Origin of the sequence: Nocardia tenerifensis NBRC 101015, from assembly GCF_000308715.1 — a bacterium.
Taxonomy (GTDB): domain Bacteria; phylum Actinomycetota; class Actinomycetes; order Mycobacteriales; family Mycobacteriaceae; genus Nocardia; species Nocardia tenerifensis.
The window spans coordinates 1-54738 of sequence record NZ_BAGH01000160.1; the positions used below are offsets into that span (position 1 = coordinate 1).

A 54738-nucleotide genomic window follows, 5' to 3' on the forward strand; every position below is an offset into this window, starting at 1 on the left:
ATTTCGTGCAAGGCGACGTGCACGTCCGGATGCCGCCGCCGCCACCCGCGCAGTACGGGCGCGAGCAGTCCCGCGGTCATGCTCTCCGCGCACGCGATGCGCAACTGCCCCTGCGCGCCGGCCGCGACGGCCCGCCCGACGGTCACCACCCGTTCGGCGGCCGCCAGCGCGACCCGCGCGTCCGCCACGATGGCCCGCCCCGCCGCCGTCGCCCGCACCCCGCGCGGCAACCGCTGCACCACCGGCGTGCCGATCTCCCGCTCCAGCGCGGCGAGCTGATGGGAGAGCGCGGGCTGCGACATGTGCAGGCGCGCCGCCGCCTCGGTCACCGACCCGAAGTCGAGCACGGCGACGAGACATTCGAGCGCGCGCAAGGTAGCCATTCGTAAATCTTATCGCAATCCGAGAAAAGATCGATGGCGAGACGGGATTGTGCCTACGCCCCTCCGGGTTGAAGCCGGTGAAAGCCAACAACTACCGAGGAGGCATCCGTGACACACACGATGAAAGGCAAGAAGCTCGTCATAGTCGGCGGCGGCTCCGGCATCGGACGGCGGATCGCCGCCGACGCCATCCACGCGGGCGCGACGGTCGTGCTGGCCGGACGCGACCCCCGAGCATCGCTCGTCGCGGATCTGGGCGACCGTGCGAGCACCGCGGCCGTCGATCTGACGAACGAGGAGTCGATCGCACGACTGGCGCACGAAGTGAGCGAGATCGATTACCTGGTGTCGGTCGCCGCCGCGCACGCCAACGGTCCGGTCGCAGATCTCGAAAAGCCCGCCGTCATAGGAGCTTTCGAGGCAAAGGTCATCGGTCCGATCATGCTCGCCAAGCACTTCGGGCCGCGGCTGCGCGAGGGCGGAGCGGTGCTGCTGTTCTCCGGTGTCGCGGCGTGGCAGCCCGCCCCGGGTCGCGCGGTCATGGCGACGACCAACGGCGCGGTCAGCTTTCTCGCCGAGGCCCTCGCGGTGGAACTCGCGCCGATCCGAGTGAACGCGTTGTCCCCGGGCATCGTCGACTCCGGAGCGTGGGATGGCTTGGGCGAGAACGAGAATGGCTTCTTCGCCGGCGTCGCCGCGACGTATCCCGCACGGCGCGTCGGCACCCCGGCCGACATCTCGGCGGCGGCGTTGCTCGCCCTCACGAACCCCTTCATGACCGGCACCACCCTGCACGTCGACGGCGGCGGGCGGCTGGCATGAAATCACCCGCCCGCTTCGGACTCGTACTGTCCACGGCCGCATTGCTAGTCGCTGCATGCGGCCCACAGTCGACGCCAGTCTCCGGCGCAGACCTCATCGATCACACCGCGGGCTTGGTCGTCCCCGGCTCGGTCCACCTCACGCCGGGAGCCGACCGATCCCGGTCCGCGCAACTCGTCCACACGGCACAACAGCTCTACACCTTCTGGCACACCGGGGATTCCAGCTATCTCGACCGAGCGCTCTCACCCGACTTCCGCGACAACACCCTTCCTTCGGGCCGTCCGCAGGGGCCGGCGGGACCCCGTGCCGCCTCCGCCGGCTTCCGCGTCGCGGTACCCGATCTCACGTGCGAGCTGGCCGATCTGTACCTCACCGACGACACCCTCACCGCCGCTTGGTGTTCCGCGGTCACTTCACCGGCCGCATGAAAGACACTGCGGGACAAGGGCAAACCATCGAGTTCCCCGCCATCGACATCCAGCACGCGGGCCCCGACGGCCGCATCGTCGAGGACTGGCACCTCGAAGACAACCTGACCTTCGCTCAGCAGGCGGGTCTGCACGCGGGCGGGTAACCGTCACTGCTCGCGGGGCGGTCGACTCCGCACCTCGGCGGCGAGTTGCTCCGCGTCGACGCCGAGGGCTTGCAGAGCGGGGTGCACGAACTCGTCCTCCTCCGTGAGGAGCCCGAGCAACAGGTGCCGGGTATCGACCCGGCCGCGATCGGCTTCGCGCGCTTCGGCATTCGCGCGTGCCAGCGCCTTCAGCGCCTGCGGCGTGAAGTGCGGGGCGACGGTGGCGCCCGTGCGGTAGGTCGCCCCCGCGCGCAGGGCCCGCCGGAATTTCTCCTGCGTGAGCCCCAGTGCGGTGACGGCGGTTCCGACGGGCGATTCCGGGTCGTCGGTGGCGACGCCGGTCAGCGAGAGCAGGAGGTCGCTCGGCTCGATGTGCTCGTGACCGAGCGAACGAGCCTCACGCAGGCTGTTCTCCAGCGCCTTTCTGGCCTGTTTGGTGAACGGAATGTGGCTTGACACACCGTGTTCGGCCGTGCCCGGCGTCAGCGCGATGCTCGCCCGCGCCGACGCCGGGTCGATGGCCAGCTCGGCCAGCGCGCGTGCGGTGGTGGCCGCGGAACCGATCTCGCAGGCGCGGAGGACGGCGAGCAGCATGTGTTCCGCGCCGATGTACCCGTGGCCGCGCTCGCGCGCCTCCTCCTGCGTCAGCACGATTATTCGGCGAGCTTGATCGGAGAACTTCTCGAACATAACGACCCCTTTCGGCCATCGGCCGTAATTCGATGGTAGTCAACGAAGCGGGGTCGCAGGGCGGTGCGCGGGAACCCGTTCGCGGGCGGCGGGCACTCGCGCAGGGGTCAGTCGGTCAGGGCCTGAATCTCGGTGTAGGGCGGCGCGACGATGGGCAGCGACCCTCCGTCGCGGACAGCACGAGCGGTCTCGACGGCCACGGCCAGCGCCGAGCGGTACAGCAGCGAACCGGTGCTGACCCGTCGCACGCCCAACTCGCCGAGTTCCGCGATGGACGGACCGGTCGGGGAGTAGAGGATATTGACGGGCAACGGCGTCGCGGCGACGAGCTGCGCGATGCCCTCGGGGTCGGTGAGGCCGGGGACGAAGATGCCGTCGGCTCCCGCCGCCGTGTACCGCTCCACGCGCGCCAGGGTGCGCTCGATGTCGTCCTTCACCCAGTACGTATCCACCCTGGCGTTGACGAACAGTTCTGGTGCGCGGTCTTTGATCGCCCCGATCAGCTCGGCTTGGTGATCCGGTTCGGCCAGTGTGCTTCCCGCGCGGCCGTCTTCCAGATTGATTCCGGCGAGGCCGGATTCGGCCAGTTGTTGGGCGTAATCGGCGACGGCAGAGGGGGTTTCGCTGAACCCACCCTCGATATCGACGGTCACCGGCACCGGAAGGCCGGCCAGCAGTCGCGCCAGCGCCATGGTCGCCGCCTCGGTCACGCCGGTGCCGTCCGGCAGACCCGCCGCCACGGCGACGCCGAGACTGGTGGTCCCGATCGCCGGAAACCCTTCGGCCGCAAGGACCGCCGCGGACCCGAAGTCCCATGCGTTCGGCAGGACCAGCGGGCGATCCCGGTGGTGCAGTTCGTGAAAAATCTTCGTCTTGTTCATGCGGACTCCTCGATGATTCCGGCGGCGAGGGCGATGGCGTGTGCTCGGCCCGGGCAGGCATGCGGGCCCGCGCCGAAACCCAGGCCAGGATGGCGCATGTCGAGCTCGACCACCTCTCCGTCGACGACCCGTCTGGTCGAGCGCAGCGGCGGGTTCTCGTCCATTGTTCGCTCGATGATCTGCTCGGCGGTGCCCGTCGCGTTCAGCTGCCGCGCGTTGGCGACCAACGCGCCGGTCGCCGCACAAGCCTGCACCAGCAGGCAGATTCGTGCCGCGGTGGCGTCGTCGGCGATACCGCCGCAGGCGGCGACCAATTCGGCGACGGCCTCGTCAGCGGCGGGGTCCTGCGGTTCGTGCGGCTGATAGTGCGCCGCGACCAAAGCCACTGCTTCGACGGAAATACCTTGTAGCCCAAGAGCTTCAGCTAGTACACGAACGTGAGGCAAGGGCGCTCGGGCGGTATGTGCGCGTCGGCGTAGGTCGGCGGGGGAGAGCCGGTCGAGCTCCGCGGTGACCAATGCGCGAAGTCGCTCGTGCTCGGCTCCCGTGCTGAAGCGAGGCACGTGGGCGCGCAGCCAAGCCACGCCGACCGGCGCGTGCACCGCGGGCACGGCGGGCACCGGCGCGTTGATCAACGTGGCGCGCACCTGATCGGGGTCGGTGATCAGATTCATGCGGTGACCGTAGCGCCGGGATGTTTCGGTGGCCGCCGAAACGATGGGCGACCATGATGGGGTCGTGTCATCCAGAGGAGCCGAACTAGCAGGTCTGGCCGCTTTGCTCGCCGACCGCACCCGCGCGGACATGTGCCTCGCCCTGGTCGACGGCCGTGCGTGGACCGCGGGCGAGCTCGCCAAATACGCGGGCGTCGCCGCGTCGACCGCCACCGAGCATCTCAACCGCCTGCTCGAGGGCGGGTTGCTGGTCGAGCGGCGACAGGGTCGGCACCGGTACGTCCAACTCGCGGGCCCGCACGTGGCCGAGCTGCTCGAGTCCATGGTCACCCACCTCGATCCGCCGCGCCCGGCCGTGACCAATCTGCGAACGGCCACCGTCGCCGCGGCCCTGGCGCGCGGGCGCACCTGCTACGACCACCTGGCCGGCCGCGTCGGCGTGGCGATCACCGACGCCATGACCGCCAAGTCGCTGGTCGACCAGAACGGCGGATTCGCGCTCACCGAGGCGGGTTTGGCCTGGCTGACCGGGCCGTTGGGAGTCGAGCCCGCCGCCCTGCGCGCGACTCGCCGTCCGCTGGCTCGCCCCTGCCTCGACTGGACCGAGCGCCGCACTCACCTCGGCGGCGCGGCGGGCGCCCAACTCTGCCGCCGCCTGCACGATCTGAACTGGATCACCCGTGTCGGGACCGGCCGCGCCATCCGCGTCACGCCCGAGGGCGAATCCGCCCTGCACACCCTGCTCGACCTCGACCCCGCGGCCCTCTAGGCCAGATCCCGCAACTGCCGAAGCCGAAAAGCGACCCGCGAAATAACCCCCGCCAACATCCGCGCCCCCGACTCCAACCGCTCGAGCAACTCCACCAACTCGTCCTCGGTAGCCCGCGAAACGTCGAGCCCCCGCAGCCCGGACACCGCCCGCTCCAGGGCGCTGACCTGCTCCTCAAAGGCTTTGTTCGAACGCATGTTCTAATGATAGCGCATCCAGTGCGTGAAGATTCTTGGCAGGGTCGCCAGGTTTAAGGTCTCGGTCCCATGAGCCAGGAGGGAAACGCTATGTGGCGGTCGGCGAGGGCCGGCCGTCAACGTTCGGGCCACGAGCACGTGCCGGTAAGTGTTCTCGCAATACACACCGCAACGGCCTCGCCTCAGTCGCGACGGACCATTCCGGCGACCGGGATGAGCAGAAGGATGGTCGCCGCGGCGAGTAGCGAGAAGGCGAGGCGGAAGTCGCCGGTGCCGTCGCGCAGGACGCCGACGAGGATCGGCGCCGCCGCTGCTGCCGCGTATCCGAGAAAGAACGCCATCGCGCTGTATTGGCCGGCTTCGGTGACGGTGCGGCTCATCGACACCGGTACCGTCAGTACCAGGGTGAACAGGCCGCCGTGGCCGATGCCGAGGGCGATGATCCAGAGCCAGGTGGCCGTGCCGGGAGCGAGTGTCAGTCCGGTGAATCCGAGGGCGGTCAGCGTGACGGTGAGGGCGAGGCCCAACCGCTGGTCGCGGCGTTCGCCGAGCAGGGCGGGCACCGCGAGCATGGCGAGGACCTGGATCGAGATCAGCGCGGTGAGCAGCAGGCCCGCGGTGGAGTCCGGGTAGCCGCTGTCGTGCAGAAGCGGTGCGACCCAAGCCAATTCGCAATAGTAGAGCGCGGAGTTTCCGGCGGCCAGCAGTGTGATCAGCCACGCGGTCCCGCTGCGCCACGGCAGGCCGGTGGTCGCGGGACCTTGTGGCCCGGACGCGGTATCCAGGGCCAGCGCTGGGCGCGCCGCCGCCCACAGGGTGGCTCCGGCGAGGGCGAGCACGCTCCACGACGCCAGCGCGCCGGGCCAGGAATTCAGCGCGTCCGCGATCGGCGCGCTGATGCCCGCGGCGACCGCGCCGCCCAATCCCAGTCCGGCGGTATAGATTCCGGTGACCAGACCGGCGCGGTGGGCGAAGCGGGACTTCACCACGGCCGGAAGCAGTGTCTGCGTAATCGCGATGCCCGCTCCGACCACGGCCGCGCAGCTGAGTTGGAGTGCGGCCGTCTCGCCGAAACCGCGTGCGGCGGTGGCGATCCCGACCACTCCCAGGCCGATCAGCACGCCGTGTTGCAAGCCCCAGCGCCGTCCGGCCGCGGCGGCCAGCGGTGCACACAGCCCCATCGCGAGCGTGGGAATGGTGGTGAGCAGGGCGATCCCGGTCGCGGACAGGCCGAGATCGGTACGGATGCGGTCGGCGAGCGGGGAGACCGCGGCGATGGCGGGACGCAGATTGGCGGCCGCGACGAACAGCGCCAGCGCCGCGAGCGACAGTGCCGCACGGTCTTTCGCGGGGTGAGCGGCTTTCGGAAGGGTAGTCATGACGAACCTTAATCTCGGACAACTGATGTCCAAGTTATAGCATGATCTCGGACATTTTCTATCCGAGATATGCTGTCGGTATGAAGATGTCCACGGGGGTCGAATGGGCCATGCACTGCTGCGTTTCGCTCGGTCAGGCCACCGAGCCGGTCCCGGCCGCGCGGCTAGCGGAATTGCATGGCGTGCCGACGGCTTATCTGGCCAAACATCTTCAGGCGCTCTCACGTACGGGCATCGTGCGCTCGGTGCCCGGCCCCGCCGGGGGCTATGTGCTCACTCGACCGGCGGCGCGCATCACCATGGCACAGGTGGTGGAGGCGGTGGACGGCGCCGAATCGGCCTTCCGCTGCACCGAGATTCGGCGGAACGGGCCGCTCGGGCTACCGGCGAAGAGCTGCCGCACGCGCTGCGCGGTGCACCGGGCCATGGACGCCGCCGACGCCGCATGGCGGACGGCGCTCGCGGGCGTCACCATCGCGGATCTTGCCGCGAGCATCGACGCCGACAGTTCCGGGACCGCGCTGAGCGAGGTCCGCGAGTGGTTGACCGGCGGCGCTCGCTAGCCGTTGCCGGAGCCGGGTCGAAGCGCCGTATCGCAGCCCGCACCGTTGCCATCACCCGCCTGGAATCTGACCCAGGCGCACGGCATCTCCCACGGAGACCGTGCCGGTGCGGACCACCTCGGCTTTGAGGCCAAGCGACATGTTGTGCTCTCTGCCAAGCGGTTTCAGCGCTGGCACCGTCAGGTAAGCGCCGGTTTGTGGCTGGTCGATCATGACGCAGCGGGGCATCGCGACACCGAGGCGAAGAACAACACTCGGGCCGATCCAGAGCAGCGCTCCGCTCCAACTGTCCTCGAGGAATGCGATACCGTCGGTCTCGATGAGGAGATTCGCACGTGATCGGTGCGGGTCGAACGCTGCGCCGATCAGCTGTTCGACACGCCGGATCGAGGAAGTGGTCACGATGTGCACGCCACTTTCGTCATGGTGTTCGACCGCGGATTCGGTGCGGACGGCAAGAGGCTGGTTGAACGCCTCGGTCAATGCCTTGTCCGCCAGCGGATCACCCACCTCGTATTGCCTGTCGTCGCAGTCCCACAGATAGGCGAGCCCCGACGGCACGTCCACGGCCGACCGCCACCGCAGGAGACCGGTGACCCTCCTGAATCTTCGGGTTGTCTTGCCGCTGGCAATCCCACCGTCTGCGGTGTACGCAGCCCACCGACGGTCGAACTGAAGGCCGCGTCCATCGATCTCGGCCACGGACAGCGATTCGCCAGCGGTGGATTTGACCGGAAAACGCCTTATCTCGGCGATCCGCCCGACCACCTGCGGTACACAGCCCGGCTGCGACACCTACCAACTCCGTTTCGCCCATCTGCACCGGAAAGGGCATCGCGCACTCCCCACAACGATCAGGGTGCCACAGGGGACCGGGTTTCCAGCCGCCCACGGTTGATAGCCGACGCCTGGCCGCACACCGCGCTTCCCTCCGGTCGCCCGCTCGTCGGCACTATCGGATGTTCGCGAGGTCGGTTGGCGGCCAACCGGCGACGGCGCTCGCGAATCGCACAATCCAGCGCCTGGCCTCGACACCGGCGGAAAGCCCTTGGATCGCCCACTGCGCCAGTCACTCGAGGCGCTCTTCTACAACCAGCCCGCAGAACACGATCCCTCGCGCCGACCGACGTGATGGCCATCGCGAACAACACCGTTCAGCCAGTCCACGCGGCCCGAACCGCGCGGGTCGCGGCATGACAGTGCTGTAGAAAATGAGCGTGCCTGCTGATGAAAACGAGTCCGCGTACCTACGCCGGATCGAGCGACTTGCCCATGAGGTTTGCGATCATGCCTTGGACGAGGGATGGCTCAGCTACGCACCGGACCCCGGCGACTCGACGCCGCTACAGCGTGCAGTCAACGAGCTTGCATGTAATCTCCGACACATTCACTACGAGGGCGATGGCTGTCTGAACGACTGAGCGCCCGCATATCCGGAAATCGGCAATACCGCGTGCTTCCAGAGATCAGCTCCTATAACCGGACTGAGCATCGCAGCCTGTCACCGGGTTGACGCAAGACATGCATCTAGTGCGTCAGGCTTCCCGATAGTCCCTGGGTCTATGGTTCGAGCCTCGTCCCGTCGCTGTCACCGTTATGGCCTGCACGGTCCAGAACTAGTACTGTGAGGGCATGGCCCGGCCTCGTGAGTTCGACGAAGATCGCGTGGTCCTCGCGATCCGTAACGCGTTCTGGGACAAGGGTTACGCGGCGACGTCGATGGATGACCTGCTGCGCGTGAGCGGGCTGGGCAAAGGCAGCCTTTACGGGGCGTTCGGGGACAAGCGCAGCATGTTCCTGCGGGTGTTGCGCGAGTACGACGATGCGAACCTGCTGATGCTGCGCGAGCGTCTGATGTCCGCGGCGCGGGGGATCGACCTGGTTCGTGAGTTCGTGCTCGGCTCGACCGGAGACCCGACCGGAGCCACCGCGCGTCGGGGCTGCCTGCTGGCCAACAGCAACGCCGAGCTGGCCGCCAGCACTCCTGAGGTGGCCGCTGAAGCGCGCCGCACTTACGACGCGATCATCACCATCCTCACCGCCGCATTAAAGCGCGCCCAGGACGACGGCGACCTCGACCCCGGTGCCGACCCCGCCGAGACCGCCCGCGCGGTCCTGGTCGCCCAGCTCGGCGTCATCGCGCTCGGGCGTACCGGCATGGACATCGACGCGCTCACCACTGCGGCCCGGTCCGCCCTGGCGCGAGTGCTGCCCACTCCGACGCGGTAGCGAGAACTGACCGCGCGACCTGTACCGCGGCGTCCTGCCTCGAGTGATGCGAAACGCCCTGCCGCGCTTCGCCTTGCGGCTCTCACTGTTGACCACGGCTGGCTGGGCTCCGGTGTCGCGGCCAATCGTCGGGCGTTTTGAGCTGCGACTCAGCGGGTCGGCACCGCCGCACCGAATGATTATTGACTAATGAGTCCAGAACGAGGAAAGTTATGGACCGCATGGTCAATAACATGGAAGGAGGCGGCATGGCCGTCTTGGCAAACAAGGTCGCCGTGGTTACCGGGGCCAGCACCGGCATCGGGTTCGCGACCGCCCGCGCGTTCCGCGACGAGGGCGCCGCGGTGTTCATCACCGGTCGCCGCAAGGACGCCCTCGACGCCGCGGTCGCCGAGCTCGGACCCGGCGTGACCGGCGTGGTCTGCGACGCCTCGGTGCCCTCGGAGCTCGACGCGTTCTACCGGAGCGTGCACGACCAGGTCGGACCCATCGACGTGCTGGTCGCGAACGCCGGCATCGGCTCCGCGGCCGCGTTCGGTGAGGTGACGGAGGAACTGATCGACTCCGTGTTCGCCACCAACGTCAAGGGAACGATCTTCACCCTGCAGCAAGCGCTGCCATTCCTGCGCGCGAACGCCTCGGTGATCCTGACCGGTTCGACCGCCGCGACACGGCCCAACCAGGGGCTCGAGGTCTACGCGGCGTCGAAGGCCGCCGTCCGCAGCCTCGCCCGCGGTTGGGCCCTGAGCTCGCGCGCGCACGGCTTTCGGGTCAACGTCGTGTCCCCGGGCGGCACGCGCACTCCCGGTCTGCTCGAGCTGGTCACGCCCGAGATGCTCGAGCAGGCCGAAGGCGCCGTTCCCCTTGGTCGGCTCGCTGAGCCCGAAGAGATCGCCGCTGTGACGACGTTCCTCGCCTCGGACGCCTCGAGTTACGTCAACGGTGCCGAGTTCTTCGCCGACGGTGGATACGCGCAGGTGTGACTGCTCTCGTAAGTCCCGCGCTCCACGCATCGAGCCGGGCGGTGGCGGTGCCAGAGGCGATCGCGCAGCAAATCGATGTCTGTTCAGTGCGACCGAGAGCGTCGAAGTTAGAGCCGGTGGTACGCCGAGCTCGGGTGCGATTCGGCAGTCAGCAAATCGCATGGCAACCGCCATTGCGCGTGCGCAGGAGCCGGTCCAGTAGCCAGACGCCCACCGCAGCCTGCCGCCGACTTCACGCAAAACCCGCTGGGAGATGCCTCGGCTCGTCGCGTCCCTGCACGGTTGCTAAGGGATCTAAACTTAATCAAGCATGATTAGTCAATCTTGACTACAGACTGAATCCTCCCTACTTTGAGCTGAAAGGTACGTCGAACACAGTGGCCGATCTGCGGAGGTAACAGGCGTGGGAAAACAGGTGTTGGTCGTCGGAGCGGGTCTGGCCGGACTGTCCAGCGCAATGTTCTTGGCGCAGCGCGGAATCGACGTGCTTCTGGTCGAGCAGCGCGCCGATACTTCCATGCTGCCCAGGGCTGTGGGACAGAACCAGCGCACGATGGAACTTCTCGGCTACGGCGGAATCGCAGAGGAGGTGCCGACGGCTACGCCGACCACTGCCACGTTCCGGATCAGAATCGCCGCTAGCCTGCCGGGGCCGGCCTTTCGTGAGGAACTGCCCGACGCCGTCACCGCGGACACCGGCATCCTGTCCCCGGCCGGAACCGGCACGGCGGGTCAGGAAAAGCTCGAGCCGCTGCTGCGTCGGCGCGCCGAGAAACTTGGAGCCGATCTGCGCTTCGGCACAGAGTTGGTGTCCTTCAGCCAGGACGGCGACGGCGTGACCGCGGTGCTCCGCGAGAGCGGCGGCGCGCAGACGACTCGGGTGCGCGCGGACTACCTCGTCGCCGCGGACGGCAACCGCAGTCGCGTGCGCGAGGCGCTCGGCGTCGACCGGCACGGCCCGGGCGGCCTCGGGCACAACATCAGCATCATCTTCGACGCCGACCTCGGCGATTTGGTCGACCCGCAGCGGCCGACGCTGCATGTGTTGCACAACGAGCAGGTCGCCGGCGTGTTCGTCACCATGGACCACGCCATCGGCCGGCATCTGCTCACCACGGCCTACGACCCGGCCAAGGGGCAGTCGCCGACGAACTTCACCACCGCGCGGTGCGCCGAACTGATCCGGGTGATCACCGAGTCACCGAACCTCGAACCGGCGATCAAAGCGGTGGTGCCGTGGGAAATGGCCGCCGCCGTCGCGGATCGGTTCCGGGTCGGGCGGGTGCTGCTGGCCGGTGACGCCGCGAAGGTGACCCCGCCCAGCGGCGGGTTCGGTGGCAATACCGCCATCGGCGACGCCTTCGATCTAGCCTGGAAACTCGCCGCAGTGCTCGACTCGACCGCGGGGCCGCAGCTGCTGGATACCTATGAGGCTGAACGACGTCCGATCGCCGATCGGGTAGTCGCCGAGGCGCTGCGGTTGCTCGCCGACCGGGGGCCCGCTTCGCCCGCCGAGGGCACGGAGCAAATCTCCGACCAGCAGCGGGCGGTCGAACTGACCCTCGGCTTCCGCTATCGCTCGTCCGCGGTGATCATGGAGCAGGATGATCTCGCCGACACCGAGGATCCCTATCGCCCGACGGGCCGACCCGGATTCCGCGCACCACACGTATGGTTTCGACGCAACGCCGAAAAACTGTCCACCATAAACCTTTTCGGAAGCAACTTCGTGTTGCTGTCCGGAATGGCCGGTGGATTCTGGGCCGAGGCCGCCGATAAGGTCGCCGCGCGTCTCGGCATCGCGGTGCGGACCCACACGATCGGCGCCGGATCGGCCGAGACCGACCGCGAATTCCTTGCCCGCTACGGGATCGGCACGTCAGGCGCGAGCCTGGTCCGCCCGGACGGGGTCGTCGCTTGGCGCACGGCCGACGCGCCGAGCGATCCGGCGCAGGTGCTACTCGACGTGTTCACCACGATCTTGGCGCGATAACTCGGCGACAGACCGTCGAGAACGCCGACCTTTCGGCATGCCGCGCGGACGCTTTGCGCCGCTCGGTTACGGCTTGATCAGCCCCGTGGCGGCGAGTCGCTGGTGCGCAGCGTCGACCACTCCATGGGCCAGCTCCCGCATCCATGCCCGGATCGCCTCGTCGTCCCGATCTGCCGGTGGCGTCTCGTCCCACGCTTCCAACGGCTCGAGCAGGACAGAGATCGCCGCCGCGCCGTCGCAGGACGACCACAAACCCCACAGCGAGTGCGCACCGTCTTCGGGCCGCAGCTCACCGGCGATCATCTGTCGAGCGATGTCGCGAGCGACGACCCAGGCGGCTTGCGACTCATCGATCGGCTCGACCTCGAGTTCGGTGAGAACCTGCCGGACCAGCGGCGTCGCGTCGGCCAGAAGCAGACCGGTCGGCGATTCGCCGGCCAGCTCGAGCAGCGCGGGAGTGTCGACACCGGCGACGAGCAGGTCGCACGCCAGCCATACCGCCGCGTCGGTGCGCAGAAGATCAAGCAACAGTTCGGCTTTGAGCCGCAACACCCGTTCGCGCAGCTCGTCAGGCAGGTTGTGCATGGGCTCTATCGAAGCGCCCGGCCGCCATGATCGGTAGTGAATTAAGGGTCGATGGCTTCGAGCCGCTCCAGTGCGGTTTGCACGCGCGTGGTGGCCGCCACTACCTCCGGGGTGTCATCCAGCTCGTCCAAGGCATCGGAGTGGGCTTCGAGCCCGATGTGCAGATGTTGCCGCGCGTCGGCGGTCGTATTCTGCGCCAGCTGAGCCTGGGTGATCGGGTTGGCCGCCGTTCCGAGGACGGCGTCCGCCGCCAGGTTCGCCGCGGCGACGACGGCAGCCACATTCTGGTCGGCGTTATCGGGATGAGCCACGACAATCTCCATTGTTCTGTTCCGTGGCCTCAGTATGGGTGGGGACGAGGGGAATTGGCGCCGTTAGCAGGGATCGTCGCGCAACACGCCGAAGCGTTGCCGAACGGATATTCAGAAGCGGAACCGCACGATGCGGGTGGATCGTTTCATACCGGGCACCAGGTTCAGCAGACGGAACATGCGACGTACATTCTTCGGCGCCTTTGCCATCAACAGCGGAGAGTCGTTCATCGGCTCTTCGTCGACGAATTCGAGCCGCGGGTGCCACTCGGCCAGCTCAGCGGGATTGTCGAAGCCAGAGTGGAATCGGGTGTCGTATCGGCGCAGTGTGGGATCCCATTTCGACGTGCGCCTTGCCCAGACCGACACCGTGTCGAACTGGATCTGCCCAGTGGGGAAGGCGTCCACGACACTGGTGAGCAGCCGCCGGAGTTCGGCCTCGGTCAGGTACGGCACCAGGCCCTCGGCGATCATCAGCACCGGCCGATCCCGGGGAATACGATCCAACCAGGTCGGATCGGTGACGCTGGAGCCGACCAGGGTGTAATGCTCGCGCGACGGCAGAAGTTGTTCCCGCAGTTCGATAATGGCGGGGTAATCCAGGTCGTACCAGTCGACGGTGGCGGGCGGGTCGATCCGATACACCCGGGCGTCGAGGCCGCAGCCCAGGTGCAGCACCACCGCATCGGGGTGGTCGGCCAGAAAGCTTCGGCCCCAGTCGTCGTGGACCTTCGCGCGCACCACCGCGGCGAGGCCCATCTGACTGGTGCCGAATCTGCGCTTGTCATAGTCCGGATCGAGCCGGCGCATCGCCTGCTCGGCGTATTCGTCACCCAGGATCGGGTCGGGCAGCCGGTTGTCCAAGGCCTTGGCCCTCAGAACGGGACTGAGGGTCTTCTGCACTCCCACAAGTTTGCTGTTCTGCACACCAGCGACGCTACTCAGATATGCGGAATCGGCCAGTGCGACAGGCCTTTCGTACGCCCGTCACTCGATCAGCTGCTCGACCGCCGCGACAACCGCTGCCGCACCGTCCTCTTCGGCGATCCGTGCGGCGAGTTCTTCGGCGCGCGTTCGATGGCCGGGCTCGGACAGCGCGGAATCTATCGCGCGGGCAAGCCGTTCGGCGGTGAGTTTCGGCCGAGGCAGCGTTGCCGAACTGACGCCCAGTTCGCGCAGCCGTCGCGCCCAGAACGGTTGGTCGCCGCCCGGCGACGGTACGGCGACGGCGGGCAGACCGGCGCGCAGTCCGGCCGCCATGGTCCCCGCCCCGCAGGAGTGAACCACCGCCGCGGTCTTACCGAACAACCAGTCGTGCGGGACGGTGCCGACGGTTATCACGGCGTCGTCGCGCACATCGAGTCCGGCGCCGCCCGCTTGAACCACTCCGCGCACCCCCACCATGGTCAACGCCTGTCGGACGACTTCCGACACACGCGCCGCCTCCTGTTCGGACAGCATGAGGCTGCCCAAACCGACAAAGACTGGCGCGGAACCGGATTCGAGGAACGACACGAGCTCGACCGGCGGCTTCCATCCGGCAGGTCGCCGCGGCCACCAGTAGCCGGTCACCGCCAAGCCGGGCCGCCAGTCGCCGGGGCGCGGCAGCACGCTGGGTGAGAAGCCATGCAGGATAGGCCATTCGGCAATCGTTCGCTCTCGCCGAAGGGAGCGCTGCGGCACCTGTGGCAAGCCCAATCTCTTCCGGAACCCGGCGATGGTCTTGCCGTACAACCGATCGACCAACGCGACGGCGCAGCGTCCGGCGGTGCGGTTGATCGTCGCCCCGGCAGACCAGGCGCCCAGGAGCGACGGGGGATAGGCCGAGGTTGTCGAGATCGGTTGCAGGCGAACGCCGAGGCTGGGAATGCCGCGCGCCTCGGCGAGCGGGTGGCCGGCCAATTCGGCGAACGGTGAGAGCAGCAGGACATCGGCGGGTACGTCTACGAGCGCGTCGAGCAGCTTCTCGCCCAATTGACGCATGCCCTTGGGCAGTAGCAGTTCCATCGCGGCTTTGGCCGGCTTGTCCGGGTCGAGCTCGTGGTCGAGTTGGAAGTCGATCGGCCTGGTTTCGAGCCCGCACGCGGTGATCTCGTCGACGAGGTCCGGTGTCACGGTCATGACGACGTCGTGGCCGGACTCGCGAAGTCGGCAACCGAAGTCGGTCAACGGGTACAGATCTCCCCGCGACCCGAACCCCGCTATCACTATGTGGGCCATGGCTTCCCCCAATTGTTGTAGGCGCTATCTGTTCTCCGAGGCGAGAAGAAACGCGGTGACGAGTTCCTCGCCGTAGGTGCGGATATCGAAGTCCGGGTCGGTCGTCGACTTCAGCAGGGCCCCGCCGATGGCGCTGCGTACCGCCAGCGCCATGGAAACCGTTGACAGCGAACGGAACTCGCCGGACTCGACGCCGAGGTCGAAGATCGGCTCCAGTTCCAGCTTCGCCAGGTCGGCCAGCTGGTCGGGGGCCAGGTCCGGGCTCAGCTCGTGCAGTCGCTGCCCGGTGCGGCTGCGATAGTTCGCGGCGATCTCGCTCAACGCGATCTGATGCGAGCGGTGGGTGTCGATGTAGTGGATATGGGCTCGGATGTGGGCCGCGAGTTTCCCGGCCGCGGTGGTCTCCCGCGCGACCACGGGCGACATGATCTCGATGACCGACCGGTAGCACTCTGCGACGATCGCGGCGACGAGATCGTCCTTGTTCCCGAAGTGGTACAGCACCACGCTCATGGCGACACCGACTCGGTCGGCGATCTTGCGGACCGAGGCATGGTTGTAGCCCAGCTCGGCGATGGCCTCGATCGCACAGTCGATGATTTGGGAGCGGCGCGCTACCTCGGTGAAGGTGGAGTCGCCGTCTCTCGATCGCATGATCTAAGTATAGATCAGCTGATCGAGGGACGGGTTGCGCTGGCCGACGGAGGTTTTCAGCTAAGCCGCAGTGAATCGTTCTGCGGCGTCCCACAATTCGGCTTCTCGTTGCGAGTCGTAAGACTCGTCCGACGACCGGGCAACCTGGTCGCGATCGACATAAGAGCCGGACGGTGCTCGGGTCGCGCCCAATACGACGTCGGCTAAGTGCTTCCCGGCGGCGGCCTGCGTGGTCGCGAACGGGGTGAGAGTCATCATCGGCAAGATGCGACGCATAGCGAACCGGGAGAACGGATCCGCATCGCGTGCCAATCCGGTTCCGGGGACGAAACCCGGGTTGAAGGCGACGACCTCGACTCCGTTCGGGAGGCGCCGGGCGTACTCGTGGACCAGATAGATCGCGGCCAACTTACTGGTGGAGTAGGCCGTGCGTCCGGCGCCCGTGGTGTCGGGTTCGGAAAAGGCGCCCGTGCGGGCGAGGACCTCCGGGGACTGCCAGACCGGACCGGGCACCATACCCATGTTGTGCTTGAAGTCCCCAAAATGTGTGTCACTGACGGTGATCACGATCCGGGCGGGAGCGACCAACCGATCCTCGAGGAGCCGGATGAGCAAATGATTGGCGAGCACGTTGACGGCGAAGGTGGACTCGAAGCCGTCCGGACTCTCGTTGAGCGCGTTCGTGTATTGGATACCCGCGTTGCCGACGAAACCGGACAGCGGTGGGAGGCGACCCTTGTCGATCTGCCGACAGATCTCGGCGGCGGCCGAACGAACGCTGCGCAAATCGACGAGGTCGACCGCGACATGCGTTACCGCGTACCCGCCCGCGCTGAGTTCGGCGGCCAGCCGGGTGCCGGAGGTCTCGCGAGCGGCGACCACCAGATGCGTGTCGGGCGATTCGCGCAGGATGCGCTCTGCGGCGACGCGGCCGAATCCGCCCGTTGCGCCGGTCATTACGATGGTGGACTGCACGAGCGACCCCCGGGGTAGGCTGCGCCGAATCGAAAGTTTGCCGTCGGCAAGAAGTTTCGAGACACCATACTCACCCAGGGAGCACAGGGTCCGGTGAGGGCCGCGCCCGGTATGGCCAATGGGATCATTTGTTACCTTCTGCTACCGCGCTCCGTCATTGAGGTACCGGGCGATCGAAACCTGGGTCGCCCCCACCTGATGCGAGGAGAACCAACCCCATGACCGTGCGCATGCCCAACCCGTTCTACCTGCTCTCGGAGGCAGGGGCCATTCCGGTAGCGCTCGAGAAAGCCGTCTCGGAAACCGGTGTCCCCCTTGCGACTTTGGCGATCACCGCGATGCGCGCCAGCCAGATCAACGGCGGCGCCGCCTGCCTGTGGGCCGAGGTGAACCTGGCGAGGAAGGAAGGCATCACCGACGACCAGCTCGCCACCGTGGCGGCATGGCGAAGCTCGCCGTATTTCAGCGACGCCGAGTGTGCCGCCCTAGCCTTGGCCGAGGCGGTCACGGAAATGGCGCACAGCGGCGGTGACATCGTCTCCGACGAACTCTGGCAGACCCTGTCACGCCATTACGACGAGCGGCAACGCGCCGCACTGATCCTCTGGTTGGCCGGTGGGACCATGTTCAACATCGTCAACAATGTGGTCCGCGAGGAGGCCGGGCAGAGCTGGGACAACGGGGTGCTGTAGGAGCCGACTTCTGGCGGGGCCATGTCTTGGCTGCGTACCGGCGGCATCAATGGTGCCGCCGGTACGTACAGAACGGCCCGAATCGCATAGTCGCCGCCCATATGGTTCGGCAGACTGATCTGCCATACTCGCGTTCGAGAACCTGTGATTCAACGCAGGTGTCCCTGTCGGTGAGGATGCGCGATGATCGTCCAAACGGTCCCCATGTGGCCTGATCGGCAAACCATGGTGCATCCGCGTGATGTCCTCATGCTGTTTCCCTCGAACAATTGGCGCTGGAAGGTCGAAGAATTCGACGGCGTCGGGCGGTTTCCCGCAGGTCTCACCTGGGCGGAGTTCCAGGTCGAGGTCGAGTCCGGGATATCCATCTTCGATTGGGACGGACTCCGACAGTTCGCCGACGGCTTGGACCAGATAATCGATGGCCGGATCGTCGCCGCCGATGAGAACGACACGGTGTTGGTGACGATCGACGTGCTGGACAGCACCACATACGAGATCATCATCGATACTGCCTGGAGCGGCGCGACCGAACTCGCCTCTTCCCTGGCACAATTCGCATCCGCACCAGCCACATCGTCACCTACCGATACGACTGCGCGTTTCGTGCGAGGGCCCAGTGTGGAATTCCCCGGCGGGGGAGCGTGACGGTGGGAGGCTAGGCCGACTGCTGCTCCATGCCGACCGCCGGACATTGGCTTTGGCTTCGTGTTCTACTGGCGCGGTTTCGGATCAGCGGGGCTCGACGTCGGTGCTGACTCTCGCAACGCGAAGACGTCGGCGGGGCGGAGGCAGTCCCGACGAGGTTCGCGGTGCAGGGGCCAAGGCTCATCGAGGACGATCTGCGCTCGCCAACCGCCGAGTTCGAGGCCCTCTGCAGCCTGAGCATCAAGTCGATCATCGACCTTGTCACCAAGCAGCCCAGCATGTTCCAGAATTGTGAATATCGCCTCGGCAGCGCAGGTGACGCGCTCTTCCGCAGCGCTCGACGTGCTGCCCGGGTGCAGTTCACGGTATGCCGCGCGGGCCGCGGCGAGAAGGCGGGCCGCATCCGCGACGTGGAAGTCGCGTCGATACCGCAGCGAAATATGCATACCGTCGACCAGCGGCTCACCGCCGACGATCGCGTCGTCATCGTCCACACAACGACGATAGAGGCATCGGTATGCGGGGCAGTGCGTTTGGCGCTGCCGCTTGCCCGGTGCGGGCTGCATTTCAGTACCGAATCAAGCCGACCGGAGTTGAGTTGACGTGACCGGTTGGCGGGTAAGGCTGCCAGAGCCAGTCTGACACCTCCCGCACTCTCTCTCAGGCCACGCACTCTCTCTAGGGCCCTAGAGTCGGTGCGTATCCCGAGAGACGGTGCGGGAATCAGAGCGAACCCGGCTGAGGGGAGGGCGCTGCCGTCCTTGGCGTAACTGACCAGCTGGCAAGGAGTTTGAGCCGATCTTCGGATGTGCTGCCGGGTTCGGCGGTGTACGTGATCAGGTTGTGCACGGTTCGGCCGGGTAGGGGTAGGTCGAGGTCGTGGAAGGTCAGTTCCAGGTGCCCGACGTCGGGGTGCTGGAGCCGTTTGATGCCGTCGTGGCGGATCAGGACGTCGTGCGCGGCCCACAGGCCGCGGAATTCGCTACTAAGAGTGGACAACTCGCCGACGAGTTCGCGCAGTGCCCGGTCCCGGGGCTCGCGCCCGGCCTCGGCGCGCAGCAGGGCGGCGGTGGCATTGCCTGCGGTGTCCCAGTCGACGAAGAAATCATGTGCGCCGCGGTCGAGGAAGACGTAGCGGGCGATGTTGGGGCGGCCGCGCCGGTCGACGGTGGCGCTGTCGAACATGGGCGCGAACACGGCTCGGGCCAAAGGGTTTTCGGCGATGATGTCCGTGCGGCCGTTGCGTACGAACGCCGAGGACATCGTCATGGAGTCGAGCAGCCATTGGACCTGCGGCGGGACCTCGACGTCCCTGCGACGCGACGGCGTGCGACTCGCGGGCCGCGATGACCTGGCCAGGTCGAACAGGTGAGTGCGTTCGTCGTCGTCCAGTCGCAGTGCGCGAGCGACCGCATCGAGGACGTCTTCGGACACGCCGCCGATGTGCCCCTTCTCCAGCCGCGTGTACCACTCGGTACTCACACCGGCAAGGACGGCGACCTCCTCTCGCCGCAGCCCGACGACCCGACGACGAGCGCTGGTCGGCAGCCCCGCCTGCGCCGGGGTGATCTTGGCGCGCCGACTGGTGAGAAAGTCCCGGATTTCGCCGCGGTTCTCCGGCTGCTGGTCCATGTCATTCACGGTAGCCGCTGGTCACGGCACAAGAGGGGTTGAGCTAGTACCCCCTATAAACGCGACCTTTTCTGGTGCGGGCCGTCGCGGTCTCCTGGGGATCGAACGTTCCCCGTGGGGATGAGACTGGAGGTAGGCGATATGACGAGCAAGACGCTGGCCGCGCCGGCGGTGGCACTGGGCACCTGGGCCTGGGGAGACAGCGGCGAGGCGGGCGAGGGCTATTTCGGCAGTGAACTCACCGCTTCCGGCCTGCGAGAGGTTGTCGACAAAGCGCAATCGAGTGGATTCACTCTGTGGGACACCGCGGTGGTGTACGGCATGGGCCACTCGGAGACGGTCCTCGCTCAGGCGCTGAAAGGGTACGCGCGCAGCGAGTATCAGTTGTCGACGAAGTTCACCCCGCAGGTCGCGGGCGACGGCGACAATCCGGTCGCGGACATGCTGGAGCAGAGCCTCGACCGCCTGGGCACGGACTATGTGGATCTGTACTGGATTCACAACCCTGCCGACGTGGCCCGTTGGACGCCGTCGCTGATTCCGCTGCTACAGCGCGGGAGGATCAAGCATGTCGGCGTCTCCAACCACAATGTGAAGGAGATCGCTCTCGCCGATCAGATCCTCGGCGAGGCCGGCTTCCGGGTGGAGGCGGTCCAGAACCACTACAGTTTGCTGTACCGGAGTTCTGAGCGCGCGGGCATTCTCGAGCACTGCCGCGAGCACGATGTGCGGTTCTTTTCCTACATGGTTCTTGAGCAAGGGACGCTGACCGGCAGGTACAGCCCGGCTAATCCGTTGCCGGAGGGCAGCAGCCGCGCCGCCGTGTACAACGGCATCCTGCCCCAGCTGCAGGCGCTGACGGACAGGATGGGTGCGATCGGCGAGGATCGAGGCGCGTCCGCAGCCGACGTCGCCACCGCCTGGGCCATCGCCAAGGGGACCACCCCGATCATCGGCGTCACGAAGGCGGATCACATCGACGGGGTGATCCGAGCGCTCGGCATCGAACTCACCGACGAGGAGATCGCAGACCTGGAGGCGCTGGCCGACGCCGCGGGCGTCGACACGCGCGGCAGTTGGGAGCACGACATGTAGTGGTCGTCGGCGGAGCGCCGGTGGGCATCGCGCGGGCGCCGAAAGGCGCTCACGCGAGGTCTGAACTAGTCGGTGTATCGAGGACTTGCAGTGCGTCGTCATATTGGTTGCGGTCGAAGCGGAATGGGCCGAATCCGCTGTAGTCGCGTTGTGGGCGATAGCGTTGCGCGAAGTGATCCCATATCACGAGGCGGTCGGAGACGACGATGTCCGCCAGCAGCGGCCAGTCACCCCACGCTCCACATTGACACACGAGTACGGGAGTCTTCGATTCCATTGTCATGGAAGACTTTCCGTGAAAATGGTTGACGAACCGAACGTGTCCTGATGGCAGGCCGCCATAGGCCTCGCCCGCAGGCTGCATGTCGGCCGCGAGTTCGAAGCTATCGATCAGATCGGTGAGCGGTACACCATCGACACGGGGGACGACCTTGTCACGCTGCACGATCGGCAGGTGACGTGGCACGAACGGAAGCACGCCGGGAGGGAGTGAGCGCGTTCGGTGGAATCGAATGTGTACGTCGAACTGAATCTTATTGATGACCATGGTTGAATCCGATTTGGCATATGGATGCGAGGGTGTGGGATCGGGACGCGGCGCCGGCGGACGATCCGAGATGTGATGGGCCGATTCGAGGCTGGATAAACAGCACAGGAGCGAAAAAAGGCTGACCGCCGACCCAGGCGACACAACCGCCCGACTCGGCAGAGAGCGCTCGGTTGAGAGCCTGCGCGGCAACGGTTATGGATGGTTCGAACTGGGGCGGGCAGGGTGGTCTGCTCACCGATACTGTCGGGAGGCAGCCACCGGCCGCGCGTCACCGGCAGGGACGCGTGGCGCCCTTCGCACAGAAAATGTTCACCGCTCGACGGTATCCGGTACAGACGCCGCCCGCCAATACCCACTGCGGACGGGGACAGAATCGAATCGGCAGTCGTGAAAACCGCTTGGACGCAGAATCTTTCATGTTGCCAGGCGCATCCCGAATGGCCCAGCAGTGTCCGATCAGATTCCGCGGTCGATCATGTCCAGCAATTGTGTTGTGAGACCGTCGAATTGGTCGGCGGCGAGGAAGCGTAAGGGGCCCTCTACGACCAGACAGGCCAGACCATGCACGGTGGGCCACGCGAGAAACTCTGCGCCGGGCCGCCTTTCGGGTGGAAGCAGGCCCGCTGCGACCAGGCCGTCGAGGGCGTCGCCGAGTATTTCGATCGCCGAACGTCCGGTGGGCCCGGCGGCGGGCTCGGCGACCGCGGACACATCGCGCTGGGTCGCGAACGCGGTGCGAAACAGCCCGGGTTCATCGCGGGCGAAGCGCAGGTAGCCCGCGCCGACAGCGCGGAAACGGGCTCGTGCCGCATCGGCGCCCGTGATCGCGTCCTGCTCGGCGAGCATGGCGGCGGCCAGCCGCGACAGGGCGACGCGAGCTACCGCCTGTACCAATGCATCTCGGTCTTTGAAGTGGGTGTAGGCCGCGTTCGGGGCGACACCGGCGCGCCGCGCGGCCTCACGCAGCACAATGGCTTGGGGCCCGCCGCCCTCGCGTGCCATCGCCACCCCGGCATCGAGCAGTGCGTCACGCAACGCACCGTGCCGGTAGGTGCTTCGCCGGGTCGGTTTGGCCGAGGTGCCGCTCACGCCTGCTCCTGACTGGTTGTGGACGCTGTTCAGATTGTATCTGGACATTGTCCAGAAGTCGTGTATGTTTCTGGACAGCGTCCAGATACTCGACTAGGAGAACCCATGCGCACCCTGATCAGCACCGCTTTCATCTCCCTCGACGGGGTCGTCGAGGCGCCCGGCGGCGAGGCTGGCTATCGCAACGCCGGCTGGACTTTTAAAGACATCGAGTTCGTCCCGGACGCGTTCGAGATCAAGGGCCGCGAGCAGCAGGAAGCCACCGCGATGTTGCTGGGCCGGGTCAGCTACGAGGCGTTCAGCACGGTGTGGCCGGATATGGACGACTTCGCGGACTATAAGGTGATGCCCAAATACGTTGTCTCTCAGACGCTTACCGACGATGCGCTCGTCTCCAACTGGGGTGAGACCACCATCCTGCGCTCACTCGACGATGTCGCCGCGCTGAAGCAGACCGACGGCGGCCCGATCATCATCCACGGCAGCGCCTCGCTGAACCAGAGCCTCTCCGACGCCGGCCTCATCGACCGCTACCACCTTCTCGTCTTCCCGCTGCTGCTCGGCGCGGGCAAGCGCCTGTTCTCCGCCACGGACAAGGACGCCCAGAAGTTGAAGCTCGTGGAATCTCAGGCCTACTCCAACGGTCTGCAGAAGAACGTCTTCGACGTCGTCCGCTGACTCGGCTAACTCCGTTGCGCCGCAACGGAGGTCCCTGTTCACTGCGCGTACCGACTGTTGGAGCGCAGTCGGTACGGACGCTGATGACTGGGCCTGGTTCTGACCAGGCGGGTCATCGACCCCGCGGCAACGCTTCAGTGAGATTGTCCGCTGGCGGTCGCGCCGCCGCCGGACCGCGCCAGCCCGTACTCGATCGCTGTCGCATCGGGTGCGGCCGAACCGCCGGACGCCGCTTTGGCCGTCGTTCCCTCCATATGGATTACCCCGTTATCAGCAGCGGCAGACCCCGCCGCGATCGCAACACCGCCCGCGATCGCCGCTGCGAACACAGTGCCCGCGATGATTCGTTTCATGGTTCCTCCCGTGATCGAACGCTCCTAGTACCACGTTCGAGGCGAAGCGCGGGTTCAGTCCGCGACGTTCGCGGACTGAGGCTCGAGCGGGGTAGACGATGACCATGAGTTCGCTGCGACGAATCGGCCGCCGGTGGACGATCTCCGCCCACGGCGGGTTTGGTCTTCTCGCCATCTATGGAGTGGAAAATTTGGTGGCAGCCGATATAGCTGCTGCCTCGATGCGGGCGCAGTGAGCTTTCCAGAATGACGAATCACGCTGCTGTTCAGCGTAATCGGCGGGTGTGCCTATTGCGCCGTCGAGCTGCTCACGCAGGATGTCGGAGTGCCCGGCGTGCCGACTTGTCTCGGTGAGCATATGGACCAGAATGTTGCACAGCTTCACCTCGGGGCGTGTCCACCACGGCACGTAGCCGGGTGAGTCGATGTCGAGGGTGGTGATCGTCGCATCGGAGTGTGCCCAGACGCGACGATAGCGGCCGACGATTTCGTCGCGCATCTCGTTCTCCGTCGCCCACATGTCCGCACCGCGCGCCTCGATATCGTCCCATCTGGGCAGTGGCTCGCCGAACGGCCGGTCGAAAACTTCGCCGAAGTAGCGTGACTCCCACAGTGACAAATGTTTGACCAGGCCGAGGAGGTTGGTTCCGGTCGATGTCAGGGGGCGACGGATGTCATACTCGCCGAGGCCGTCGAGCTTGTGGACCATCACCTCACGAAAACGTCGAAGTTCGTTGTGCAGGTACTCTTTCACGGACACATCGACCATGAGACACCAGCCTGCCACGGGCCGAACGTATCCGAAGATCGACGGGGCCGGTCGCCGCCATGGCGCAGGAGCCGGTCAGTTCGGGACGACGCAGATGGTGAGTTTGATTCTGGGGTAGACGATTGCCTCTGTGGAGCAGAGGTTTCCGTCGGCGACGTCGTCGAAGGTGGTCTGCTCGGCGATGCGTCTGGTCGCACGCTATCAGGGGGTGGCGTAGGCGTCGCCAAACCGGCTGTGCTGCAAGGGCCTCGATGCGGTGCGCCGCGGTTGCTGAGTCGCGCGATGGGTACTGCGGTTGCCAACGAGTGAAACCGTCGCGGCGGCAACGGTTTTTGTCGCCGGTTCGCGCCTGTGGCAGAGCGGTGCGCGAAGAACACGATGATCAAGGCTAAGGCCCTGTATGTTCCGCTCATAATCACGACAGGAGGTGTCGTGATTCTGTGAAAGGTTCACTTGGCGACCGTCGGATGGGCCGAGCGGTCACTTCATGAAGGAGTGTCGGGTGAGTTCTGGGGTTAATCCGTGCATCGTGTTCAACGGCAATGCGCGGCGAGCGATGGAGTTTTATCGGGATGTTTTCGGGGGTGAGTTGGAGGTGGGGACGGTCGCCGACTTCGGGTCACCGGAATCGCCTGATGCCGACAATGTCATGCACGCTCAACTTCAGACGTCGGCCGGTTACACGCTGATGGGCTGGGATTTCCCGGCCGACCGGCCTAACCATCCGCCCTATCGGCCAGGGAACAATGTTGCGATCTTCGTCGGTGGTGACGACGACGAACTTCGCGGGTACTTCGAGAAGCTTTCGGTCGGCGGCACGGTAACACTGTCGCTCGAAAAGCAGGTGTGGGGCGACGTGGCGGGCTCGCTCGTGGATCAGTTCGGGATCAGTTGGATGTTCAATATAACGGTCCCGCAGCCCTGATCGACCTTTCGGCGATCGGCACGCCGCCAGCCCTCTAGATCGGCGTTAGTCAGCGTGTGGAGTGTTGAAGCTCGAAGGCGTGTCGAAGAAACGCGAGGATCTCCGCCTGGGCGTCCTCGGCTTGTGGTTCCACGCCGGGGAGGGTGAGGAACGCGTGCCGCGCGTCCGGGTACTCGGTGAGTTGCACCGGCGTGCCGGCCGCGCGCAGTCGCTCGGCGTAGCGGCGGCCGTGATCGGCGACCGCGTCCTGCGTGGGTACCACCACCAGTGCGGGGGCGAGTCCGTTCAAATCGCTTGCATACAAAGGCGATAGCGCTTTGGCGTCGGTTCCAGACGGAGCGGCCAGGCGGTGGAAAAGCCGTAACTGGGGGAGCGTCAAGGTCGGGCTGGATGCGTGCTCGGCGATCGAGGGATAGTCGAACATCGTCTCCGTCACGTCGAGTACGGGGTTCACCAGCACCTGTGCTCTCAGGCTCGCGCCGGTTCTCTTGGCGCGAATGGCCGTCAACGCGGTGATCAGTGCGCCGCAGCTCTCACCGAAGACGGCGGTGCGCGTCGGATCGACATCCCATTCAAGCGGTTGGCGCACAACGTGTTCCAGTACGTCCCACCCGTCGTCGGCGGCGCGGTCGAGCGGGCTGCCGGGTGCGAGAAGGCGGTGCTCGACGGAGACGACGACGGCGGGCAACCGCGCGGCGAGATGGCTGTTGGTCCAATCACACTGCGCGGCTGTGCCGACGAAACCTCCACCGTGCACATGGATTACGAGCGGCAGGGCAGAGGATCCGCCGAATTCCGGTGCGGCCGGTCGATAGACGCGGACCGGCAACTCGCGACCGGGCAGCGCGATCTGTTGCCAGCGGATCATCGCGCCGGGATCCGGCTCACCGAGTATCTCCCACGCCGCGCTGGACGCTCGCCAGCGGTTCTCCGCATCGCGGTAGGTCAGCAGTTCCTCGGTTGTGATCATCGTGAAGTCGGGCGTCAATGGCCTTGCCGCAGTGCCGGTCTCGTTCATCGCTCCTTCTTCCTCTCCGGCGAAGCGCCGGTATGCAAACCATTATGCACGCGGTGCGTGCAACAGCAAGTGCATAGACTAAGCTCGGACCGGAGGAAAGGAGCGATATGACCGGCCGCAGGCGATGGACGACCGAGGAGATCCTGGATACGGCGGCGGAATTGCTGCGCACGAGCGACGCCGAGTCGTTCAGTGTGCGTAAGCTCGCCGCCGCGCTGGGGACCGACTCCTCCAGCCTCTACCGGCATTTCCGCAACAAGACCGAGTTGCTGCGCGCGGTGGTCGACCGAATCCTGTTGACCGCCATGGATGATTACCGCCCCGAGGGCGACTGGAAGCAGCGCATCACCGCGCTGGCTCTGCGCCTGCGCGAAGCCTTCGGCGAGCAACCGCAACTCGCGGTGGTGTGGGGACGTTACGCGTCCAGCGGTACCGGATCACGTGTGCTCATGGAGGAGTTGCTGGGGGCGTTGCGTGCGTCCGGGCTGCCCGATGCGGAGATCCCGGCGCGTTATCACCGCATCGTGATCCTGCTTGCCGCACTGATCGCCTCCGAGGCCGGCATCGCCACCGTGCCGCCCGACGAATTCGACCAGGGCGTGGAACTTTTCCGAGTAGCGGTACTCGGTGCCGACCCGGAACGTTTTCCCGCTCTTGCTCATTTCGCCCGCGACCTCAGCCCGCTGGGCGCGGATCGTCGCGCCGCGTTCGAGGAGATTCTCGCCGCCCATCTAGACCATCTCGAAACCCGGATTCCGTAATCTTCAAGCGCCCCCGATGTTTCGCGCCTCGGCTCGGTCCCGAATGCCGCGGAGCACTGTGTCGAGCAACCGATCGAACTCCGCCTCGGACCCGAAATCGCCCATCCGGGAAGCGAGGTCGGCCATCGTCGGATAGTGCGCGGCATCGATCGCGGGGACGTCGCCGGCCCGGCCGGGGCCTCCGCTGAGCACCGCGAGGAGATACCCGTTGAGGAAGCCGAAGAGCAGCAGTGGTGTGTCCGCGACCAGCTGATCGGGGAGCCCGGCCGCGTGCATCGCGGCGACCAGCCGCTCCAGGGCGGTCAGGGCGGCGGGAGAGGTTTGCGGTCGCGTGGCCAAGAGCGGGACGATATGAGGATGCCGGTAGGCGGCCGTTCGATAGCTCCGCGCTGTCGAGCGAGCTACGCCCTCCCAGTCGTCGGCCTCGTCGTCGGGGGATATCTCGGCCAGTACGGTCTCGGAGGCCGCGTCCAGCAGGGCGGCCTTGCCCTTGATGTGGTTGTAGATCGACATCGGGTCGACGCCTAGTTCCTCGGCGAGAGGCCGAACTCCGAAGCGTTCCAAGCCGTTTCGATCGATGAGCGCGACCGCGGCGGCCGCGATGAGTTCGCGGTTCAGCCCGGCCGCAGTGCCTTGGGCGCGTCTAGCCACCGTCGCTCCCTTCTCTTGTCAAACCTACGCCGTAGGATATACGGTCAAGGAAACCTACAACGTAGGTTAGATCTTTCGAGGAGGACAGCATGGATCGGCGAATACCCTCCAGGTACGGGCTTTTCACTGCGATATATACGGGCTTCGGGCTCACCGTCATCGCGGCGATCGTTCCCTACCTCGACCGTGCCGGGCTGGCCGACCACATTCGCGCCGGCTATCCCACCTATGAGCAAGCGCGAATCGACTCGGCTGTCACCACCTACCTGGTCACTTTGTCCATCATTGGATCGCTCGGCGTATGCGCGTGGCTTTGGACGGCGTGGGCGGTCAAGAACGGCACCCGGTGGGTTGGCCTGACCGCAATCGTAATGTTGGTGCTCGGCACCGGAGTAGCGCTGTCCGCGCTGCTGACCAAGGACACCTCCGGTGATACCGGGCTTCCGCCCCTGCTCGGCTGGGTCGGGCTACTTCCTTGCCTGGCAGGGCTTTTCGTGACCACGATGCTATGGAGAAGGTCATGACCGCGTCCATCTGGGAGAAGACATGCTGAAGCGAATCGGGATCATCGGAGTCGGTGAGATCGCGCGAGCGATGGTGAAGGGTCTGTGCGAGGGTTCTGCGGAGGCGCCGGAGATCTACCTATCTCCCCGCGGCGCACGTACGGCCGCTGAGCTTTCCGAGCGGTATGACAGCGTGCGGGTGTGCTCTGACAACCAAGAAGTGGTGGACAGGGCCGATTTGGTGATCGTCGCTGTACGCCGGGAAGACCGGCACGAGGCGTTGGACGCAATCGCGTTGGGGGACAGCCAGATCGTGGTCAACGTGATGGCCGGCGTCGGCAATGATGAGTTGCGCCGGATGCTCGGCACCGACGCGTCGTTGGTTCGGGCGATCCCTTTGCCCGCCATTCACGAACGTCGATCCATCACGGTCGTGTGTCCCGGGCATCCCGTGGTGAATGCCCTGTTCGAGCAGACGGGTGGTGTGCTGCCGGTCGCGGACGAGGCGGCGTTCAACGTATTCTCCGCACTGACAGGTACTTTGACGGCGCATTACTGGTATCTCGCCACGATCACCTCGTGGGCCGTCGAGCAAGGGATCGCCGCCGAGGACGCGGATCATTATGTCCGGGGGCTCTTTCAAGCACTAGGCCGTGCCTTGGCCGACGAATCCCGTACCTTGGCGCAGCTCGCCGCCGACCACGAAACTCCCGGCGGCAGCAATGAGCGTATTCGTACGACATGGTTCGACGCTGCCAACTCCGCGGCGCTCACCAAGGCGCTGGATGGCCTTCTTGCTCAGCTGAATTAGAGCTAGTGAAAGTCGACGGACGCGCGGAGTCGGATGTGTGTGGGTGTGGCAGCCCTTCAGCCGCTGAAGTTCTCGCTGCCGATCTGGGCGGCGATGATTTCCACAAGGGCGGCATGGGTTTCCGCGTCCGCCGCGGCCACCACACCGTACGGTGGAGCGTCCATCGGCTGGCCGAGCAAGCCGGTGACGACGCATCCCGCGGCTCGGCACAACGCGATCCCGCTCGTGAAATGCACGCTGTCACGCAGATCCCCGTCGGAAACGTACGCGGCACGCCGGCCGGCGGCGACCCAGCCGACAGCCAACGTGGTCGACAGGACGCGCGCACCGAAGTCGGCGTGGAACGCCGGATCTCCGAGTAGCCGCGCCGGCTCGAACCCGCCGCTGCCGGGAACCCAATAGTCGAGATTGACCTCTACCAGCCGACTCTCGACCGTAGGCGTCAATCGTGAGTCCAGGCCGTCCCGGCGCAACCAGGCGCCGTCGCCCTCGGTCCAGAACACCTCCTCCGCGAACGGGTCCGCGACGACCGCAGCCGTGATCGTCGAACCGACCCGCGCAGCGATGTTGACGGCCACATGCGGTGTGCCAGTGGCGAAGTTGCGCGTCCCGCACAGCGGATCGATCAACCACACCCGCGCCGCGGCCGCCTCGCCCGTGCCCCCGGATTCCTCGGCAATGAACCGATCCTCGGGACGAGCCGCAGCGAGAATCGCCAGGATGGCCCGCTCGGCAGCAACATCCGCATCGGTAGCGAAATCATTGCGCCCCTTGGCATAACGGGTCATCGGCGCACGAAAGCGCGACCGAATAACCCCACCGGCGGCTTGTGCCGCCACAATCGCCAACTCTCCATCGGTATCACCCACCCCGGCACCCTACTGGCTCCGTCTCCTTGACGGCAGTGGTGGACGGCCAGTGCGACAGCACATCCCAGCTTGTAGTGGCGCGGTCAGCGGCAGAAGCCGACGCTCGAAGAGCACCCCCGCAGCCGACCACAACCCATCGATTCGATCGCCCATTCCGTTTGACTCGTCGATAGGTGCGTCGGCGAAATCGGCTGCTGTGAGGATGCGATCCGTGTCTGACGGTTACATGTACCGGATGAGCACCGTGACCATGCATGTCACGGAATACCCTGATGCTCAGTCCATTTCGCCAAGGCGGCGGGGTGATAGCGCTCGGGGTGTGCGGTCGGGTCGTACTGATCGAGCGGAACACAACTACCGTGCCCGAAGATGGGTAGATCGATGGCCTCAGGGTCGAAAACGGTGTTCGGCGGGCATCTACAGACCATCTGGGTGATGTGGTCGAGGACCAGGTAGCCGGCGGGGTTGTCAGGATCGGGCACCGTGGAGGTGCTCGGCCCTTGCCCGACTGCCGCTGCGAGTCGATCGATGGCTTCTGGATATCCGCCGACCCATCGGCGTGCAAGCTCGATTGATTGAGACTGATCCACCAGGAAGGCGCGCACCCGAGCGCGTTCGGCGGCGTAGCGCGCCAGCTCGATCGGGTCTCGAGTGTGACGCGCCGCATCGTCGATCGCGCAGTGGATTAGCTGCGCGCACAGCCGGGCTAGTTGGTGGAGGTGATCGAGCTCGGTGTCGGACAGCTCGGTGGCCGGTTCCAAGAGGGATCGAATCCCCGGACCGTAGGAGGTCATCTACCGATTCTTGTTTCGGATATGCTGAACCGCAACTACTTCCGTCACGGTGGCGGTCGCACGATGGCAACACAGCCTGGACAGTTTCACGGTCTGCGGTACCGGACCGGGCGGAAGGAATTCTATGGATCCGATGCCACTAACCCGTGATGTGGTCGAATTCTGCTGCGACACATGCGGGGTTGTAGCCGGACGTATCACTCTGACGACCGAGACAGCAAGCAACGGTCGCATTTGGCACAACATCAAGACCTTTTTCGACTGCTCAGGTGGCTATGGGTTGAACGCATCGGTGAATGCGCCGGTCTTCGCGGAACTTCAGCCGCTGCTCGCCGATCCCCCAGCGGCGACCCCTCGGCGGATCTGCAAAGTTAACGAAAACTACGTGCCGTTCTATTGCGCTGAGTGCGATCTTGTCTATTGCATCGATGAATGGGACGACATCAGAGCTGTGATCGACCACACCGACCCGTACGGTTCGTTTGAGGGTGAGAGTGCTCGGTGTCCACACGGACATTGCCGGATGATCTCCAGTTGATACCGGTGGTCGCCGACCATCTCCTCGACCCTGGCCTCTGCCGGATGGGGTTCGGGCCGACACCACACCGGCTCGACGACTTCGCTGATCCAGCCGACAGGGCGGTCGACGCGATTTTCGTGCGTGTTGCCAAGGCGTTGTCGATGCCGTTGATCAAGGTCTCGATCAACGCGCCTTCGAGATCGAATGCTGAGTACGATGTCGGTCGCGCCCGTAGCGACACAGGATGGTCAATTTCCGTGTCGCCGCATCGTGCGGTACAGCAACCAGAGCGCCAGTGCGATCGGTGTGAGCATCGCCGCGGACAGGATTCCGGCGAATATTCCGTAGCCGTGTGGGTCGAAGGTGAGTCCGGTGATGCTGAGGATCACCTCGCCGAGGAGCAGCGCGATCAGGGCGGTGGTGCAGGCGAATGTGGCGAGCACGAGGCGCTGAAGTGTGGTCCGCAGGGCGCTTTTCGGAGTGTTCATATTCGGCTTCGCCGTTACATGGGGTCGGGAGTGGCAGCTGTTGCTGAACAACAAGGGGCCCAGTGTAATTCGGTGCCGACCCTACGGTGGTTCGCAGCAGGTCCATGCGCTCCAACCGTACTCCGGGCTGCGGCGCGGTCCACGCCTGTTCGGCGCTTTCCTTGGTACCGACATCGAAGAGCAACCGCAGTCCGATCACACTCTCGCAGGGGGTGCCGGTCCACAGTTTGAGGACGCCGTCATCGACGCGAAACCCGGCCGCCGGCGGCAACGACGGTGCGAACTGAGCCTTGGTGTCGCACGCCGCGCCCACCGCCGCCATTATGAAAACAGCGCAGGCGACGTGCGGCCAGCTCCTAATAGCCGCCATCGGAGAGTCCCGCCTCTTCCTCGGTCTGGTTGCCGCCGGTGACCTGCTCCCATAGGTAAGAGGCGATGAAGTGGGTGTGGCCTTCGCGCGCCCACTGCTGGGAGTGACGCTCCTCGTGATGCAACAGCCGATCCAGATCGAGATTACCGGGGTACGGGCCCGCGTCGGCGTCGTACCATGCGCGACCCGACGACGCCACCTGTCGAATCTGCTGTGCGGCGTCTTTGGGGTCATCGATGTTCACCATGAACGTGTCACCCCAGGTCGTCCCGGCGTGGTGGCTGAACTGGTCCTGGATGAGGTTTCCACCCAAGCCCATCATCATGCCGTTCGGGGTGGTCGCCAACCGCCCACCGTTGCCGTGCACGAATCGCACGTCCTCGTTGTAGCTCCAGGAGTTCTTCTGTTGCCGGTCGGTGATTCGCCGCAGTTCTTCGGAACTGTACGGAGTCGGTGTGAAGTCGGTCGACTGGCCTTTGGCGCCGTAATCGGTGCCCGCGTTGAGGATATAGGTCATCCGCACCGCTTTGGCGGTGTCGCCTCCGCTGATATTGGTGGGCAGCAAGAAGAAGGACTTGAAGATGCCGTCGCCATCCTCGTCCTCGCGAATCTCTTCCAGTTTCTCGAGAATCTTGAAATCTGCCGGCGTGATGTGGTGTTCGGCCGTGATCTTCTTGATCGTGTCGATCGATACGCCCCTGCGCAAGGCGTTTTCGAGCCACTGCCTGCTCACAGTGCGTGACCGCCTTATACTGGTTGTCTCAATGATGCTGTGCTACAGGCGGTTTCGTGAGGGTCAGTGATGGGGTATGGCCATCGCTACAAGGTCGAGACCGCCGGTATCGAACAATCAGCGGCCCGGCACCGGGCCTGAGCAGCAAGACTGAAACCGGCTCAGGTTCAGAAGGTTTGATGCCTGAGACGGTTCGGATGCCTGAGACGCTATAGGGCTGCTGCGAGCGGCGGGTTATGCGGTCTGAATGAGGTGTTCGGCCGCCGCCCTGGGCGTCGGGAGGCGGGGGTTCGCCCCACGCCGAGCAGCGGGTTATGGCAGAACCCGCCGACGACCTTGGCGCGGAGCTAGCTTAGACAGGTTGTTCAATGTGCGCGTGGTTGCGGTCGTCGGCGGGTTTGGGTAGTGATCGAATTCTGCTGGGGCGCAGGCCGTTAGGTGAAGAGGGCGCGGGTGGCGGGGACTACGTCGCCGATCCAGCGGCGGAGTTGGGTGTCGTCGGAGGACTCGGGCCAGTAGACGAAGGTGTCGAAGCTGGTTTCCGTTGCCAGGTCGGCGAGGATGCGGGCCCAGCCTGCGGCGTCGGTGCGGATGGGTTCTTCGCCGCGGAGGGTGACCGGGCCGGGGGCGTCGGTGATCGTGCCGACGAGCTGTGCCATGCGGGTGATGTCGGCGGGGTTGCGCCCGGCGTCGATGGCGGCGTTGGAGATGATGTCCTGTGTCGCTTGCCATTTCTCGTATGGCAGGTAGTGCGGGATGGGGGCGGCCCACCCGTCGGCGATGCGCCCGGTGAGCGCGTTGGCCTTGGGGCCGACGCTGCCGAACCAGATCCCGACCGGATGCGCGGGCGCGGGTCCGGACTGCACACCCTTCACGGTGTAATGCGCGCCTTCGACTTTCGTTTTCGCGCCGGGATGCCACATGGCGCGGATGATCTCGGTGGCCTCCTCGAGTGCCTGCAGCGCTTCGGGATTCGTGCGCACGGGGCCGCCCATGGCGCGGATGGCGGGCCAGAAGGCGCCCGCGCCCAGGGCGAGCTCGAATCGTCCACCGCTGAGCAGGTCCAGGGTGGCGGCCTGCTTGCCGAGCATCGCGGGGCCGCGCAGGGGCAGGCTCGCCACATCCGGAAACACCCGCAGCCGTTCGGTTTCCGCCAACACGGTGGCGATGACGGCGAAGGTGTCGGCCAGCCCGCCGGAGTACGGGTGGTCCTGAATGCCGAGCAGGTCGAGACCCTCCCGGTCGGCCACCTTGGCCATCGCGCGCAGGTGCGGCAGCTCGGTTGCCGTCGGCGCCCACTGAATACCGAATCGCAAAATCACCTCGTGATCATGCCAGTCGGATGCGCGGGTGATGATCTTGACGCCAGTGAGTGCGGCGCGCGGCCCGTTCGCTGATCAATTCGCGTGCGGAGCGGCGGGCGGAGGTGACAAGCGCTGCGATTCGCAGCCCAGGCATCCGTCGTTTTGAACCTTGGTTGCGGAAAGCGGACGGGCGGTCAGGCCGATGTGATCTGGTCCAGTCTGGTGAGCGCGATTCGCTCCGCCTGTTCCGCAGTGAGATTGCCCGTGAGGACCAGGTCGGCGAGGCCCACGGTCAGCGCGATCAGTTCGCGAGCGAGGTCAGGTTCGCCGCCGAGCAGCGTTCGGGCCAGTTCGATCAGTCCGTCGTAGCCCTCGGTGACCTGCGCGGCGAGGTGGGGGCGCGGGCGTGCGTAGGCCTCGAAGGACTGCATGATGCGGTGGAGTCGGCAGTCGTCCTCGCTGTGCGGAATCATCTCGGTGAGTACTGCGCGCAGTGTCGCGACAGGTTCTCGAGGGGTCTGTGTCAGTCGGTCGCGGACGCGGTCGCCGCCGAGGGTGGTGATGGTGGTGAAGGCGGCGGTGAGCAGGTCGTCCTTGCTGGAGAAGTAGTGCTGCACCCGGCCGATGGACACGCCGGCGCGTTGTGCGACGTTTCGGATGCTGACCTGCTCGGCCCCGTCGGTATCGATGATCGCGAATACCGCGTCGAGGATGGCTCGTCGCCGCTCGTCGTGTGCGGCACCCAAGCCGCGTGTGGCCGTTCCCGCCTTACTCACACCCGGCACCTTTCCGAAACGATCGTATTGATTTGACCTTAGTCCACTGCCGGCGCTACCGTGACCAGCAAAGCAATACGAGTGTATTGATAAAGGAGGCGTGATGCTGGAAGCCGTCGGACTGCTCCTGCTCATTCAGGGGGTGGGTGGCCTGATCAACAACCTCGCGGGCGGCTCGGAGAGTTGGTTCCTGCTGAACTATCTCGACCTACCCCCGTGGGCGCGCCTGACGGGGCACGTGCTCGCGATCGGGATCGGTGGTTCGATCCTGCTGTGGCGCAAGGTGTTCCGAAGTCCGAGAGTGATGTGACTTATGCGCACTGCTCACTTCCGAGGCGCGTCACTGTTGTTGGCGGCTCTACTGCTGACCCTCTCGTGCGGAGATGAGGATTCCGGGCCGTCCGTGCGAACCGATCTCGGCGTCGTGCGTGGCACCGCATTCTCCGATCATTTGGAGTACCAGGGGATTCCGTACGCGGCGCCGCCCGTCGGCGAGCTGCGCTGGCACTCGCCGCAGCCGCATGCGGGCTGGAGTGGCGTCCGGACAGCCACCGAACCCGGCGGGCGGTGTGCGCAATTCGCGTCCGCCAGTGGAACGCCGGCCAGTGACAGCGAGGACTGCCTCTATCTCAATGTCACGACACCCGTTGGCGCCCAAGGTGAACGTCTGCCGGTGATGGTGTGGCTACATGGCGGCGGTTTCGTCGAAGGTTCGGGCGCCGAGTACGACCCGCGTCGCCTGTCGGCAAGGGGACGGGTTGTCGTGGTGACCGTCAACTACCGGCTCGGGATCTTCGGGAACTTCGCCTATCCCGGATTGACAGGGTCGGGTGCGTACGGGCTGGAGGATCAGCAGGCCGCGCTGCGATGGGTGCGTCGCAATGCGGCCGCGTTCGGCGGGGATCCGGACAACGTCACGCTGTTCGGTCAGTCGGCGGGCGGTGAGAGCGTGTGCGCTCAGCTCGCGTCGCCCGGTGCGCGAGGGCTCTTTCAGCGCGCCGTCATTCAGAGTTCGATGTGCACCACCAAGATTCCCGCGAATGCTCTGGCGCCGGGACTGCCGACCACCTCTCCCTGGGAGAACCCGGCGAGCGCGGCCGCGCGCGGCGAAAGTGTTGCCACCGAACTGTATTGCGCCGGACCCGCCGCTGTGGCGTGTCTGCGTAGCCATGCCACCGCCGATCTGATGCCGTTGTTCGGCACGTTCGCGGGATTGTCTTATGGAAGTCCTACGTTGCCGGATGACCCGTCCAGGGTGTTGGCCGAGGGCGGCGCGCAGCCAATTCCAGTGCTGTCCGGGACAACTCGCGATGAGACGACCTATCTTCAGGCCCTCGATCCGTCGAGTGCCTCGACCATGACCGCCGAGCGGTACCACGGCTACCTCGCCGACGCTTTCGCCGCCGATGCCGATGCCGTGGCACACCGATACCCGATGCGAGCGTCCGAGCCGCCCAGCCGAACCTGGGCATCGGTCACCACCGACAGCGCGTTCGCCTGTCCCACCCTCGAGCGCGATCGCCGGTTCGCCGCTCATGTGCCCACTTACAGTTACGAATTCGCCGACGCGTCGGTTCCGCCCGTTCTTCCCGAGCCCGGCTACCCATTGGGGGCGTACCACTCCGCCGATGCGTACTACCTGTTCGACATGCGACACGGCGCTATCGGACCCGAGTTGAACGCGCAACAGCGGCGTTTGAGCGATCTGATGATCGACTATTGGACGAACTTCGCCCGCACCGGAAATCCCAACGGTGAACGTCTTCCCGCTTGGCCCGCAACGGAACCGGGTGCGACGGTGTTGCCGGCGCTCACCACCTCAGGAGAAGGAGTTCAGCTCATCGACTTCGATCGCGAACATCAATGCTCGTTCTGGGCCGAGGTCGCTGCCTTGCGTTGACGGGAGGTACGTGAGGCAGGGACCGGCGGTTACGGTGCGATGCGGGCGACCGCTCCGGTTTCCAATGCCGTCCACACTGCTCCGTCGGGGCCGACGGTGAGGCCGTGGGGTTCGGATTCCGGTGTGGGCAAGTCGTATTCGGTGATGGCGCCGGTCGGGGTGATCCGGCCCAGGCGGTTGGCGCCCCATTCGGTGAACCAGCAGTCGCCGGAGGGCAGGGCGGTGATGGCGTGTGGCTTCGCGGTCGGGTCGGGGAGCGGGAACATGCGGATGGCGCCGTCCACGGCGATGCGGCCGACTCGGCCGGCGGCGATGTCGACGAACCACAGGGCGTCGTCCGCGCCGCGGGTGAGGCCGACCGGTGCGCCGGGGCCGGGAAGCGGGTGAAGCGTGGTTTCGCCGTCGAGGTCGATGCGTCCGATGGCGTTGGCCCGGTTGAGGGTGAACCATACGGCGTCGTCGGGACCGCACGCGATCATGGACGGGAAGGCGCCCTGCCCGGGAGGTCGAAGTGGGTGATCCGGCCGTCGAGGGTGATCCTGCCGATGCGATCGGTGTGCATCTGGGTGAACCACATCGACTCGTCTGGGCCGGCGCAGATGCCGAACGGTCCGCTGCCCGAAGGCAATTCGAACTCGGACTGCTCGCCGTCGAGGGTGATGCGGCCGATGCGGTCGTCGCCGGATCGCGTGAACCACAGGGCCTCGTCCGCACCCGCGGCGATGATGCTGGGTCCGAGCCCGGTGGGGTATCGGTCGACGGCGCCGTCGACGGTCAGGCGGGCGATCTCGCCGCTGTGGACAAGGGTGAGCCACAGCGCGCCGTCGCCGCCCGTGGTGATCGCGTAGGGGCCCGCGTCGCCGTCGGTCACCGAGAACTCCTGCACGACAGCATCATCGGCGCGTTGCATCGTTGATCACCCTTCCTTCAGCTTCGATCCGGCGCCGGGGCGGGCATCAGGCCGAATCGCTGTGCGCCGCCGGGGTGTGTCTGTGTCACCGGTCAGCACTGTGCACGCCCATACCGTCACAACGCAACTCGCGGGTACTGCCGGTCGCCGAGGGCAGTCGTGGCCCTGCTGGTGCACCAGCAGGGCATGTCCGTTACGTCAGCAGTTCTTCACGAAGCGGTGGGACGCGCCGCGGTCCTGGTAGCGGGCATCAGAGCCGACTTCGATGGGGCATATAGCGGGAGGCTATATTATCGGGCCTGGGTAACGCGCTGGGGCACGCCGTGTTCGAGGGAAGTCGGCGTCTTGCGCCGGTTGGTGGAACGCACTGGAAGCGAGCGCATTTCGTGCGACGCGAGACGGTCTACCGCATAGACTCCGCTGCATGCCAGGCCTTCGCTCGACGAACCTCATGAAGGCGGTCGTGTACGACCGCTACGGTGGACCCGAGGTGCTGTCGATCGCGGAGATCCCGCGACCCTCGCCGGGGCCGAAACAGGTTCTCCTGCAGGTGCATGCGACGTCGATCAACCTCTCCGACTGGGAGACGCTGCTGGGGACGCCGCTGTATTCGCGCATCGGCGGGCTGCGGGCGCCGCGACGACCGGTGCTCGGATCCGATATCGCCGGGCGGGTCGAGGCCGTCGGCTCCGAGGTCACTCTGTTCGCGCCGGGTGATCAGGTCTACGGCGACAACCTCACGCTCAAGGGTGGTTTCGCGGAGTACGCGGTGGCGCCGGAGTCGGCGCTGGCCCATAAACCGGCGTCGCTCAGCTTCGCCGAAGCGTCGACCTTGCCGCAGGCGGCGGCGATCGCCACACAGGGCACGGCCGATATCGCATCCGGAATGTCGGTGTTGATCAACGGTGCCGGGGGCGGGTCGGGGGCGTTCGCGATCCAGCTGGCCAAGGCAGCGGGGGCGCACGTCACCGCGGTGGACAACGCGGACAAACTTGCGTTCATGCGCAGCCTCGGCGCCGATGAGGTGATCGACTATCGCACTACGGATTTCACCCGGACCGGGCCCTACGATCGGGTGCTCGACCTCGTCGCGCACCGGTCGGTCTTCGCCTACCGCAGATGCGTCTCGCGCGGCGGTCGCTACCGCTGCGTCGGCGGCACCACGCGCGCTTTGCTGCGGATGGCGACGGTCGGTGTGGTCGCGGGCAGGGTGACCGGCCGCAGGCTCGGGGTCCTCGCCGTCAAGGAAGGTCCCGCGCATTTCACACCCCTCGCGGAGTTGTGCGTCTCGGGCCGGATCGATATCCACATCGATCGTCGCTTCCCCCTCGACGAGACCGCGGCCGCGCTGGAGTATGCCGGTACGGGTCACGCTCTCGGCAAAGTGGTGGTCGAAATTCGCTGAGGTCCGTTGTGTCGCAGCGCATCTCTCGCTGGCGGACCAATCGCGCCGCCTGGATCGCCCCGGCTCAGGCGATGCTCACCTCCGGAATGGTTTCCATCAACCGCGCCCACTCGGGGTACATCGCGAGCTTGCGCTCATGCATCGCCATGATTTTGGCGCCGAGCTCGGGGTCGAGGTCGTCGGAGGCGTCCGGGCCGATGGCGATGCGGGCCAGGTGCGGGATGATCTCGGGGTCGCCGGCCAGGTGGATCGGGTCGTGCATGTAGCGCTCGAGGGCCGAGAGGTCTTCGATGCCGACGCAGTAGCCGTACTCGTACCCTGCCGCCGGATCGCCGAGGTGCTGGCCGACTACCGAGAAGGACACCGATTCGATGGCGGCGGTGCGCCGCAGTACCGCGAGAACGTCGGCCTTCTGTTCCTCGGTGGTGCCTTCGCGGAATCCGAAACGTAGCTGGTGAACGATCATGAGTGCCTCCAGAATTGAACTCGCTGGTTCAGTCAAGCGATCTGGTTGGTCAACATAGCACGAGTTGAACCCGTCGGTTCAAGTAAGAAGATCGGTGGGTTAACATGAGCCGGTGCGGAAAGCCGCGGCTACCAACGGCCGGATCGACAAGCGTCAAGCCATCCTCGACGCGGCCTTCGTCGTATTCGCGCGACGCGGTTACGGGCAGGCCTGCGTGCAGGAGATCGCCGACGAAGCGGGCGTCGCCAAGCCCACCGTCTACAACCACCTCAACGACAAGGAAACGCTCTTCCGCCATGCCGTCGAAGCGGTCGCGGACGCGATCGGCGGGCAATGTCTCGAAGCGCTCTCTCCGCTACGCGCCACCGACGCGAGTCTGCCTGCCGCACTGGAGGATTCGGCCTTACGACTACTGCGCATCCACGCGGGAGAGCGCGCCCGATCGCTGCGATCACTGACCTACGCCCAACTGCCCGTCTTCCCGGACTTGATCGACACGGTCCACGACCGCACATCCCGCCTTCTCGTAGAAGCATTGAGCGATCGACTGGCCAGGCACATGCTCGCCGGACGACTGCGCACCGTCGATCCCGCGCTGGCGGCCGAGCAATTCCTCGCCCTTCTCACAGGGCCACTGGAAACTCGCACCGGAACCCGCAAGCCCACCCCATCCCAGCTGCGCGCGTTGGCCGAAGCTGCGGTCGACACATTCCTGCGTGCCTACGGAACCGACACTTGAGCCGCCCTTCAGAATTCACGAGCGCCTCGACAGTCGTTCGGCGACAACGCCGATCGCGCGTGGGGCAGGAATTGCTGAGTGCGCGTTGGCGGTCCGGACGCGACCAGGCGTATGTCGTTGCCGTGCACGATCAGCGCGGGTCGTGGCCTCCCGCAGCGGCTTCGGCGCGTGACGCGACTCCGTCGCGGTATCTTCTATAGCCATGGCACGAGCCCTGTGCACCGGGTCGTTCGACCCCGTGACGAACGGCCATATCAATGTGTTCGAGCGGGCGGCGGCCCAGTTCGAGGAGCTCGTGGTCACCGTCATGGTCAACCCGAACAAGCGGACGATGTTCGCGCTCGACGAGCGTCTCGAGATGCTGCGCGAGGTGACCTCTCACATCGGGAATGTGCGCGTGGAGTCCTGGCAGGGGCTGCTGGTGGACTTCGCGCGCGAGCAGGAGATCACGGTGATCGTTAAGGGACTGCGCGGCAACGACTTCGACTACGAGCGGCCCATGGCGCGGATGCATCGCGCGCTCGCCGGCCTGGACACCCTCTTCGTCGCCAGCGATCCGGCTTACGGGTCCGTATCCAGTTCGTTGGTCAAAGAAGTCGCGGCGTCGGGTGGTGAGGTAGTCGATATGGTGCCGTCGGCTGTGCACGGTCGGTTGCTGATGCGACTGGGAGAGGTCGGTTAGCGACTGGAACATCGGTGCTTCGGTATCGTTCGGACATGTCGCGATCTGTTGGTTCCGGCCGGGCGAAGGTTACTGCTGAGGATTTGGGGGTGGCGGTTCGGTTGGCGGTTGGGGTGTTGGGGGAGGCGGGGGCGGGGGCCTGGGAGGGGAAGGCCGGGTCGCTGGAGTGGGATTGCTGGGAGACGGTCGAGCATCTCAGTGATGATCTGTTCGCGTACGCGGTGCAGTTGGGGCCTGCTGCGCCGCCGCTGGATCGGGAAGTTCCGTTTGTGTGGGAGAGTCGCAGGCCGGGTGGGCCGGCGAACGCGGTGCACGCGGATCGGTCGGCGGGGGCGGCGGGGCTGCTTCAGGTGCTGGAGGCGAGTGGGGCGCTGCTGGTCGCCATGGTGCGGACCACGCCGCCGGAGACGATCGCGTATCACGGGTTCGGCAACTCGGATCCCGAGGGTTTCGCCGCGATGGGCATCGTGGAGACCCTGGTGCACACCTATGACCTCGCGGAGGGGCTGGGCCTGACCTGGAATCCGCCGGCCGAGCTGTGTTCGCGGGTCCTGGCCCGGCTGTTCCCGGACGCGCCGCGAGATACGGACCCGTGGACGACCCTGCTGTGGGCTACCGGACGCGCCGAACTGCCAGGCCACGCGAGGCTCACTACGTGGCGATGGGACGGCACACCTCGTTCGTGAGCCGGGGCTACGGTGGAACTGACGCCCCACCCTGTGAATGAGATTGCATAGTCGTGCATAATCATCACATGGTTGATTCGGAGCCGAACGGGCCCGCCCTTCGGGTCGCGGTGGCCGGCGCGAGCGGGTATGCGGGCGGAGAAGTGCTGCGTCTACTGCTGGGGCACCCGGCGTATCGAGCGGGCCTCCTCGAGATCGGGGCGCTGACGGCCGGTGCGAACGCGGGCAGCACGCTGGGTGAATTGCAGCCGCACCTGCTGCCGCTGGCGGATCGAGTGCTCGCGCCGACGAGCATCGAGGAGCTGGCGGGCCACGACGTGGTGTTCCTCGGCCTGCCGCACGGCCAGTCCGCGGCCATCGCCGAGCAACTGCCCGAGTCGACGGTGATCATCGACTGCGGCGCGGACTTCCGGCTGACCGACCCGAAGGCGTGGGAGAAGTACTACGGCAGCGCGCACGCGGGCAGCTGGCCGTACGGTCTGCCCGAGCTGCCGGGCGGCCGCGACAAGCTGCGCGGCGCGGCCCGGATCGCGGTGCCGGGCTGCTACCCCACGGTGGCCAGCCTCGCGCTGGCGCCTGCCGTGGCGGCGGGGATCGTCGAGCCGCGGGTGAATGTCGTTGCGGTGAGCGGAGCCTCGGGCGCCGGACGCAAGCTCGACATCGGGCTGCTCGGCTCGGAGGTGATGGGTTCGGCGCGTGCCTACGGCATCGCGGGCGCGCACCGGCACACCCCGGAGATCACCCAGAACCTCTCCGCCGTAGGCGGTGTCGACGTCGCCGTGTCGTTCACGCCGGTGCTCGCGCCGATGCCGCGCGGCATCCTGGCGACCTGCACGGCGCCGACGACGGTGTCGGCCGAAGAGGCGCGCGCCGTCTACGAAAAAGCTTATGCCGAAGAACCTTTCGTGCACCTCCTGCCGGAAGGCGCACTGCCGCAGACCGGTGCGGTGCTCGGTTCCAACGCCGTCGCCCTCCAGGTGGCGGTGGACGCCGACGCGGGCCTGCTCGTGGTGATCGGCGCGATCGACAACTTGACCAAGGGCACCGCGGGCGCCGCGGTGCAATCCATGAACCTGGCCGTCGGATTCGACGAGACCGCAGGACTTTCCACCGTAGGAGTGGCACCGTGACGACATCCGCCGCGATATCGACCGACAAGGGCAAGCTGGTGCGCAACCAGGGCGTGACCGGGCCGCTCGGCTTCCGCGCGGCGGGCATCGCGGCGGGCATCAAGGCGAGCGGAAAGCCCGACCTGGCACTGGTTTTCAACGAGGGCCCGGAGTACGCCGCGGCGGGCGTGTTCACCCGCAACAAGGTGAAGGCCGCCCCGGTGCTGTGGTCGCAGCAGGTGCTCTCCGGCGGGCGCCTGCGCGCGGTGATCCTCAACTCCGGCGGCGCGAACGCGTGCACCGGTGCAGGCGGCTTCCAGGACACGCACAAGACGGCCGAGGAACTCGCTGCGGCACTGAGCAATTGGGGCTCCGAGACCGGCGCCGGCGAGATCGCGGTCTGCTCGACGGGCCTGATCGGCGACCGGCTGCCGATGGACAAGCTCGTCCCGGCGATCACCGAGATCGTGCACGAGATGGGCGGCGGACTCTCCGGCGGCCTCGACGCGGCCCACGCCATCATGACCACCGACACGGTGCCGAAGGAGGCCGCGTTCCACCACCGCGACAAGTGGAACGTCGGCGGCATGGCCAAGGGTGCGGGCATGCTCGCCCCCTCGCTGGCCACCATGCTCGTGGTGCTGACCACCGACGCCGTCGCCACCCCCGAACAGCTGGACCGGGCGCTGCGCAACGCGACCGCGCGCACGTTCGACCGGCTCGACGTCGACGGCTCCTGCTCCACCAATGACACGGTGCTGCTGCTCGCCAACGGCGCGAGCGAGGTCACGCCGAGCCAGGACGACCTCGACGCGGCCGTCCTCGCGGTCTGCGACGACCTGGCCGCCCAGCTGATGGCCGACGCCGAGGGCGTCACCAAGCGGGTGCTGGTGACGGTCGCGAGCGCGGCGAACGAGGAGGAGGCGGTCGCGGCGGCGCGCACCGTCGCCCGCGACAGTCTGGTCAAGACGGCGCTTTTCGGCTCCGACCCGAACTGGGGCCGCGTGCTCGCCGCGGTCGGCATGGCGCCGGTCACCCTCGACCCGAATCGGATCTCGGTGTCATTCAACGGAAATCCCGTCTGCGTCGACGGCGTCGGCGCGCCGGGCGCCCGCGAGGTCGACCTGTCCGGCATGGACATCGAGGTCCGCATCGAGTTGAATGTCGGTGACGCACAGGCGACTATCCGCACCACCGACCTCTCGCACGGCTACGTCGAAGAGAATTCGGCCTACAGCTCATGAGCGGCCAACTGCGCCACGAGCTTTCGGCGCTGGACAAGGCGCACATCCTGGCCGACGCGCTGCCCTGGCTGCAGAAGTTCCGGGACAAGGTCGTCGTCGTGAAGTTCGGCGGCAACGCCATGATCGACCCGGAGCTCGAGCGGGCGTTCGCCGCCGACATGGCCTTCCTGCGCACCGTCGGCGTGCATCCGGTCGTCGTGCACGGCGGCGGGCCGCAGATCAGCGCCATGCTGAAGAAGCTCGGCCTGGAGGGCGAGTTTCGCGGCGGATTCCGGGTGACCACGCCCGAGGTGATGGATGTCGTGCGAATGGTGCTGTTCGGGCAGGTCGGACGCGAGCTGGTCGGGCTCGTCAACGCGCACGGCCCGTACGCGGTCGGCATCTCCGGTGAGGACGCCGGCCTGTTCACCGCGACCCGCCGCACGGTCGAGGTCGACGGCGAGCCGACCGATATCGGCCTGGTCGGGGACGTCACCTCGGTCAACCCGGACGCCGTGCTCGACCTGATCGGCGCGGGCCGCATCCCGGTGGTGTCCACCATCGCGCCGGACGCGGACGGCGTGGTGCACAACATCAACGCCGATACCGCCGCCGCCGCGCTCGCCGAGGGCATCGGCGCGGAGAAGCTGGTGGTGCTGACCGACGTCGAGGGCCTCTACACCGACTGGCCGGACCGGTCCTCGCTGATCACCCGCATCGACACCGCGGCGCTCGCGGAGTTGCTGCCGCGCCTGGACGCGGGCATGGTGCCCAAGATGGAGGCCTGCCTGCGCGCCGTACAAGGCGGGGTGCCGACCGCGCACGTCATCGACGGCCGCGTCCCGCACGCCGTGCTGCTGGAACTGTTCACCGGAGAAGGAATCGGAACGATGGTGACGCCCGCTTCGTCCTCGAACGGGGCGGGCTCGCCGGACGGAACGAGAATATGAGCACAGACCAAGAACTCCAGACGCGGTGGAACGCCGCGATGATGAACAACTACGGCACCCCGAAGATCACCCTCGTGCGCGGGTCGGGCGCGGTGGTCTACGACGCGGACGGCAACCGCTACGTCGACTTCCTCGGCGGCATCGCGGTGAACAGCCTCGGCCACGCACACCCGGCCATCCTGGCCGCGGTCACCGAGCAGCTCGGCACGCTCGGGCACACCTCCAATCTCTACGCCAACGAGCGGGTGATCGAGCTGGCCGAGCGGCTGCTGGCGCACTTCGCCGACGGCTCGTCGGAGACGGGGCACAGCGGGCGGGCGTTCTTCTGCAACTCCGGCACCGAGGCCAACGAGGCGGCGTTCAAGATCGCGCGGCTGACCGGGCGGACCAAGATCGTCGCGTGCGAGGAGGCGTTCCACGGCCGGACCATGGGTGCGCTCGCGCTCACCGGGCAGGCGGCCAAGCGGACGCCGTTCGAGCCGATGCCCCCCGGCGTCGTGCACGTGCCCTACGGCGACGTCGCCGCACTCGAGGCGGTCGTCGACGAGGACACCGCCGCGGTGTTCCTCGAGCCGATGATGGGGGAGAGCGGCGTCGTCGTTCCGCCCATCGACTACCTGGCCAAGGCGCGCGAGATCACCTCGCGCCACGGCTCGCTGCTGATCCTCGACGAGGTGCAGACCGGCATCGGCCGGACCGGAAAGTTCTACGCGCACCAGGCTTTCGGCATCGTGCCCGACGTGATGACGCTCGCCAAGGGCCTCGGCGGCGGCTTGCCGATCGGCGCGGTGCTCGCCACCGGCCCGGCCGCCGAGCTGCTCACCCCCGGCATGCACGGCACCACCTTCGGCGGCAACCCGGTCTGCGCGGCGGCCGCGCTCGCGGTGCTGCGCACCATCGATGAGCAGGATCTGCTCGCGCACGTGGAGTCGGTCGGCAAGCGGCTCGTCGACGGCATCGAACTGCTCGAGCATCCGCTGATCAAGAACGTGCGCGGGGCCGGGCTGCTGCTGGGCATCGTGCTCACCGACGACGTCTCCGCCCAAATCGAGACGCGCGCACGGGCGGCGGGTTACCTGGTGAATCCGGCCAAGCCCAACGTGATTCGGCTCGCGCCGCCGCTCATCCTCACCGAGGCCCAAGCCGACGGTTTCGTCGCCGACCTGCCGGAGATTCTGGACGGGGCGGCCCAAGACGCGAAGGAGGCTGCGGCGCAATGACTTCAGCACACGCGGTACGGCACTTCCTGCGCGACGACGATGTGAGCCCGGCCGAGCAGGCCGAGATCCTCACTCTCGCGGCCGAACTCAAGCAGGCGCCGTTCTCGCGGCGTCCGCTCGAGGGGCCGCGCGGGGTCGGGGTGATCTTCGAGAAGAACTCCACGCGCACCCGGTTCTCCTTCGAGATGGGCATCGCTCAGCTCGGCGGGCATGCCGTGGTGGTGGACGGGCGCGACACCCAGCTCGGCCGCGAGGAGACCCTCGGCGACACCGGGCGGGTGCTCTCGCGCTACGTCGACGCGATCGTCTGGCGCACCTTCGAGCAGCACCGGCTCGACGAAATGTCCGTCACGGCAACGGTTCCGGTGGTGAACGCGCTGTCCAACGAGTTCCACCCGTGCCAGGTGCTCGCCGACCTGCAGACCCTCGCCGAACGCAAGGGGAACCTGGCCGGGCGCAACCTCACCTACTTCGGCGACGGCGCCAACAACATGGCGCACTCGCTGCTGCTCGGCGGCGTCACCGCGGGACTGAACGTCACCATCGCCGCGCCGCCGGGCTTCGAACCGCTGCCGTGGATCCTGGAGGCCGCCCGCAAACGGGCCGCCGACACCGGCGCGTCCATCACGCTGACCAACGATCCGATGGCCGCGGCCGAGGGCGCGGACGCGCTGGTGACCGACACCTGGACCTCGATGGGCCAGGAGAACGACGGCCTCGACCGGGTCGGCCCGTTCCGCCCATTCCAGGTGAACACCGACCTGCTCGCGCAGGCCCAGCCGGACGCCGTCGTACTGCACTGCCTGCCCGCGCACCGCGGCGAAGAGGTCACCGACGAGGTGCTCGACGGCCCGCACAGTGTGGTGTGGGACGAGGCGGAGAACCGGCTGCACGCGCAGAAGGCGCTGCTGGTGTGGTTGCTGGCCAAGCGAAATGGTGGTGCGGCGTGAGCGAGGGCGGCCGACGATCCGGTGCCGGGGCGCAGTGCGGCGCTGACACGACGGAGCCGAGCGTCAGCGGGGCGCAGTCGTGAGCGAGCGTCAGCGAGTGAACCGAGGGTGCAGCGTGCGGACGCGCACGACGGAGCCGAGCGTCAGCGAGGCGCAGTCGTGAGTGTCGGCCACTCGGAACCCGGCAAGTCCGGCCCGGAGATCGCGCGCACCCGGGCCGGCCGGCAGTCCCGCATCGTCGAACTGCTGACGGCGCACGCGGTCCGCAGTCAGACCGAACTCGCGGCGCTGCTGGCCGCCGAGGGCATCGAGACCACCCAGGCCACGCTGTCGCGTGATCTGGACGAACTCGGCGCGGTCAAGCTGCGTGCCGCCGACGGTGGCGCGGGCGTCTACGTGGTGCCCGAGGATGGCAACCCCATCCGCGGCGTCATCGGCGGCACCGATCGCCTGGCGAAACTCCTCGGCGACCTGCTGGTCTCCACCGATCACAGCGGCAATATCGCCGTCCTGCGCACTCCGCCGGGCGCGGCGCACTATCTGGCCAGCGCGCTGGACCGCGCCGCGCTGCCCTACATCGTGGGCACCATCGCGGGCGACGACACCATCGCCGTCATCGCCCGCGAGCCGCTGACCGGCGCCGAACTGGCCGCGAAGATCGAGGAGATCGCCTGACCGAGGTCAGGAGAACGGGTACTGGCCGCCGCGCGGCGCGCCGTTGCCCGGCGTGCCGACGTTGATGATGTCCTGGATGAGGTCGACGACCGCGCGGCCGACGTCGAGGACGTCGTTGCCGAGGGTGCTGAACTCTCCCGCGACGAGGTGTAGCAGTGCGTTCATGACGTCCGTCCTTCTACCCGCCCGACGATTCCGCTCCCAGGGTCGCACACGGCGCAACGGCGCGCCAAGAGGGTAATTCGCTTGATGTGCACGGGCTTTCGTGAACGACAGGCGGCGGTGGCGACGGTCACCGGACCCCCGTTGTGAATGGGCTTGCATCATCGTGCATAATCATTTGCAGGACGCGCGGGCCGCTGTGGCGGGAAGCCGGTCCGTACTTTCGAACCCGAGCATCGAAACCGAGGAGCACACAGACCATGTCCGAACGCGTCGTACTCGCCTACTCAGGTGGGCTGGACACCTCCGTGGCGATCAGCTGGATCGCCAAGGAGACCGGTGCCGAGGTGGTGGCCGTGGCCATCGACCTGGGCCAGGGCGGCGAGGACATGAATGTGGTGCGACAGCGAGCGCTGGACTGCGGCGCGGTCGAGGCCATCGTGGTCGACGCGCGCGACGAGTTCGCCAACGACTACTGCCTGCCGACCGTTCAGGCGAACGCCCTGTACATGGGCCGCTACCCGCTGGTCTCGGCGATCAGCCGCCCGCTCATCGTCAAGCACCTCGTCGAAGCGGCCAAGTTCCACGGCGCGAGCACCGTCGCGCACGGCTGCACCGGCAAGGGCAACGACCAGGTGCGCTTCGAGGTCGGCATCGGCGCGCTCGCCCCGGACCTGAACGTGATCGCCCCGGTCCGCGACTACGCGTGGACCCGGGAGAAGGCCATCGCCTTCGCCGAGGAGAACTCGCTGCCGATCAACGTCACCAAGAAGTCCCCGTTCTCCATCGACCAGAACGTGTGGGGCCGCGCGGTGGAGACCGGCTTCCTCGAGGACCTCTGGAACGCGCCGACCAAGGACGTCTACGACTACACCGCCGACGCGACGGTCAACTTCGAGGCGCCCGACGAACTGATCATCACCTTCGAGAAGGGCGTGCCGGTCGCCATCGACGGCCGCCAGGTGAGCGTGCTCGAGGCCATCGTCGAGCTGAACCACCGGGCAGGCCGCCAGGGCGTCGGCCGCCTGGACATGGTCGAGGACCGGCTCGTCGGCATCAAGAGCCGCGAGATCTACGAGGCGCCGGGCGCCATCGCGCTGATCACCGCGCACCAGGAGCTCGAGGCGGTCACCGTCGAGCGCGAACTCGGCCGGTACAAGCGGCAGGTCGAGCAGCGCTGGGGCGAGCTGGTGTACGACGGCCTGTGGTTCTCCCCGCTCAAGCGCGCGCTGGACGCGTTCGTCGGCGAGACCCAGGAGCACGTCTCCGGCGACATCCGGATGGTGCTGCACGGCGGCAACGCGGTCGTCAACGGTCGCCGCTCGGAACAGTCGCTCTACGACTTCAACCTGGCCACCTACGACGAGGGCGACACTTTCGACCAGTCGTTGGCCAAGGGTTTCGTGCAGATCCACGGGCTCTCGTCCAAGGTCGCCGCGCGCCGGGACCTGAACCAGAAGTAGGCGCGCCGCCCGGCCTCCGGGTGGGTCGACCGGCAATCGGCGGCCCACTCGGGAAGCAGTCGTAGTCTCGAGGGCGGTCGAGGAATCGGCTCGACCCGAAGGGAGCGACGATGCGGACCGATGACGACAGCTGGGACATCGTGAGCAGTGTGGGTGCGACGGCTCTCGGCGTCGCGGCGCTGCGCGCCGGCGAAAGTCGGCGTGCCGACGCGTTGTTCCACGATCCGTACGCCGATCTGATGGTGAGCGCGGTCGGCTCGCCGGCCTGGACGCGATTGAGTCGGCGCGACATCGGCGACATCGACCAGGACGCGGTGCGTTCCTATGGCGCGCTCGGCGACCTGCTGGTGGCCCGCACCTGCTACTTCGATGACTATCTCGATGCGGCCGCCGCGGCGGGCGTCCGGCAGATCGTCATCGTGGCCGCGGGGCTCGACGCTAGAGCGTATCGACTCGACTGGCCATCCGGCACCATCATTTTCGAGCTGGACCAGCCGAAGGTGTTGCAGTTCAAGGCGTCTGCGCTGGCCGCGCAGGACGTCGGGCCTGCGGTCGATCGGCGCGCGGTCGCGGTGGATCTGCGAGAGGATTGGCCCGCGGCGTTGCGCGACAAGGGTTTCGACGCGGATGTGCCGACCGCGTGGCTGGTGGAGGGATTGCTGCGCTACCTGCCGGCGGACGCGCAGGATCGGCTACTGACCCACATCGCGGCGATGAGCGCGCCGGGCAGCCGGGTGGCGCTCAATACGACGCCGGGCAACCTGACGTCGAATATGCAAGAGCAGGAAGACAACCGCGACCGGATGCTCGCCGCGCTGAACATCGACCTCGACGTCGACTCGCTGTGGTATCCGGCCGAGGGGCGCACCGATCCCGTCGAGTGGTTCGACGGACAAGGCTGGATGGCCGTCCGCGCCGACCCGGCCGCCGTGCTGATCGACCGCGGCCGCGACGTGCCCGACGACGTCGCGGCGGAGATGCGCAACCACCTACTGATGACCGCAACCCGACCCGGAGGAGACAGCACACCATGACGCAGAGCGGCAGCACGAACACCGGTGCGCTCTGGGGCGGGCGCTTCGCGTCCGGACCGGCCGAGGCGATGGCGGCGCTGAGCAAGTCGACGCACTTCGACTGGGCCTTGGCGCCGTACGACATTCGCGCCTCCAAGGCGCACGCGCGGGTGCTGCACAAGGCCGGGCTGCTCTCCGAGGGCGACCTCGCCGGGATGCTGGCCGGGCTGGATCGGCTTGCCGCGGACGTGGATTCGGGCGCGTTCGGCCCCGCCGACTCCGACGAGGACGTGCACGGCGCGCTGGAGCGCGGGCTGATCGACCGCGTCGGCGCCGAGCTCGGCGGGCGGCTGCGGGCGGGACGGTCGCGAAACGACCAGGTGGCCACGCTGTTTCGGATGTGGCTGCGCGACGGGGTGCGCCGGGTCGCCGCCGGTGTGCTCGACGTGGTCGACGCGCTGGTCGCACAGGCCGGCGCACACCCCGACGCGGTGATGCCGGGCAAGACGCATCTGCAGGCCGCGCAGCCGGTGCTGCTCGCGCATCATCTGCTCGCGCACGCGCATCCGCTGCTGCGCGACATCGATCGGCTGCGCGACTTCGACAAGCGGGCGGCGGTGTCGCCCTACGGTTCCGGTGCGCTGGCCGGCTCCTCGCTCGGGCTCGATCCCGAGGCGATCGCCGCCGAACTGGACTTCGACGGGTCCGCCGCCAACTCGATCGACGCCACCTCCTCGCGGGACTTCGCCGCGGAGGCCGCGTTCGTGCTCGCCATGATCGGCGTCGACCTCAGTCGCATGGCCGAAGAGGTGATCCTCTGGAGCACACCGGAATTCGGCTATGTCACCCTCGCCGACGCCTGGTCGACCGGGTCCTCGATCATGCCGCAGAAGAAGAACCCCGACGTCTCCGAGCTCACCCGGGGCAAGGCGGGCAGGCTCATCGGCAACCTCACCGGACTGCTCGCCACGCTGAAGGCGCAGCCGCTGGCCTACAACCGGGACCTGCAGGAGGACAAGGAGCCCCTGTTCGACTCGGTCGCGCAACTGGAGCTGCTGCTGCCCGCCATCGCCGGGCTCGTCTCCACCCTCACCTTCCACACGGACCGCATGGCCGAACTCGCTCCCGCCGGGTTCACCCTCGCCACCGACATCGCCGAATGGCTTGTCCGCCAGGGTGTTCCCTTCCGGGTCGCGCACGAGGCCGCCGGTGCGTGCGTGCGTGCCGCCGAGGCCCGCGGCGTCGGGCTCGACGAACTCACCGACGAGGAGTTCGCCGCCATCGATCCGGCGCTCACGCCGCAGGTTCGCGAGGTGCTCACGGTGCAGGGCTCCATCGCCTCTCGCAATGCCCGAGGCGGCACCGCGGGTACGCAGGTCGCCGTCCAGCTCACCGAGATCGCCGCCACCACAAAGCAACTCCGCGCGTGGCTCGGCTGAGTACACGGATCTGACGGGCCGCCCAGGGACGACGCGCTGGCTTGCTGGTGCGGGGTACTCGTTACGCTGCGGCTATGACCTTGTTGCTGCTCGCTATCGCCATCGCCTCCGAGGTGACCGCTACTGTCTCGCTGAAGTTGTCGGACGGGTTCAGCAAGGTCGTGCCGTCGATCGTCGTCGTGGTCGGGTATGTCTGTGCGTTCTGGTTTCTTTCGCAGGCGTTGAAGCGGGGGATGCAGATCGGGGTGGCGTATGGGATCTGGTCGGCGGTCGGGGTGGCGGTGATCGCGGTCATCGGGGCGTTGTTCTTGGATGAGCGGTTGACGTTGGTGCAGGTCGGGGGGATTGGGTTGGTGATTATCGGGGTGCTCGCGTTGGAGTTGGGTGGGGCGCACTGACAGTGGACGAGCGTGCCGACAGGCCGTGTGAGCCTGTCGGCACGCCGACTGTGCGCTTAGCGAAACTCTTTGGTCTCGAGGTCGAAATCGAACGGCGCGGGCAGCCGCAGCGAGGTCCCGAACTTGGCCTTGGCGATGTGTTGGTACTCACCGTCGGCAGGCCCCCAGTGGATCGCCACCTCCGCGAAAAGCCGGTCGACGAGCAAGTACGCCGGGATAGCCGCTTGCGCGTAGGCATCGCGCTTCACGACTCGGTCTACTTCCGCGTCGCGTGCGCCGCCCGAGGTCACTTCCAGGATCATCAGCACGCCGGACGGATCAGACCACGGCGGCTGATCGAAGAAGTACTCGCGCGGCGCGACCGCACCGTCGACGCGGGCACGGCTCTCCCGGTATGCCGGGATCCGGAGTCCGCGTTCGGGTAGCAGGCGCAACTCGGGGCAGTGGTCGCGAATCTGATCGCCGATGAGCATTATGTAGGAATCATGCTCACCATCCGGGACCGGAACCACGTAGATCCTTCCATTGATCAGCTCGACGTCAACCTTTTCGGACGATGCGCGCTCCAGTACCCCGAACTCCTCGAGGGTCACATCGGCGTCCATGCTGCTCATATGCCCAGGGTAACTGGGCGGCGCGGTTTCAGTCCGCTGGTCGTCCGCCAGCAGGTGTCGCGCCGCGGTCCATAGGCTCATTCCCACCCCTCGGATCGCTTCGAACTTGTACGTTCCATTCAGCAACTCCTCCTACTCGACGGACAGGACGGTGGTGCATTTCCTTTGACGTGCGACTTCGCCAGATGGTTCCCGCGAGGCTGGACGGATTTCAGTACTGAAACCGGAGCGTCGGCGTTCCACTACCCGACACGGTGCGCACTCGGACATTGAGTACATTGTTTTCGCATCCGGGTAAAGCGATTTCCGTTGCGGCGCTAGCATTTTGCCGAATACGTCCCATGAAGTAGCAAGCGAACGTAGCATCGGGCGATGGATTGGACGTTTGCTCAGCTGCGCGTGCGCGGATGTGGCCGATGACCTCGTACGATGCGGCGAAACCGGCCGGCGAGCCGGGCGAATCCGCGGTCGCGTTGCGGGCCGAGGGACTGGTGAAGCGCTATGGCGGCGTCGAGGCGCTGCGCGGCGCGAATTTTCAGGTGAGCGCGGGCGAAGTGGTAGCGCTGATCGGCGACAACGGCGCGGGCAAATCGACGCTCGTGAAATGCCTTTCCGGCGCCGAACAGCCCGATTCCGGCCGGATTCTGCTGGACGGCAAGCCGGTGGTGCTGAATACGCCGACGGCGGCGCGCAAACTCGGCGTGGAAACGGTGTATCAGGATCTCGCGGTCGCGCCGGATCTGGACCCGCCCGCGAACCTGTTCCTCGGCCGCGAACTGGTCCGCAAGGGGTTGGCGGGCAAGCTCGGCATGCTGGACCGGACGGCCATGAGAGCCCAAGCGGTAGAACACTTCCGGCGTCTCGGCGTCACCTTGCAGAACACCGATGTGCCGATCGGTTCGCTGTCCGGCGGGCAGCGCCAGAGCGTCGCGGTGGCGCGGGCGGTGATGTGGGCGAGCAAGGTGGTGTTCATGGACGAGCCGACCGCCGCGCTCGGCGTCGTCCAGCGCGAGCGGGTGCTCGATGTGATCCGCCGGGTTCGCGATCAGGGCATCGCGGTGGTGCTGATCAGCCACAATATGCCGGAGGTGCTGTCGGTCGCGGACCGCATCGAGGTGCTCCGGCTCGGCAAGCGGGTGGCCAGGTTCACCGCGGCCGACGCCACGCTCGAGCAATTGGTGGGCGCCATGACCGGCGCGCTCGCACAGGAGGAGGCGTGATGAGCCACAGAGGCGCAGCCTCGCTCGTCCGGAGACGGGATATCGCATGAGTGAGGTCGAGTCCGTCGCCGTCGACGGAAAAGACAACGGCAACGGCGCGGTGGATCTGCCGAAACGCACTGCCCTGCAACGCCTCATGGGCGCGAGCACGGTCTGGATCGGCGTCGTGCTCGTCGCGCTGTGCGTGGTGTTCAGCGTGCTGCGCCCCGACGCGTTCCCCACCCGCTTCACCTTTCAGACGCTGCTGATCGAAACCTCGGTGCTGCTGGTGCTTTCGGTGGGCATGACGTTCGTGATCATCACCTCCGGCATCGACCTCTCGGTCGGCATGGTGCTGATCTTCGCCGGGGTGATCGGCGCGAAGACGATGGAGGCGATGAGCCCGGATCAGGACGCGACCAACGCGGGCTGGGGCGTCATCGGCGTCGGCTTCCTGCTCGCCGTTGCGGGCGGGGGTGTTTGGGGTCTGGTCAACGGACTGCTAGTGGCCAAGGCCAAGATTCCGCCGTTGATCGTCACGCTGGGCTCGTTCGGCGCCGCGCTCGGCGCGGCCCAGCTGATCACCGGCGGTGTCGACACCCGCACGGTGCCCGAGAAGCT

The 54738-nt window shown here is 66.7% G+C and carries 63 protein-coding genes and 2 pseudogenes (1 of these 65 only partly in view); 34 read left to right on the forward strand and 31 right to left on the reverse strand.

Annotated elements, in window-relative coordinates; all coding sequences use genetic code 11:
• A partial coding sequence (locus ON39_RS12625) for a LysR family transcriptional regulator (RefSeq protein WP_040733903.1) occupies nt 1-383 on the reverse strand: 383 nt, incomplete at its 3' end.
• Nucleotides 384-491: 108 nt separating this feature from the next.
• Here ON39_RS12625 and ON39_RS12630 point away from each other — a divergent pair.
• Nucleotides 492-1205, forward strand: coding sequence for an SDR family oxidoreductase (locus ON39_RS12630; RefSeq protein WP_085998166.1), 714 nt, complete (start codon nt 492-494; stop codon nt 1203-1205).
• Nucleotides 1202-1782, forward strand: a pseudogene (locus ON39_RS12635) (ester cyclase). The gene ON39_RS12630 and the pseudogene ON39_RS12635 overlap by 4 nt, the downstream one beginning before the upstream one ends.
• Before the next feature lie 3 nt (nt 1783-1785).
• Here the strand turns inward: ON39_RS12635 and ON39_RS12640 are convergent.
• The 3 genes from ON39_RS12640 to ON39_RS12650 form a co-directional block, all read right to left on the reverse strand.
• Nucleotides 1786-2472: a Clp protease N-terminal domain-containing protein gene (locus tag ON39_RS12640; protein ID WP_040733907.1), complete on the reverse strand. Its 687-nt coding sequence runs from the start codon at nt 2470-2472 to the stop codon at nt 1786-1788.
• 107 nt (nt 2473-2579) lie between these two features.
• A complete protein-coding gene (locus ON39_RS12645) occupies nt 2580-3353 on the reverse strand; it encodes an isocitrate lyase/PEP mutase family protein (RefSeq protein ID WP_040733909.1) in 774 nt (257 codons plus the stop codon).
• The gene (locus ON39_RS12650; protein WP_051186548.1) at nt 3350-4027 is read right to left on the reverse strand and encodes a cytochrome P450 family protein; all 678 of its coding nucleotides are present in this window, start codon (nt 4025-4027) and stop codon (nt 3350-3352) included. The genes ON39_RS12645 and ON39_RS12650 overlap by 4 nt, the downstream gene beginning before the upstream one ends.
• A gap of 64 nt (nt 4028-4091) precedes the next feature.
• Here ON39_RS12650 and ON39_RS12655 point away from each other — a divergent pair, with 64 nt between their 5' ends.
• Entirely contained in the window at nt 4092-4796 is a 705-nt protein-coding gene (locus tag ON39_RS12655) for an ArsR/SmtB family transcription factor (RefSeq protein WP_040734023.1), read from the forward strand.
• On the opposite strand, the gene ON39_RS12660 is transcribed toward ON39_RS12655, so the two are convergent.
• Both ON39_RS12660 and ON39_RS12665 read right to left on the reverse strand, forming a co-directional pair.
• Nucleotides 4793-4993: a hypothetical protein gene (locus ON39_RS12660; RefSeq protein WP_040733912.1), complete on the reverse strand. Its 201-nt coding sequence runs from the start codon at nt 4991-4993 to the stop codon at nt 4793-4795. The genes ON39_RS12655 and ON39_RS12660 overlap by 4 nt on opposite strands.
• Nucleotides 4994-5175: 182 nt before the next feature.
• Nucleotides 5176-6372, reverse strand: a complete 1197-nt coding sequence (locus tag ON39_RS12665; RefSeq protein WP_051186550.1) for an MFS transporter — start codon at nt 6370-6372, stop codon at nt 5176-5178.
• Nucleotides 6373-6452: 80 nt separating this feature from the next.
• Between ON39_RS12665 and ON39_RS12670 the strand changes: the two genes are divergently transcribed.
• Nucleotides 6453-6935 (forward strand): RrF2 family transcriptional regulator, encoded by a 483-nt coding sequence (locus tag ON39_RS12670; RefSeq protein ID WP_040733914.1) that lies wholly within the window; start codon nt 6453-6455, stop codon nt 6933-6935.
• A 51-nt stretch (nt 6936-6986) separates the two neighbouring features.
• Here ON39_RS12670 and ON39_RS12675 read toward each other — a convergent pair whose 3' ends face one another.
• Nucleotides 6987-7730 carry an MOSC domain-containing protein gene (locus tag ON39_RS12675; RefSeq protein WP_083894403.1) on the reverse strand — a complete coding sequence of 248 codons (744 nt, stop codon included), beginning with the start codon at nt 7728-7730 and terminating at the stop codon, nt 6987-6989.
• 837 nt (nt 7731-8567) lie between these two features.
• Here ON39_RS12675 and ON39_RS12680 point away from each other — a divergent pair.
• From ON39_RS12680 to rdmE, 3 genes are all read left to right on the forward strand, one after another.
• A complete protein-coding gene (locus ON39_RS12680; protein WP_040733918.1) occupies nt 8568-9164 on the forward strand; it encodes a TetR/AcrR family transcriptional regulator in 597 nt (198 codons plus the stop codon).
• Nucleotides 9165-9412: 248 nt separating this feature from the next.
• Nucleotides 9413-10147 carry an SDR family NAD(P)-dependent oxidoreductase gene (locus ON39_RS12685; RefSeq protein WP_040734026.1) on the forward strand — a complete coding sequence of 245 codons (735 nt, stop codon included), beginning with the start codon at nt 9413-9415 and terminating at the stop codon, nt 10145-10147.
• Between the two features lie 403 nt (nt 10148-10550).
• A complete protein-coding gene (rdmE, locus tag ON39_RS12690; RefSeq protein WP_040733920.1) occupies nt 10551-12140 on the forward strand; it encodes an aklavinone 12-hydroxylase RdmE in 1590 nt (529 codons plus the stop codon).
• A gap of 66 nt (nt 12141-12206) precedes the next feature.
• Here rdmE and ON39_RS45825 read toward each other — a convergent pair whose 3' ends face one another.
• The 6 genes from ON39_RS45825 to ON39_RS12720 form a co-directional block, all read right to left on the reverse strand.
• Entirely contained in the window at nt 12207-12725 is a 519-nt protein-coding gene (locus ON39_RS45825) for a hypothetical protein (protein WP_051186551.1), read from the reverse strand.
• A 41-nt stretch (nt 12726-12766) separates the two neighbouring features.
• Nucleotides 12767-13048, reverse strand: a complete 282-nt coding sequence (locus tag ON39_RS12700) for a hypothetical protein (RefSeq protein ID WP_040733922.1) — start codon at nt 13046-13048, stop codon at nt 12767-12769.
• A 99-nt stretch (nt 13049-13147) separates the two neighbouring features.
• On the reverse strand, nt 13148-13963 hold the full coding sequence (locus ON39_RS12705) for a class I SAM-dependent methyltransferase (RefSeq protein WP_040733924.1): 816 nt from the start codon (nt 13961-13963) through the stop codon (nt 13148-13150).
• Nucleotides 13964-14023: 60 nt separating this feature from the next.
• Complete coding sequence (locus tag ON39_RS12710) at nt 14024-15256, reverse strand: glycosyltransferase (RefSeq protein WP_040733927.1); 1233 nt, start codon at nt 15254-15256, stop codon at nt 14024-14026.
• Nucleotides 15257-15280: 24 nt separating this feature from the next.
• Nucleotides 15281-15910: a TetR/AcrR family transcriptional regulator gene (locus ON39_RS12715; RefSeq protein WP_040733930.1), complete on the reverse strand. Its 630-nt coding sequence runs from the start codon at nt 15908-15910 to the stop codon at nt 15281-15283.
• Nucleotides 15911-15970: 60 nt separating this feature from the next.
• Nucleotides 15971-16867, reverse strand: a complete 897-nt coding sequence (locus ON39_RS12720) for an SDR family NAD(P)-dependent oxidoreductase (RefSeq protein WP_040734030.1) — start codon at nt 16865-16867, stop codon at nt 15971-15973.
• Between the two features lie 236 nt (nt 16868-17103).
• On the opposite strand from ON39_RS12720, the gene ON39_RS12725 reads away from it, so the two are divergent.
• On the forward strand, nt 17104-17577 hold the full coding sequence (locus ON39_RS12725; protein WP_040733932.1) for a carboxymuconolactone decarboxylase family protein: 474 nt from the start codon (nt 17104-17106) through the stop codon (nt 17575-17577).
• Between the two features lie 183 nt (nt 17578-17760).
• Nucleotides 17761-18225 carry a hypothetical protein gene (locus ON39_RS12730; protein ID WP_146251345.1) on the forward strand — a complete coding sequence of 155 codons (465 nt, stop codon included), beginning with the start codon at nt 17761-17763 and terminating at the stop codon, nt 18223-18225.
• 65 nt (nt 18226-18290) lie between these two features.
• Here the strand turns inward: ON39_RS12730 and ON39_RS48720 are convergent, their stop codons facing one another.
• On the reverse strand, nt 18291-18719 hold the full coding sequence (locus ON39_RS48720) for a hypothetical protein (protein WP_146251344.1): 429 nt from the start codon (nt 18717-18719) through the stop codon (nt 18291-18293).
• A 229-nt stretch (nt 18720-18948) separates the two neighbouring features.
• A complete protein-coding gene (locus ON39_RS12740) occupies nt 18949-19857 on the reverse strand; it encodes a helix-turn-helix transcriptional regulator (protein ID WP_040733939.1) in 909 nt (302 codons plus the stop codon).
• A gap of 141 nt (nt 19858-19998) precedes the next feature.
• Between ON39_RS12740 and ON39_RS12745 the strand changes: the two genes are divergently transcribed.
• Nucleotides 19999-20952, forward strand: a complete 954-nt coding sequence (locus tag ON39_RS12745) for an aldo/keto reductase (protein ID WP_040734033.1) — start codon at nt 19999-20001, stop codon at nt 20950-20952.
• Between the two features lie 49 nt (nt 20953-21001).
• Here ON39_RS12745 and ON39_RS12750 read toward each other — a convergent pair whose 3' ends face one another.
• Both ON39_RS12750 and ON39_RS12755 read right to left on the reverse strand, forming a co-directional pair.
• Nucleotides 21002-21499, reverse strand: a complete 498-nt coding sequence (locus tag ON39_RS12750; RefSeq protein ID WP_211336475.1) for a hypothetical protein — start codon at nt 21497-21499, stop codon at nt 21002-21004.
• Nucleotides 21500-21958: 459 nt separating this feature from the next.
• Nucleotides 21959-22591 (reverse strand): TetR/AcrR family transcriptional regulator, encoded by a 633-nt coding sequence (locus tag ON39_RS12755; protein WP_040733941.1) that lies wholly within the window; start codon nt 22589-22591, stop codon nt 21959-21961.
• Between the two features lie 105 nt (nt 22592-22696).
• Here ON39_RS12755 and ON39_RS12760 point away from each other — a divergent pair, with 105 nt between their 5' ends.
• Nucleotides 22697-23269 carry a dihydrofolate reductase family protein gene (locus ON39_RS12760; protein WP_040733942.1) on the forward strand — a complete coding sequence of 191 codons (573 nt, stop codon included), beginning with the start codon at nt 22697-22699 and terminating at the stop codon, nt 23267-23269.
• 134 nt (nt 23270-23403) lie between these two features.
• Here ON39_RS12760 and ON39_RS12765 read toward each other — a convergent pair whose 3' ends face one another.
• Nucleotides 23404-23622: a hypothetical protein gene (locus tag ON39_RS12765; RefSeq protein WP_040733944.1), complete on the reverse strand. Its 219-nt coding sequence runs from the start codon at nt 23620-23622 to the stop codon at nt 23404-23406.
• A gap of 175 nt (nt 23623-23797) precedes the next feature.
• Complete coding sequence (locus tag ON39_RS12770; RefSeq protein ID WP_040733947.1) at nt 23798-24391, reverse strand: DinB family protein; 594 nt, start codon at nt 24389-24391, stop codon at nt 23798-23800.
• Between the two features lie 502 nt (nt 24392-24893).
• Here ON39_RS12770 and ON39_RS12775 point away from each other — a divergent pair.
• Complete coding sequence (locus ON39_RS12775; protein WP_040734038.1) at nt 24894-25316, forward strand: VOC family protein; 423 nt, start codon at nt 24894-24896, stop codon at nt 25314-25316.
• Between the two features lie 49 nt (nt 25317-25365).
• Here the strand turns inward: ON39_RS12775 and ON39_RS12780 are convergent, their stop codons facing one another.
• Nucleotides 25366-26334 (reverse strand): alpha/beta hydrolase, encoded by a 969-nt coding sequence (locus tag ON39_RS12780; RefSeq protein WP_040733948.1) that lies wholly within the window; start codon nt 26332-26334, stop codon nt 25366-25368.
• A 107-nt stretch (nt 26335-26441) separates the two neighbouring features.
• On the opposite strand from ON39_RS12780, the gene ON39_RS12785 reads away from it, so the two are divergent.
• A complete protein-coding gene (locus ON39_RS12785) occupies nt 26442-27095 on the forward strand; it encodes a TetR/AcrR family transcriptional regulator (RefSeq protein ID WP_040733950.1) in 654 nt (217 codons plus the stop codon).
• A 3-nt stretch (nt 27096-27098) separates the two neighbouring features.
• Here the strand turns inward: ON39_RS12785 and ON39_RS12790 are convergent, their stop codons facing one another.
• Entirely contained in the window at nt 27099-27746 is a 648-nt protein-coding gene (locus ON39_RS12790) for a TetR/AcrR family transcriptional regulator C-terminal domain-containing protein (RefSeq protein WP_040733952.1), read from the reverse strand.
• Between the two features lie 89 nt (nt 27747-27835).
• Here ON39_RS12790 and ON39_RS50055 point away from each other — a divergent pair, with 89 nt between their 5' ends.
• Nucleotides 27836-28270 (forward strand): hypothetical protein, encoded by a 435-nt coding sequence (locus ON39_RS50055; RefSeq protein ID WP_211336474.1) that lies wholly within the window; start codon nt 27836-27838, stop codon nt 28268-28270.
• A gap of 22 nt (nt 28271-28292) precedes the next feature.
• Entirely contained in the window at nt 28293-29060 is a 768-nt protein-coding gene (locus ON39_RS12800; protein WP_040733954.1) for an NAD(P)-binding domain-containing protein, read from the forward strand.
• Between the two features lie 56 nt (nt 29061-29116).
• Here ON39_RS12800 and ON39_RS12805 read toward each other — a convergent pair whose 3' ends face one another.
• Nucleotides 29117-29929 carry an inositol monophosphatase family protein gene (locus ON39_RS12805; RefSeq protein ID WP_040733956.1) on the reverse strand — a complete coding sequence of 271 codons (813 nt, stop codon included), beginning with the start codon at nt 29927-29929 and terminating at the stop codon, nt 29117-29119.
• 257 nt (nt 29930-30186) lie between these two features.
• Nucleotides 30187-30723, reverse strand: a complete 537-nt coding sequence (locus ON39_RS12810) for a hypothetical protein (RefSeq protein ID WP_040733957.1) — start codon at nt 30721-30723, stop codon at nt 30187-30189.
• A gap of 124 nt (nt 30724-30847) precedes the next feature.
• Here ON39_RS12810 and ON39_RS48725 point away from each other — a divergent pair, with 124 nt between their 5' ends.
• A complete protein-coding gene (locus ON39_RS48725; protein WP_146251343.1) occupies nt 30848-31261 on the forward strand; it encodes a hypothetical protein in 414 nt (137 codons plus the stop codon).
• Nucleotides 31262-31491: 230 nt separating this feature from the next.
• On the opposite strand, the gene ON39_RS12815 is transcribed toward ON39_RS48725, so the two are convergent.
• From ON39_RS12815 to ON39_RS12830, 4 genes are all read right to left on the reverse strand, one after another.
• Nucleotides 31492-31731 carry a hypothetical protein gene (locus tag ON39_RS12815; protein ID WP_040733959.1) on the reverse strand — a complete coding sequence of 80 codons (240 nt, stop codon included), beginning with the start codon at nt 31729-31731 and terminating at the stop codon, nt 31492-31494.
• 356 nt (nt 31732-32087) lie between these two features.
• Nucleotides 32088-32834, reverse strand: a complete 747-nt coding sequence (locus ON39_RS12820) for a hypothetical protein (protein ID WP_040733961.1) — start codon at nt 32832-32834, stop codon at nt 32088-32090.
• Nucleotides 32835-33268: 434 nt separating this feature from the next.
• Nucleotides 33269-34156, reverse strand: a complete 888-nt coding sequence (locus tag ON39_RS12825) for an LLM class flavin-dependent oxidoreductase (protein ID WP_246003180.1) — start codon at nt 34154-34156, stop codon at nt 33269-33271.
• A 176-nt stretch (nt 34157-34332) separates the two neighbouring features.
• Nucleotides 34333-34914, reverse strand: coding sequence for a TetR/AcrR family transcriptional regulator (locus ON39_RS12830; RefSeq protein ID WP_040733962.1), 582 nt, complete (start codon nt 34912-34914; stop codon nt 34333-34335).
• Nucleotides 34915-35017: 103 nt separating this feature from the next.
• Here ON39_RS12830 and ON39_RS12835 point away from each other — a divergent pair, with 103 nt between their 5' ends.
• Nucleotides 35018-35224 carry a hypothetical protein gene (locus ON39_RS12835; protein WP_040733964.1) on the forward strand — a complete coding sequence of 69 codons (207 nt, stop codon included), beginning with the start codon at nt 35018-35020 and terminating at the stop codon, nt 35222-35224.
• Between the two features lie 93 nt (nt 35225-35317).
• Nucleotides 35318-36814 (forward strand): carboxylesterase/lipase family protein, encoded by a 1497-nt coding sequence (locus ON39_RS12840; protein WP_157195451.1) that lies wholly within the window; start codon nt 35318-35320, stop codon nt 36812-36814.
• A 29-nt stretch (nt 36815-36843) separates the two neighbouring features.
• Here the strand turns inward: ON39_RS12840 and ON39_RS12845 are convergent.
• Nucleotides 36844-37724 (reverse strand): annotated as a pseudogene (locus ON39_RS12845) (Vgb family protein).
• Between the two features lie 424 nt (nt 37725-38148).
• Here ON39_RS12845 and ON39_RS12850 point away from each other — a divergent pair.
• On the forward strand, nt 38149-39129 hold the full coding sequence (locus ON39_RS12850; protein ID WP_246003179.1) for an NAD(P)-dependent alcohol dehydrogenase: 981 nt from the start codon (nt 38149-38151) through the stop codon (nt 39127-39129).
• 64 nt (nt 39130-39193) lie between these two features.
• On the opposite strand, the gene ON39_RS12855 is transcribed toward ON39_RS12850, so the two are convergent.
• Nucleotides 39194-39595, reverse strand: a complete 402-nt coding sequence (locus ON39_RS12855) for a Dabb family protein (protein WP_040733972.1) — start codon at nt 39593-39595, stop codon at nt 39194-39196.
• 112 nt (nt 39596-39707) lie between these two features.
• Here ON39_RS12855 and ON39_RS12860 point away from each other — a divergent pair, with 112 nt between their 5' ends.
• From ON39_RS12860 to ON39_RS12900, 9 genes are all read left to right on the forward strand, one after another.
• The gene (locus ON39_RS12860; RefSeq protein ID WP_040733974.1) at nt 39708-40334 is read left to right on the forward strand and encodes a TetR/AcrR family transcriptional regulator; all 627 of its coding nucleotides are present in this window, start codon (nt 39708-39710) and stop codon (nt 40332-40334) included.
• Between the two features lie 202 nt (nt 40335-40536).
• Nucleotides 40537-41016 carry a pantetheine-phosphate adenylyltransferase gene (coaD, locus tag ON39_RS12865; protein WP_040733976.1) on the forward strand — a complete coding sequence of 160 codons (480 nt, stop codon included), beginning with the start codon at nt 40537-40539 and terminating at the stop codon, nt 41014-41016.
• Nucleotides 41017-41105: 89 nt separating this feature from the next.
• Complete coding sequence (locus ON39_RS12870; protein WP_255219264.1) at nt 41106-41702, forward strand: hypothetical protein; 597 nt, start codon at nt 41106-41108, stop codon at nt 41700-41702.
• Between the two features lie 68 nt (nt 41703-41770).
• Nucleotides 41771-42832, forward strand: coding sequence for an N-acetyl-gamma-glutamyl-phosphate reductase (argC, locus tag ON39_RS12875; RefSeq protein WP_040733979.1), 1062 nt, complete (start codon nt 41771-41773; stop codon nt 42830-42832).
• 14 nt (nt 42833-42846) lie between these two features.
• Entirely contained in the window at nt 42847-44055 is a 1209-nt protein-coding gene (argJ, locus tag ON39_RS12880) for a bifunctional glutamate N-acetyltransferase/amino-acid acetyltransferase ArgJ (RefSeq protein WP_174412523.1), read from the forward strand.
• Nucleotides 44052-44984: an acetylglutamate kinase gene (gene argB, locus ON39_RS12885; protein ID WP_040733983.1), complete on the forward strand. Its 933-nt coding sequence runs from the start codon at nt 44052-44054 to the stop codon at nt 44982-44984. The genes argJ and argB overlap by 4 nt, the downstream gene beginning before the upstream one ends.
• Complete coding sequence (locus ON39_RS12890; RefSeq protein WP_040733985.1) at nt 44981-46204, forward strand: acetylornithine transaminase; 1224 nt, start codon at nt 44981-44983, stop codon at nt 46202-46204. The genes argB and ON39_RS12890 overlap by 4 nt, the downstream gene beginning before the upstream one ends.
• The gene (gene argF / locus ON39_RS12895) at nt 46201-47154 is read left to right on the forward strand and encodes an ornithine carbamoyltransferase (protein ID WP_040733988.1); all 954 of its coding nucleotides are present in this window, start codon (nt 46201-46203) and stop codon (nt 47152-47154) included. Before ON39_RS12890 ends, argF begins: the two co-directional genes overlap by 4 nt.
• Nucleotides 47155-47313: 159 nt before the next feature.
• Complete coding sequence (locus ON39_RS12900) at nt 47314-47829, forward strand: arginine repressor (RefSeq protein WP_085998168.1); 516 nt, start codon at nt 47314-47316, stop codon at nt 47827-47829.
• A gap of 6 nt (nt 47830-47835) precedes the next feature.
• Here the strand turns inward: ON39_RS12900 and ON39_RS48730 are convergent, their stop codons facing one another.
• Nucleotides 47836-47994 (reverse strand): hypothetical protein, encoded by a 159-nt coding sequence (locus tag ON39_RS48730; RefSeq protein WP_157195452.1) that lies wholly within the window; start codon nt 47992-47994, stop codon nt 47836-47838.
• 257 nt (nt 47995-48251) lie between these two features.
• Between ON39_RS48730 and ON39_RS12905 the strand changes: the two genes are divergently transcribed.
• The 4 genes from ON39_RS12905 (at nt 48252) to ON39_RS12920 (ending at nt 52304) form a co-directional block, all read left to right on the forward strand.
• Nucleotides 48252-49454: an argininosuccinate synthase gene (locus ON39_RS12905; protein WP_040733990.1), complete on the forward strand. Its 1203-nt coding sequence runs from the start codon at nt 48252-48254 to the stop codon at nt 49452-49454.
• Between the two features lie 110 nt (nt 49455-49564).
• Nucleotides 49565-50488, forward strand: a complete 924-nt coding sequence (locus ON39_RS12910) for an SAM-dependent methyltransferase (RefSeq protein ID WP_040733992.1) — start codon at nt 49565-49567, stop codon at nt 50486-50488.
• Nucleotides 50485-51906 carry an argininosuccinate lyase gene (gene argH, locus ON39_RS12915; protein WP_040733994.1) on the forward strand — a complete coding sequence of 474 codons (1422 nt, stop codon included), beginning with the start codon at nt 50485-50487 and terminating at the stop codon, nt 51904-51906. The genes ON39_RS12910 and argH overlap by 4 nt, the downstream gene beginning before the upstream one ends.
• 74 nt (nt 51907-51980) lie before the next feature.
• Nucleotides 51981-52304 (forward strand): DMT family transporter, encoded by a 324-nt coding sequence (locus tag ON39_RS12920; protein ID WP_040733997.1) that lies wholly within the window; start codon nt 51981-51983, stop codon nt 52302-52304.
• A gap of 56 nt (nt 52305-52360) precedes the next feature.
• Here the strand turns inward: ON39_RS12920 and ON39_RS12925 are convergent, their stop codons facing one another.
• Nucleotides 52361-52918: a Uma2 family endonuclease gene (locus ON39_RS12925; protein ID WP_040733999.1), complete on the reverse strand. Its 558-nt coding sequence runs from the start codon at nt 52916-52918 to the stop codon at nt 52361-52363.
• A 416-nt stretch (nt 52919-53334) separates the two neighbouring features.
• Here ON39_RS12925 and ON39_RS12930 point away from each other — a divergent pair, with 416 nt between their 5' ends.
• Complete coding sequence (locus tag ON39_RS12930; RefSeq protein ID WP_051186557.1) at nt 53335-54138, forward strand: ATP-binding cassette domain-containing protein; 804 nt, start codon at nt 53335-53337, stop codon at nt 54136-54138.
• Between the two features lie 46 nt (nt 54139-54184).
• Nucleotides 54185-54738: the 5' portion of an ABC transporter permease gene (locus ON39_RS12935; RefSeq protein WP_040734000.1), read on the forward strand. Its footprint extends 508 nt past the window's final position; only the first 554 of its 1062 coding nucleotides appear in the window; it begins with the start codon at nt 54185-54187; its stop codon lies off the right edge, out of view.

Bases quoted from the DNA above. Each gene is read 5' to 3' on its own strand.
- ON39_RS12640 (WP_040733907.1), bottom strand. From the start codon at position 2,472: ATGTTCGAGAAGTTCTCCGATCAAGCTCGCCGAATAATCGTGCTGACG.
- ON39_RS12645 (WP_040733909.1), bottom strand. From the start codon at position 3,353: ATGAACAAGACGAAGATTTTTCACGAACTGCACCACCGGGATCGCCCG.
- ON39_RS12650 (WP_051186548.1), bottom strand. From the start codon at position 4,027: ATGAATCTGATCACCGACCCCGATCAGGTGCGCGCCACGTTGATCAAC.
- ON39_RS12660 (WP_040733912.1), bottom strand. From the start codon at position 4,993: ATGCGTTCGAACAAAGCCTTTGAGGAGCAGGTCAGCGCCCTGGAGCGG.
- ON39_RS12665 (WP_051186550.1), bottom strand. From the start codon at position 6,372: ATGACTACCCTTCCGAAAGCCGCTCACCCCGCGAAAGACCGTGCGGCA.
- ON39_RS12670 (WP_040733914.1), top strand. From the start codon at position 6,453: ATGAAGATGTCCACGGGGGTCGAATGGGCCATGCACTGCTGCGTTTCG.
- ON39_RS12680 (WP_040733918.1), top strand. From the start codon at position 8,568: ATGGCCCGGCCTCGTGAGTTCGACGAAGATCGCGTGGTCCTCGCGATC.
- ON39_RS12685 (WP_040734026.1), top strand. From the start codon at position 9,413: ATGGCCGTCTTGGCAAACAAGGTCGCCGTGGTTACCGGGGCCAGCACC.
- ON39_RS45825 (WP_051186551.1), bottom strand. From the start codon at position 12,725: ATGCACAACCTGCCTGACGAGCTGCGCGAACGGGTGTTGCGGCTCAAA.
- ON39_RS12700 (WP_040733922.1), bottom strand. From the start codon at position 13,048: ATGGAGATTGTCGTGGCTCATCCCGATAACGCCGACCAGAATGTGGCT.
- ON39_RS12710 (WP_040733927.1), bottom strand. From the start codon at position 15,256: ATGGCCCACATAGTGATAGCGGGGTTCGGGTCGCGGGGAGATCTGTAC.
- ON39_RS12715 (WP_040733930.1), bottom strand. From the start codon at position 15,910: ATGCGATCGAGAGACGGCGACTCCACCTTCACCGAGGTAGCGCGCCGC.
- ON39_RS12720 (WP_040734030.1), bottom strand. From the start codon at position 16,867: ATGACCGGCGCAACGGGCGGATTCGGCCGCGTCGCCGCAGAGCGCATC.
- ON39_RS12725 (WP_040733932.1), top strand. From the start codon at position 17,104: ATGACCGTGCGCATGCCCAACCCGTTCTACCTGCTCTCGGAGGCAGGG.
- ON39_RS12730 (WP_146251345.1), top strand. From the start codon at position 17,761: ATGATCGTCCAAACGGTCCCCATGTGGCCTGATCGGCAAACCATGGTG.
- ON39_RS12740 (WP_040733939.1), bottom strand. From the start codon at position 19,857: ATGGACCAGCAGCCGGAGAACCGCGGCGAAATCCGGGACTTTCTCACC.
- ON39_RS12745 (WP_040734033.1), top strand. From the start codon at position 19,999: ATGACGAGCAAGACGCTGGCCGCGCCGGCGGTGGCACTGGGCACCTGG.
- ON39_RS12750 (WP_211336475.1), bottom strand. From the start codon at position 21,499: ATGGTCATCAATAAGATTCAGTTCGACGTACACATTCGATTCCACCGA.
- ON39_RS12760 (WP_040733942.1), top strand. From the start codon at position 22,697: ATGCGCACCCTGATCAGCACCGCTTTCATCTCCCTCGACGGGGTCGTC.
- ON39_RS12765 (WP_040733944.1), bottom strand. From the start codon at position 23,622: ATGAAACGAATCATCGCGGGCACTGTGTTCGCAGCGGCGATCGCGGGC.
- ON39_RS12770 (WP_040733947.1), bottom strand. From the start codon at position 24,391: ATGGTCGATGTGTCCGTGAAAGAGTACCTGCACAACGAACTTCGACGT.
- ON39_RS12780 (WP_040733948.1), bottom strand. From the start codon at position 26,334: ATGAACGAGACCGGCACTGCGGCAAGGCCATTGACGCCCGACTTCACG.
- ON39_RS12785 (WP_040733950.1), top strand. From the start codon at position 26,442: ATGACCGGCCGCAGGCGATGGACGACCGAGGAGATCCTGGATACGGCG.
- ON39_RS50055 (WP_211336474.1), top strand. From the start codon at position 27,836: ATGGATCGGCGAATACCCTCCAGGTACGGGCTTTTCACTGCGATATAT.
- ON39_RS12800 (WP_040733954.1), top strand. From the start codon at position 28,293: ATGCTGAAGCGAATCGGGATCATCGGAGTCGGTGAGATCGCGCGAGCG.
- ON39_RS12810 (WP_040733957.1), bottom strand. From the start codon at position 30,723: ATGACCTCCTACGGTCCGGGGATTCGATCCCTCTTGGAACCGGCCACC.
- ON39_RS48725 (WP_146251343.1), top strand. From the start codon at position 30,848: ATGGATCCGATGCCACTAACCCGTGATGTGGTCGAATTCTGCTGCGAC.
- ON39_RS12815 (WP_040733959.1), bottom strand. From the start codon at position 31,731: ATGAACACTCCGAAAAGCGCCCTGCGGACCACACTTCAGCGCCTCGTG.
- ON39_RS12835 (WP_040733964.1), top strand. From the start codon at position 35,018: ATGCTGGAAGCCGTCGGACTGCTCCTGCTCATTCAGGGGGTGGGTGGC.
- ON39_RS12850 (WP_246003179.1), top strand. From the start codon at position 38,149: ATGCCAGGCCTTCGCTCGACGAACCTCATGAAGGCGGTCGTGTACGAC.
- ON39_RS12855 (WP_040733972.1), bottom strand. From the start codon at position 39,595: ATGATCGTTCACCAGCTACGTTTCGGATTCCGCGAAGGCACCACCGAG.
- coaD (WP_040733976.1), top strand. From the start codon at position 40,537: ATGGCACGAGCCCTGTGCACCGGGTCGTTCGACCCCGTGACGAACGGC.
- argC (WP_040733979.1), top strand. From the start codon at position 41,771: ATGGTTGATTCGGAGCCGAACGGGCCCGCCCTTCGGGTCGCGGTGGCC.
- argB (WP_040733983.1), top strand. From the start codon at position 44,052: ATGAGCGGCCAACTGCGCCACGAGCTTTCGGCGCTGGACAAGGCGCAC.
- ON39_RS12890 (WP_040733985.1), top strand. From the start codon at position 44,981: ATGAGCACAGACCAAGAACTCCAGACGCGGTGGAACGCCGCGATGATG.
- argF (WP_040733988.1), top strand. From the start codon at position 46,201: ATGACTTCAGCACACGCGGTACGGCACTTCCTGCGCGACGACGATGTG.
- ON39_RS48730 (WP_157195452.1), bottom strand. From the start codon at position 47,994: ATGAACGCACTGCTACACCTCGTCGCGGGAGAGTTCAGCACCCTCGGC.
- ON39_RS12905 (WP_040733990.1), top strand. From the start codon at position 48,252: ATGTCCGAACGCGTCGTACTCGCCTACTCAGGTGGGCTGGACACCTCC.
- ON39_RS12910 (WP_040733992.1), top strand. From the start codon at position 49,565: ATGCGGACCGATGACGACAGCTGGGACATCGTGAGCAGTGTGGGTGCG.
- argH (WP_040733994.1), top strand. From the start codon at position 50,485: ATGACGCAGAGCGGCAGCACGAACACCGGTGCGCTCTGGGGCGGGCGC.
- ON39_RS12920 (WP_040733997.1), top strand. From the start codon at position 51,981: ATGACCTTGTTGCTGCTCGCTATCGCCATCGCCTCCGAGGTGACCGCT.
- ON39_RS12925 (WP_040733999.1), bottom strand. From the start codon at position 52,918: ATGAGCAGCATGGACGCCGATGTGACCCTCGAGGAGTTCGGGGTACTG.
- ON39_RS12930 (WP_051186557.1), top strand. From the start codon at position 53,335: ATGACCTCGTACGATGCGGCGAAACCGGCCGGCGAGCCGGGCGAATCC.